Annotated in this window: 55 protein-coding genes, 1 other RNA gene, 1 pseudogene and 2 riboswitches (1 of these 59 running past the window's edge); of the genes and pseudogenes, 33 read left to right on the plus strand and 24 right to left on the minus strand. The window is 61.0% G+C overall.

From position 1 onward, the window contains the following. The first annotated feature begins 268 nt into the window (after positions 1-268). The 4 genes from QQJ96_RS23035 to QQJ96_RS23050 all read left to right on the plus strand — a co-directional run bounded on the left by QQJ96_RS23035 (position 269) and on the right by QQJ96_RS23050 (position 6450). Entirely contained in the window at positions 269-2626 is a 2358-nt protein-coding gene (locus tag QQJ96_RS23035) for an IPT/TIG domain-containing protein (protein ID WP_284334384.1), read from the plus strand. A gap of 251 nt (positions 2627-2877) precedes the next feature. Beyond that, complete coding sequence (locus QQJ96_RS23040) at positions 2878-3498, plus strand: YdbT family protein (RefSeq protein WP_284334385.1); 621 nt, start codon at positions 2878-2880, stop codon at positions 3496-3498. Positions 3499-3689: 191 nt separating this feature from the next. Then, positions 3690-4070, plus strand: coding sequence for a hypothetical protein (locus QQJ96_RS23045; RefSeq protein WP_284334386.1), 381 nt, complete (start codon positions 3690-3692; stop codon positions 4068-4070). A 412-nt stretch (positions 4071-4482) separates the two neighbouring features. Continuing rightward, a complete protein-coding gene (locus tag QQJ96_RS23050; protein ID WP_284334387.1) occupies positions 4483-6450 on the plus strand; it encodes an eCIS core domain-containing protein in 1968 nt (655 codons plus the stop codon). Positions 6451-6557: 107 nt separating this feature from the next. On the opposite strand, the gene QQJ96_RS23055 is transcribed toward QQJ96_RS23050, so the two are convergent. Beyond that, entirely contained in the window at positions 6558-7211 is a 654-nt protein-coding gene (locus tag QQJ96_RS23055; RefSeq protein WP_284334388.1) for a glutathione S-transferase family protein, read from the minus strand. A gap of 242 nt (positions 7212-7453) precedes the next feature. Between QQJ96_RS23055 and QQJ96_RS23060 the strand changes: the two genes are divergently transcribed. The 3 genes from QQJ96_RS23060 to QQJ96_RS23070 are packed head-to-tail and all read left to right on the plus strand — an operon-like array spanning position 7454 to position 8770. Beyond that, positions 7454-7795, plus strand: coding sequence for an ArsR/SmtB family transcription factor (locus QQJ96_RS23060; protein WP_284334389.1), 342 nt, complete (start codon positions 7454-7456; stop codon positions 7793-7795). Continuing rightward, positions 7792-8262, plus strand: coding sequence for an ArsI/CadI family heavy metal resistance metalloenzyme (locus QQJ96_RS23065; protein WP_284334390.1), 471 nt, complete (start codon positions 7792-7794; stop codon positions 8260-8262). Before QQJ96_RS23060 ends, QQJ96_RS23065 begins: the two co-directional genes overlap by 4 nt. A gap of 1 nt (position 8263) precedes the next feature. Next, positions 8264-8770, plus strand: coding sequence for an arsenate reductase ArsC (locus QQJ96_RS23070; RefSeq protein WP_284334391.1), 507 nt, complete (start codon positions 8264-8266; stop codon positions 8768-8770). A gap of 140 nt (positions 8771-8910) precedes the next feature. Here QQJ96_RS23070 and QQJ96_RS23075 read toward each other — a convergent pair whose 3' ends face one another. Together QQJ96_RS23075 and QQJ96_RS23080 are read right to left on the minus strand one after the other, a co-directional pair. Then, positions 8911-9198, minus strand: a complete 288-nt coding sequence (locus QQJ96_RS23075; RefSeq protein WP_284334463.1) for a type II toxin-antitoxin system HicB family antitoxin — start codon at positions 9196-9198, stop codon at positions 8911-8913. Between the two features lie 123 nt (positions 9199-9321). Beyond that, a pseudogene (locus QQJ96_RS23080) lies at positions 9322-9480 on the minus strand (type II toxin-antitoxin system HicA family toxin); the annotation flags it as partial. Between the two features lie 65 nt (positions 9481-9545). After that, a riboswitch (cobalamin riboswitch) is annotated at positions 9546-9780 on the plus strand. Positions 9781-9988: 208 nt separating this feature from the next. Between QQJ96_RS23080 and metE the strand changes: the two are divergent. Together metE and QQJ96_RS23090 are read left to right on the plus strand one after the other, a co-directional pair. Then, the gene (metE, locus tag QQJ96_RS23085; RefSeq protein ID WP_284334392.1) at positions 9989-12280 is read left to right on the plus strand and encodes a 5-methyltetrahydropteroyltriglutamate--homocysteine S-methyltransferase; all 2292 of its coding nucleotides are present in this window, start codon (positions 9989-9991) and stop codon (positions 12278-12280) included. Positions 12281-12831: 551 nt separating this feature from the next. Beyond that, complete coding sequence (locus QQJ96_RS23090) at positions 12832-13023, plus strand: hypothetical protein (RefSeq protein WP_284334393.1); 192 nt, start codon at positions 12832-12834, stop codon at positions 13021-13023. An 879-nt stretch (positions 13024-13902) separates the two neighbouring features. Here QQJ96_RS23090 and QQJ96_RS23095 read toward each other — a convergent pair. The 5 genes from QQJ96_RS23095 to smpB all read right to left on the minus strand — a co-directional run bounded on the left by QQJ96_RS23095 (position 13903) and on the right by smpB (position 17382). Continuing rightward, a complete protein-coding gene (locus QQJ96_RS23095) occupies positions 13903-15069 on the minus strand; it encodes an AlbA family DNA-binding domain-containing protein (RefSeq protein ID WP_284334394.1) in 1167 nt (388 codons plus the stop codon). 590 nt (positions 15070-15659) lie between these two features. After that, positions 15660-16049 (minus strand): type II toxin-antitoxin system death-on-curing family toxin, encoded by a 390-nt coding sequence (locus QQJ96_RS23100; RefSeq protein WP_284334395.1) that lies wholly within the window; start codon positions 16047-16049, stop codon positions 15660-15662. Further along, a complete protein-coding gene (locus QQJ96_RS23105; protein ID WP_284334396.1) occupies positions 16050-16226 on the minus strand; it encodes a hypothetical protein in 177 nt (58 codons plus the stop codon). A gap of 224 nt (positions 16227-16450) precedes the next feature. After that, positions 16451-16802, minus strand: a transfer-messenger RNA (tmRNA) gene (gene ssrA / locus QQJ96_RS23110). An 85-nt stretch (positions 16803-16887) separates the two neighbouring features. After that, positions 16888-17382: an SsrA-binding protein SmpB gene (gene smpB / locus QQJ96_RS23115; RefSeq protein ID WP_284334397.1), complete on the minus strand. Its 495-nt coding sequence runs from the start codon at positions 17380-17382 to the stop codon at positions 16888-16890. 74 nt (positions 17383-17456) lie between these two features. On the opposite strand from smpB, the gene QQJ96_RS23120 reads away from it, so the two are divergent. Both QQJ96_RS23120 and QQJ96_RS23125 read left to right on the plus strand, forming a co-directional pair. Then, positions 17457-17888 carry a type II toxin-antitoxin system RatA family toxin gene (locus tag QQJ96_RS23120; protein ID WP_284334398.1) on the plus strand — a complete coding sequence of 144 codons (432 nt, stop codon included), beginning with the start codon at positions 17457-17459 and terminating at the stop codon, positions 17886-17888. After that, entirely contained in the window at positions 17881-18156 is a 276-nt protein-coding gene (locus QQJ96_RS23125; RefSeq protein WP_284334399.1) for an RnfH family protein, read from the plus strand. The genes QQJ96_RS23120 and QQJ96_RS23125 overlap by 8 nt, the downstream gene beginning before the upstream one ends. 14 nt (positions 18157-18170) lie before the next feature. Here the strand turns inward: QQJ96_RS23125 and QQJ96_RS23130 are convergent, their stop codons facing one another. Continuing rightward, on the minus strand, positions 18171-18638 hold the full coding sequence (locus QQJ96_RS23130) for an outer membrane protein assembly factor BamE (RefSeq protein WP_284334400.1): 468 nt from the start codon (positions 18636-18638) through the stop codon (positions 18171-18173). A 75-nt stretch (positions 18639-18713) separates the two neighbouring features. On the opposite strand from QQJ96_RS23130, the gene fur reads away from it, so the two are divergent. Further along, complete coding sequence (gene fur / locus QQJ96_RS23135) at positions 18714-19133, plus strand: ferric iron uptake transcriptional regulator (protein ID WP_284334401.1); 420 nt, start codon at positions 18714-18716, stop codon at positions 19131-19133. A gap of 353 nt (positions 19134-19486) precedes the next feature. Here the strand turns inward: fur and QQJ96_RS23140 are convergent, their stop codons facing one another. Further along, complete coding sequence (locus QQJ96_RS23140; protein ID WP_284334402.1) at positions 19487-21070, minus strand: MASE1 domain-containing sensor histidine kinase; 1584 nt, start codon at positions 21068-21070, stop codon at positions 19487-19489. Between the two features lie 184 nt (positions 21071-21254). Here QQJ96_RS23140 and QQJ96_RS23145 point away from each other — a divergent pair, with 184 nt between their 5' ends. Then, positions 21255-21890 carry a response regulator gene (locus QQJ96_RS23145; RefSeq protein WP_284334403.1) on the plus strand — a complete coding sequence of 212 codons (636 nt, stop codon included), beginning with the start codon at positions 21255-21257 and terminating at the stop codon, positions 21888-21890. A 95-nt stretch (positions 21891-21985) separates the two neighbouring features. On the opposite strand, the gene recN is transcribed toward QQJ96_RS23145, so the two are convergent. After that, positions 21986-23656 carry a DNA repair protein RecN gene (gene recN / locus QQJ96_RS23150; RefSeq protein ID WP_284334404.1) on the minus strand — a complete coding sequence of 557 codons (1671 nt, stop codon included), beginning with the start codon at positions 23654-23656 and terminating at the stop codon, positions 21986-21988. A gap of 178 nt (positions 23657-23834) precedes the next feature. On the opposite strand from recN, the gene hrcA reads away from it, so the two are divergent. From hrcA to dnaJ, 5 genes are all read left to right on the plus strand, one after another. Further along, positions 23835-24890, plus strand: a complete 1056-nt coding sequence (hrcA, locus tag QQJ96_RS23155; protein ID WP_284334405.1) for a heat-inducible transcriptional repressor HrcA — start codon at positions 23835-23837, stop codon at positions 24888-24890. Positions 24891-24975: 85 nt separating this feature from the next. After that, positions 24976-25512 (plus strand): nucleotide exchange factor GrpE, encoded by a 537-nt coding sequence (gene grpE, locus QQJ96_RS23160; protein ID WP_284334406.1) that lies wholly within the window; start codon positions 24976-24978, stop codon positions 25510-25512. Between the two features lie 168 nt (positions 25513-25680). Next, positions 25681-27633, plus strand: a complete 1953-nt coding sequence (gene dnaK / locus QQJ96_RS23165; protein WP_284334407.1) for a molecular chaperone DnaK — start codon at positions 25681-25683, stop codon at positions 27631-27633. A 60-nt stretch (positions 27634-27693) separates the two neighbouring features. Beyond that, complete coding sequence (locus QQJ96_RS23170; RefSeq protein ID WP_284334408.1) at positions 27694-28272, plus strand: TMEM175 family protein; 579 nt, start codon at positions 27694-27696, stop codon at positions 28270-28272. Next, positions 28269-29387: a molecular chaperone DnaJ gene (dnaJ, locus tag QQJ96_RS23175; RefSeq protein WP_284334409.1), complete on the plus strand. Its 1119-nt coding sequence runs from the start codon at positions 28269-28271 to the stop codon at positions 29385-29387. Before QQJ96_RS23170 ends, dnaJ begins: the two co-directional genes overlap by 4 nt. Positions 29388-29560: 173 nt before the next feature. On the opposite strand, the gene QQJ96_RS23180 is transcribed toward dnaJ, so the two are convergent. Next, complete coding sequence (locus tag QQJ96_RS23180) at positions 29561-30541, minus strand: MBL fold metallo-hydrolase (protein WP_284334410.1); 981 nt, start codon at positions 30539-30541, stop codon at positions 29561-29563. A 188-nt stretch (positions 30542-30729) separates the two neighbouring features. Then, positions 30730-31638 carry a transcriptional regulator GcvA gene (gcvA, locus tag QQJ96_RS23185; RefSeq protein ID WP_284334411.1) on the minus strand — a complete coding sequence of 303 codons (909 nt, stop codon included), beginning with the start codon at positions 31636-31638 and terminating at the stop codon, positions 30730-30732. A gap of 88 nt (positions 31639-31726) precedes the next feature. Between gcvA and QQJ96_RS23190 the strand changes: the two genes are divergently transcribed. The 4 genes from QQJ96_RS23190 (at position 31727) to QQJ96_RS23205 (ending at position 36069) form a co-directional block, all read left to right on the plus strand. Beyond that, positions 31727-32671 carry an alpha/beta fold hydrolase gene (locus QQJ96_RS23190; RefSeq protein ID WP_284334412.1) on the plus strand — a complete coding sequence of 315 codons (945 nt, stop codon included), beginning with the start codon at positions 31727-31729 and terminating at the stop codon, positions 32669-32671. 97 nt (positions 32672-32768) lie between these two features. After that, positions 32769-33572, plus strand: a complete 804-nt coding sequence (dapB, locus tag QQJ96_RS23195; RefSeq protein WP_284334413.1) for a 4-hydroxy-tetrahydrodipicolinate reductase — start codon at positions 32769-32771, stop codon at positions 33570-33572. Positions 33573-33665: 93 nt separating this feature from the next. Then, positions 33666-34715, plus strand: coding sequence for a glycerophosphodiester phosphodiesterase (locus QQJ96_RS23200; RefSeq protein ID WP_284334414.1), 1050 nt, complete (start codon positions 33666-33668; stop codon positions 34713-34715). A 122-nt stretch (positions 34716-34837) separates the two neighbouring features. Further along, a riboswitch (yybP-ykoY riboswitch) is annotated at positions 34838-34975 on the plus strand. Positions 34976-35067: 92 nt separating this feature from the next. After that, positions 35068-36069, plus strand: coding sequence for a sodium:calcium antiporter (locus tag QQJ96_RS23205; protein WP_284334415.1), 1002 nt, complete (start codon positions 35068-35070; stop codon positions 36067-36069). 10 nt (positions 36070-36079) lie between these two features. Here QQJ96_RS23205 and QQJ96_RS23210 read toward each other — a convergent pair whose 3' ends face one another. The 5 genes from QQJ96_RS23210 to QQJ96_RS23230 form a co-directional block, all read right to left on the minus strand. Then, positions 36080-36832: a tetratricopeptide repeat protein gene (locus QQJ96_RS23210; protein ID WP_284334416.1), complete on the minus strand. Its 753-nt coding sequence runs from the start codon at positions 36830-36832 to the stop codon at positions 36080-36082. A 75-nt stretch (positions 36833-36907) separates the two neighbouring features. Further along, positions 36908-37228: a hypothetical protein gene (locus QQJ96_RS23215; protein WP_284334417.1), complete on the minus strand. Its 321-nt coding sequence runs from the start codon at positions 37226-37228 to the stop codon at positions 36908-36910. Next, a complete protein-coding gene (locus QQJ96_RS23220) occupies positions 37225-38661 on the minus strand; it encodes a radical SAM protein (RefSeq protein ID WP_284334418.1) in 1437 nt (478 codons plus the stop codon). Before QQJ96_RS23220 ends, QQJ96_RS23215 begins: the two co-directional genes overlap by 4 nt. After that, complete coding sequence (locus QQJ96_RS23225) at positions 38646-39395, minus strand: prolipoprotein diacylglyceryl transferase (RefSeq protein ID WP_284334419.1); 750 nt, start codon at positions 39393-39395, stop codon at positions 38646-38648. Before QQJ96_RS23225 ends, QQJ96_RS23220 begins: the two co-directional genes overlap by 16 nt. Before the next feature lie 39 nt (positions 39396-39434). Next, the gene (locus tag QQJ96_RS23230; protein ID WP_284334420.1) at positions 39435-40133 is read right to left on the minus strand and encodes a 2OG-Fe(II) oxygenase; all 699 of its coding nucleotides are present in this window, start codon (positions 40131-40133) and stop codon (positions 39435-39437) included. A gap of 222 nt (positions 40134-40355) precedes the next feature. Here QQJ96_RS23230 and carA point away from each other — a divergent pair, with 222 nt between their 5' ends. From carA to greA, 3 genes are read left to right on the plus strand one after another with little or no spacing between them, the layout of a single operon-like run. Beyond that, a complete protein-coding gene (gene carA, locus QQJ96_RS23235) occupies positions 40356-41483 on the plus strand; it encodes a glutamine-hydrolyzing carbamoyl-phosphate synthase small subunit (RefSeq protein ID WP_284334421.1) in 1128 nt (375 codons plus the stop codon). Position 41484: 1 nt separating this feature from the next. Next, on the plus strand, positions 41485-44712 hold the full coding sequence (gene carB / locus QQJ96_RS23240) for a carbamoyl-phosphate synthase large subunit (protein ID WP_284334422.1): 3228 nt from the start codon (positions 41485-41487) through the stop codon (positions 44710-44712). Next, positions 44709-45185 carry a transcription elongation factor GreA gene (gene greA, locus QQJ96_RS23245; protein WP_284334423.1) on the plus strand — a complete coding sequence of 159 codons (477 nt, stop codon included), beginning with the start codon at positions 44709-44711 and terminating at the stop codon, positions 45183-45185. The genes carB and greA overlap by 4 nt, the downstream gene beginning before the upstream one ends. A gap of 149 nt (positions 45186-45334) precedes the next feature. On the opposite strand, the gene ykgO is transcribed toward greA, so the two are convergent. From ykgO to QQJ96_RS23265, 4 genes are all read right to left on the minus strand, one after another. Continuing rightward, positions 45335-45460 carry a type B 50S ribosomal protein L36 gene (gene ykgO / locus QQJ96_RS23250; RefSeq protein WP_010342887.1) on the minus strand — a complete coding sequence of 42 codons (126 nt, stop codon included), beginning with the start codon at positions 45458-45460 and terminating at the stop codon, positions 45335-45337. A gap of 63 nt (positions 45461-45523) precedes the next feature. After that, on the minus strand, positions 45524-46435 hold the full coding sequence (locus QQJ96_RS23255; RefSeq protein WP_284334424.1) for a LysR substrate-binding domain-containing protein: 912 nt from the start codon (positions 46433-46435) through the stop codon (positions 45524-45526). 300 nt (positions 46436-46735) lie between these two features. Then, positions 46736-47131: a type II toxin-antitoxin system VapC family toxin gene (locus QQJ96_RS23260; RefSeq protein WP_284334425.1), complete on the minus strand. Its 396-nt coding sequence runs from the start codon at positions 47129-47131 to the stop codon at positions 46736-46738. Then, positions 47128-47361 carry a type II toxin-antitoxin system Phd/YefM family antitoxin gene (locus tag QQJ96_RS23265; RefSeq protein ID WP_284334426.1) on the minus strand — a complete coding sequence of 78 codons (234 nt, stop codon included), beginning with the start codon at positions 47359-47361 and terminating at the stop codon, positions 47128-47130. The genes QQJ96_RS23260 and QQJ96_RS23265 overlap by 4 nt, the downstream gene beginning before the upstream one ends. Positions 47362-47521: 160 nt before the next feature. Between QQJ96_RS23265 and QQJ96_RS23270 the strand changes: the two genes are divergently transcribed. The 3 genes from QQJ96_RS23270 (at position 47522) to QQJ96_RS23280 (ending at position 48491) form a co-directional block, all read left to right on the plus strand. Then, positions 47522-47818, plus strand: coding sequence for a type II toxin-antitoxin system RelE/ParE family toxin (locus tag QQJ96_RS23270; protein WP_284334427.1), 297 nt, complete (start codon positions 47522-47524; stop codon positions 47816-47818). A gap of 1 nt (position 47819) precedes the next feature. Next, positions 47820-48119 (plus strand): addiction module antidote protein, encoded by a 300-nt coding sequence (locus QQJ96_RS23275; RefSeq protein WP_284334428.1) that lies wholly within the window; start codon positions 47820-47822, stop codon positions 48117-48119. A 132-nt stretch (positions 48120-48251) separates the two neighbouring features. Continuing rightward, positions 48252-48491, plus strand: a complete 240-nt coding sequence (locus QQJ96_RS23280) for a DUF1272 domain-containing protein (RefSeq protein ID WP_284334464.1) — start codon at positions 48252-48254, stop codon at positions 48489-48491. A gap of 55 nt (positions 48492-48546) precedes the next feature. Here QQJ96_RS23280 and QQJ96_RS23285 read toward each other — a convergent pair whose 3' ends face one another. Together QQJ96_RS23285 and QQJ96_RS23290 are read right to left on the minus strand one after the other, a co-directional pair. Then, positions 48547-50568, minus strand: a complete 2022-nt coding sequence (locus QQJ96_RS23285; protein ID WP_284334429.1) for an NADPH-dependent 2,4-dienoyl-CoA reductase — start codon at positions 50566-50568, stop codon at positions 48547-48549. An 86-nt stretch (positions 50569-50654) separates the two neighbouring features. Continuing rightward, positions 50655-50963: an acyl-CoA-binding protein gene (locus QQJ96_RS23290; protein WP_404649035.1), complete on the minus strand. Its 309-nt coding sequence runs from the start codon at positions 50961-50963 to the stop codon at positions 50655-50657. A 61-nt stretch (positions 50964-51024) separates the two neighbouring features. Here QQJ96_RS23290 and cmk point away from each other — a divergent pair, with 61 nt between their 5' ends. The 5 genes from cmk to lapB all read left to right on the plus strand — a co-directional run. Beyond that, positions 51025-51705 (plus strand): (d)CMP kinase, encoded by a 681-nt coding sequence (cmk, locus tag QQJ96_RS23295; protein WP_284334430.1) that lies wholly within the window; start codon positions 51025-51027, stop codon positions 51703-51705. Positions 51706-51867: 162 nt separating this feature from the next. Beyond that, complete coding sequence (rpsA, locus tag QQJ96_RS23300; protein ID WP_284334431.1) at positions 51868-53541, plus strand: 30S ribosomal protein S1; 1674 nt, start codon at positions 51868-51870, stop codon at positions 53539-53541. Next, positions 53541-53909 (plus strand): integration host factor subunit beta, encoded by a 369-nt coding sequence (locus tag QQJ96_RS23305; protein WP_284334466.1) that lies wholly within the window; start codon positions 53541-53543, stop codon positions 53907-53909. Before rpsA ends, QQJ96_RS23305 begins: the two co-directional genes overlap by 1 nt. Before the next feature lie 249 nt (positions 53910-54158). Continuing rightward, positions 54159-54419, plus strand: a complete 261-nt coding sequence (locus QQJ96_RS23310) for a DUF1049 domain-containing protein (RefSeq protein ID WP_284334432.1) — start codon at positions 54159-54161, stop codon at positions 54417-54419. Then, positions 54416-54835, plus strand: the 5' end (the start) of a protein-coding gene (gene lapB, locus QQJ96_RS23315; RefSeq protein ID WP_284334433.1) for a lipopolysaccharide assembly protein LapB. Its footprint extends 756 nt past the window's final position; 420 of the gene's 1176 nt are visible here — the first part of the coding sequence; the start codon lies at positions 54416-54418; the stop codon falls past the right edge of the window. Before QQJ96_RS23310 ends, lapB begins: the two co-directional genes overlap by 4 nt.

Here is a 54835-nt window from a genome sequence, read left to right on the forward strand (position 1 = left end):
GGACTACAGGATATATTTTTCCGAAATCATCACGTATCTTGGTGATGGTATAAACGAAGTTATGCCTGCGGAGCCGACAACCGTCCCGTGGGTGAGGGGATACCCCGAGGGGTGTCACGCGTGAGATCAAGCCGACCGTTCATGGGTGGACGGCAGAAGGGACGTGCGTATGGAGTCGCCGCACTGTGGAGCAGTCAAGGGTCAAACCCGTGGAACTGGCTTGAAGGGACGCCGAACGGGGCGATATCTTCTTCTCTGGGGCTTTTGGTTGCTGTGCAGCATCGTGCTCGGCCTCGGCGAAGCCAGCGCACAATCCACCCAATACGTCTATGACGCCAACGGACGGGTTGTCGCGGTTACCGCGGGCAATGGCACCAGCGTCCAATACAGTTACAACACGCTTGGCCACACCAGCCAGGTCAGCGCTCCGCTTCCGCCAGGGCAGCTGGCAATCTTTGCGTTTACACCCGCGCACGGCGTGGCGGGGACGCAGGTCACCCTCCAAGGGCAAGGCTTCAACAGCAATGCGGCTAGTGACACGGTCCGCTTCAATGGAACCTTAGCAAGCGTCCTATCCGCCTCAACGACGCAATTGGTGACAACGGTTCCCAGTGGCGCCACGTCAGGCCCCATCAGTGTCACGGTCGGTACCCAGACGGCAACGAGTGCAGCACCGTTCGTCATCGACGATACCGGCTTGCCGCCCACGATCACTCAGGTCAGTCCGGTGGTTGTCGCCGTGGGAGGCACGGTTACCGTAACGGGCACCCATCTTGACCCCGTGGTAGGGGATACCGTAGCGCAGATGGGCGGGCAGGCCATTCAGAGCCTGGCCACTGTCTCCGACGCCCAACTGCAATACGCGGTCCCCAACAATGCCGTCACAAGCTACATCACCGTCACGACACCTTACGGCTCCTCGATCAGCGCGACGCCGGTAGGCGTGTTACCCGCTAGCGTTAGTGCCGCCAATGTCGTGAGCAGCGGTGTTGCCGTCGCGGGTGGCACGGGCGTCAATCTCAACATCGGCGCTTCCGGACAGATGGGCGCCGTGGTGTTTACCGCGCCACAAGCCGGCTGGGTGAGCCTGCAAGCGAGTGGCATCACGACGTCTGCCAGCACCATCAATTACACGGTGTATGCGCCTGGCAACAGCATCGTCCAACAGGGCACGGTGTCCGCAGCATCACCCTCCATCCACCTGCCGCATCTCACGGAGGGGGCGAGCTATCTGGTGCTCGTCGAGTCGAATGGCGGCAGCACGCAAATGACGCTCGGCGTGGAAGCTGATGCAACGCTGGCGGTTGCAACATCCCTAACCATCACCACGACCACGTCTGGCCAGAGCGAGCGCCTGATGGTCCCCTCGACGATGGCGTCGGGCCTCAGCTTGGAGTTTGCGCTCAGCAACATCACCGCTTCCGGTGGAAGCAGCAATGAAGTGGACGTCTACACCTACGACGCCACCGGCACACAGGCCAATATAACGAGGTGCTACGCCTCCAATCTGGCCAGTTGTCGAGACTTCATATCCGGTATGACGACGGCAGGCACCTGGTCGCTGCTCTTCGTGCCGGCCAACGGTGGTGTCATGTCGCTCAATGTGACGCTGCATTCGCCGGTGACAGGTCCGTTGCTGAGCGCTAGCGCACCGACGGCCACGATCAATCTGGGCACCGGCCAATTCGAGTTCGTGACTTTCAATGGGACCGCCGGTGAACCGTTGACGTTGAACATGTCCAATTTGCATACGACGCCGGCAGGGCAGTCGGCGTACGTCGTTGTCTACAGTCCGGCGACTCAGGCGATGACACCGAACAACTTCTACACCTATTTCGATGCGAACACGACGCCAACCGTCAATATCCCTAGTCTGCCCGCCAGTGGTACGTACACCATCGGCATAGACACGCCCTCGGGTATGCCCATGAGCGGTTTCCTGGAATTCGTGCCGAACTTTCCCATACCCCTATCCGGCAATGGAACGAGTCAAAGTTTCAACGCCGCGGTGCCGGCACAGAATGCATATATGAATTTCACCGCGAATGCGGGCGACAGCTTTGAATTGGCCTTGAGCAACATTAAGGTCACGGGTGGGAGTAATGGTGAGGTCGACGTCAATGTCAATGACGCGAACGGAACCCAGGTCGCCAGCGGAAGCTGTTACCAATCCAATCCGGCGTCCAACTGTCGTGTGTTCCTGGAGGGGCTCGCTGGAGGCAGTTACTCCGTCGTGGCGGCTCAACCCAACGGCGGCGTGATGTCGTTCAACACGTCGCTGAAACCGCCGCTGATAGGGCCCTTGCTCACGCCGGGCACGCCTGTCACCGTGACGCTTGGTAATGGCCAGTATGAACTGCTGACCTTCCAGGCCAACGCAGGCCAGACGGCGACGATAACGATGACGGGCGTGAACACCGCGCCGGCCGGGCAGTCCGTGTATGTCGCGGTCTATCGTCCCGATGTTGGAGCGATGACGCCGTACAACTATTACAACTACTTTGATGCGAATAGCACGCCAAGCTTGACGTTGCCCAACCTGCCTGTCAGCGGCGCGTACATCATTGCCGTCGACAGCCCGTTCGGTTTGCCGCTTGGCGGGCAACTTTCGGTATCCGTGCAGTAAGCGCGCCGCAGCCACTTTTTTACGACCCGCCGATCAAGCCATCGGAAGACATCAGGAATCGATATGAAGGCGAACAGGACAGGGTGGGTGATCGGGGCCATCCATGAATGGCGATTGGGGCGGCTGGCGGCTGGCGATCGGGGCCATCCATGAATTGAGCCAAGTCTTGGCCACCCTTGCTTCGTCTTAGACGTTCAAATAGTGGGTGCACCCGAATGCTGATTCCTCTAGCCAGGAGCGACCGAGTAACTATGGAATACCGTTACCCTAGATGGATCTCTTACGTTCTATTGGGCTTTATGGTGCCGGTGATCGCAGTGGCTGTATACGCGATTGATACCTCAATAGCGCATCCGGGCGCTGGTGCCGACATCGCTTTCGGTGTGGTTGGGATTTGCATTATGGCCCTACTGGGATGGGTCTATTTGTATGTTCGACGCTACAGCTTTCAGATTGGTCCCGAGTGCGTGAACATCACGGGTGTGCTTCGTACCCGTTCGATTCCGTTTTCCATGATTAATCAGGTGGTCACTGCCGCAGCGCCACGTAGTGGTACGGATTCTTGGTTGATAGATGGAAACGACGCCATCATAACCAAGATTGATGGTGGCCTTGTTGGTTTTGATTCATTGCTCATGAACCTGGGAAAGGCCTTGCAGCCCTACCAGGTGTTGTTCTACAGGAGAGAAAACTTCGTGCGTTGGGAAATGCAGGTTGCGGGTGACTCGCACTGGGTTCCCTATGAGGCTCCGAGCATTGCGCGCAAGAGCGGGCGCCGTCTGATGTACGCAATAGCATTTGGCTGTCTCATATTTGCTATAGCTTTAGCACTATTGTCGCTTACGCACCTTGGAATCCTGGCAGCGTTTTAGTTCGATTTCGATGCGAAGCAAACGTCATGGCAGGGAAGGGCCTTGTTCCATCTACCAAGCCGCACACGCAAAGCGACGATCCCCTACATCATCAACTCAACCGATTTGATAGTGTGAGGTTGTCACCCACGCTGTCGATAATCGTTTCCGCGTGAGTGACCCTCGCAGCAATGCCAGGAGAAGCGCGGATCGTGAGAGTTCAGACCTCCCACGATCCGCTGAACCACAAACAACTTGTCAAGGAGTTGCTCATGGTCTCCAAGAATAGTACGACACGTGCCCGTCCTTCTGAAACCTTCTGGCTGGGTGAGCCTCCGCGGTTTCCCAAAGACCCCCAAAGAAACGAGCGGTACGCCTACTTGATGAGGTTTGCCGGAACCAGCGTGGCCATTCAGGTCATTCGAGGGTTGCTGAAGAGTAGCGAAGCGTTTAATCGCGCAAAAGCCTATAACAGGCTACCGGAACCTGGTGCATTGCCACTCACTCCCACGCAGGTCGATGGTCTGTGTGCGGCTTTGCATTTTCTTCATCAGTATGGCGATGCCATGTTGATGAAGGAGCATGAGGGTTAGGTCGTTCGCACACGCATGGTCTTAATGCGACACGCCAATCGGAGGATGGTGTGTCGCTTAAAGTGAATGTCGGGATTGGGGTTTTGGTGACAAACAGTTTGTGATCGATAAGCGAGCATTTTCAAGATTGCTCGAACCTACGGCTGAATCTTGTAAGCCAAAGTAATTGCGGCGGTGGCTCCGAAAAACGTCAGCAATGCAGAATCGGGGTCTGGTTGAGAATCGGAGTCAGAATCGCAGAATCGGGGTGATTCAGGGGCGGGATCAGGAGCCATGACGGTGCGAGATGCGTCCTACAATGCCTTCTATGAATTGCGGGGGTAATTGGAGATCAGTAGCTCGCTGATGGCGAGCTGGAGCCCAATCCCGTAGTGTAGCCTGTGGAGAGATGGCTAGCCTTCGGTGATCTGTCATGAAACAACACGGCACTTTCAAACCCTCAGCCGGACAGCAACAACAACGCGGGGCTCCTGCAGCCTCAAGCGGGACTTCACCGCTACAGCGTCAAGAGCGGGCCTTCAGAGACAGTCCCAGCCAAATGGCGCAAAGACAGGCTTACGACAGCCTGCAAAGCAGCCCTCGGCAGGCCGTACAGCGGCAGCGCCTGGATACCCTGCAGCGGGCGCCATCGGAATCCGTGGAGAGTAAATCCAACTCAGCCGGTGGTTTGCCGATCGACCTGCGGAGGAACATGGGGGCCATGTCGGGCGTTGACCTTGATGATGTGCGAGTACATCGCAACTCCTCCAAGCCCGCGCAACTCAATGCACTGGCTTACGCACAAGGGAGCGATATCCATCTTGGGCCGGGCCAGGAGCGCCATTTGCCGCATGAAGCCTGGCATGTCGTGCAGCAGGCACAGGGTCGCGTCAAGCCGACCTTGCAGATGAAGCAGGGGGTGTTGGTCAACGACGACGCCGGCCTAGAGCATGAGGCGGACGAGATGGGGAGGCGGGCAGTGTCTGGTGTCGTGCAGGTCGCTCGCAGGGACAACGCCCCCGCATCGGCTTCACCGGATGGCGTGGTGCAAAGAGCGGTGGGTTTCGAGTTCGAGACCGGATGGTTTGTCGACGATATCCCGATCGAGGGCCACGGTAATGATGACGACCTGGAACCCCGCAAGCCCGTGCCATACCGCAAGAAGGACGTAGTGAGTAGCGCCACCTTCGACGGCTTTAGTATGGAGGCGGATGAAGCGGAAGGCGGGCGATCGGAAATCGAGTTCGTGGTTCGGCCGCCTCTCGAAGAAAGTCCGGCGGGATTCAAAAAACTCGCAACGGTGATGGAGGCGATGGTGGGGGTCGGCCAAGGCCTCAAGCGGTTCTACAACGACGATGAGCGTTCGTTTCCCCTCTTTCGGGTAACGGGCAATAGCCTGGACAACTACACACTGGTCACGCCCCGCAAAGGCGACCCTGAACTCAAGGCGGGGCCGCAGGCGACTACCGGTCTGGACCTTAGTGTCCTGGCGAAGGCGACTGAAGTCCTCGACCGTCACATCCAGCCGGATGAGATCAAGGTTGAGCACGAGGAGCCGTCCCAAGACCCTCCGAAATTTCACGGATTCCTAAGCCTGGTGCACCAGTACTTGGCGCGCGGAACCGTCGTTGGCAAGGGTGCCCTGAGTTACCCGAAGATAATCGCCGAACCGCTGTTGGCGCGGACCAATTTTGTCAAGTTGTTCAAGCTGGTCGAACCAGAAATTCAAGGCTATTACGCTAAAGATCATCCCGAGCTTTGGGTGAATGATGTGCTCGACAAGATCGGCCTGCCGGACATTGCCGACGTCGACGTGCTGGCACGGGGAGTGGTGGCTGAAGATAAATTGGAGGAGCACACCGATTTTCGCAGACGTCTAAGTGACAACCGTGACGAGCTTCAACGCACCCTGGCTGAACTGAAATTGATCGGCGAGGACCTGGTCAGCACTAGTGAGAGTCTCGCCACTAGCAAGGGTGACTTTTTAGAAAACGCTAAACGCAAAGTCATGGGCGTGCCCACCAAGGAGGCATTGCAGGCGACGCACGAGCGCCTCGTCGTTGAACAAAACGCGAAGACGGATGAGTATGGCCAACTTTCCTTGGAGAAAGATCACCTTGAAGAGCAAAAAAGCGCGTTGGAGCGCTACGCCGGCTTTACGGTGCGCAAGTGGCTCGACGGCCTGCTGAGCGATACAGACCTGCTCTCCTCCATCCCGGACGCCGAAAGCCTGGGCGAATTCGGCGAGCGCACCGAGGAGGTCGGGCCGGACGGGAACAAGCGCGAAGCCGGCATCTTCGAGTTCCGAGGTGCACAAGCCACCAAGATTCCCGTCACGCAATGGCCGGAGTTCGCACTGCAATTTTTCAAGAAGGTCCTGATCTTGCACGGGCACGACTGAGCTTCGCCGAGTCACGCCATATGGCAAGGGCTGACCAGCAAGTCCGACACGCGCTGGCCACCCTAATGGAACAGCTTGGCCATCAAGCGGTCATCGACCAACCTTGGTCAGCCGGCCACTGGCTGGGCCGTGTTGAACGCCAATTGGGCAGCGAAAGCCCGCTTGTACGCTGGGCGCGCTTCGCCGCGGGCCACATAGGCGGCCAGGCTGGGAAATTCATTCAGAATGCCTGAGGGCCGGGTCCTGAGCAGCACCGACACCATCAGCAGATCGCCCGCGCTGAACGCGCCATCCAGCCACTCGGCATCACCCAGGCGCGCGGAGAGTTGGCCCAGCCGATTACGGATGCGATCGGCAATGAGAGGAAAGCGCTCCTTGCTCCAGGGTTTGTCGCCCTCGGTGAATTTGACGGTGATGAGTTCAAGGATGGGCGGCTCCACGGTGTTGAGCGCGGCAAACATCCAGGTGATCGCCCGCGCCCGTGCGTTGGCTTCGTTCGGCAACAAACCCGCGTGGTGTGAGGCGATATGGAAAATGATTGCGCCGGTCTCGAACAGCACCAGATCGCCTTCCTCATAAGTGGGAATCTGGCCGAATGGCTGAACGGCCAGATGCGCGGGCTCTTTCATCGCGGCGAACGAAACAGGGCGAACCTCGTAGGGCAGGCCAGCTTCTTCAAGCGCCCAGCGAACGCGCGTATCGCGCGCCAGTCCCATGCCGCCATCGGGCGAGCGTTCAAAGGCAGTAATGGTGACAGTCATCGGGGTCTCCTGCTGATTGGGATTGCTTGGCGCCATCTTCCGAAGCCATGGCACCGATGATGGGTCTCAACATGGGGCGCGTTGCTTGCTCTGTTTGAAAGGGCGACGAACGGCCCATCGCCGAATCGACATACCCACTTCGAGCGCTTAGTGACCTTAGCAACCGACCGGCCCTGCCGGAATCTCGAATCACCGTCGCTAGGGGACTTGACTTAAGACATTATTTCTATAATTCTGGAAATATGAAATCAAAAGCTGCCCTCGACTGCCTCAACGCCTTGGCCCAGGAGCACCGCCTGACCCTGTTCCGCCTGCTCGTTCAGGCCGGAGAAGAGGGGATGGCGGTGGGTGAATTGGCGGCCGTCACCGGTTTGGCTGGCGCGACCCTCACCAACCACCTGCACATCTTGCGCAGGGCAGGGATGGTCATCGATGAGCGAAGGGGGCGGGTTATCCAATGCCGAGCGAACTACGAGCAGATGAATGGCCTGCTGGGGTTCCTCACCGAGAACTGCTGTGCGGGGTCTGACTCTGCCACAGCCTGTGAGCCATCCGCCTGCAAGCCTGCGGGGAAGTCGAAATGAAACGCTTTCATGTCCATGTGAATGTTGAAAACCTGGAAAGCAGCATTCGTTTTTACAACATGCTTTTTGGTGCCAAGCCCAGCGTTGTGAAGTCCGATTACGCCAAGTGGATGCTGGAAGATCCGCGCATCAACTTCGCCATCTCTCAGCGCAGTAGTGCCATCGGCATCGACCATCTCGGTTTGCAGGCCGATGACGAAAATGAATTGAGTGCCATCGGGGAGCGGTTGCAGTCTGCGGATGCGGTGGCGTTGGCCGAGAAGGGCGCCACCTGTTGCTATGCCCACTCGGACAAGTATTGGGCTGAAGATCCTCAGGGTGTACGTTGGGAGAGTTTCTTCACGCATGGAGAAGCCACCACCTACAGTTCGGCACCGAAAGAAAGCGAGGGCGGATCTTGTTGTGGTCCTGCCATGAATTCGAAGACTTCTAAGACGACCTGCGGTGCGAACAGTGGGTGCTGTTGAGATGACCGAGGCCAAGCAAGCTTACCGTGTGCTGTTTCTTTGCACGGGCAATTCCGCACGAAGCATCATGGCCGAAGCCTTGCTGAGCGTGCTCGGAAAAGAGCGGTTTGAAGCATACAGTGCGGGCAGTTCCCCCACGGGAAAAGTGCAGCCTATCGCGGAGCAGCTGGCGCGGGAGTTTGGTTATACCCAGCCCCTTCGAAGCAAGAGCTGGGATGAGTTTGCAGGGCCCAACTCTCCCCCAATCGATATGATCATCACCGTTTGCGATAACGCGGCGGGTGAGGTGTGTCCGATTTGGCCAGGTCACCCTGTTACGGCCCATTGGGGTGTGCCTGATCCTGCAGCCATCGAAGGGTCGCAAGAGGTGCGTCGCCGTGCTTTTCAAGCTGCATGGATGATGCTCAAGCACAGGGTGGATTTGTTGCTCGCTCTTCCCATGGAAAAACTTGACCGCGTGTCTTTGCAACAAGAGATTCGCTCCATCGGAAAGGCTGGCAACCCGTGAACATTGGCCAGGTGTGAGGCATCGAATGCAACAATAAAAACGCCCGACGATTTCTCGCCGGGCGTTTTGCTTTGATGCGGAGCTGGCGGAAGTCGAGCCCGCTTCCAAAGGCGCTTGAAGCCTGGTGCTACATGTTTAGCTCACCGCTGGATAGCACAGGGTGTAGGGTGACCCATGTCAATATTTATGACGGCCCACATCCATCCCTCATATTCCGGATTGTGCAGGTGATCTTCGATAGAGCCTGTTTTAGGGATGGCGCCGCCATCATCGAGAGCGGTATTGATCCATGCTTCGATGGCCTCTTTAGCGTTGCTATAGGCTTCGTCGAGCGTGTCTCCTGCAGAGAAACAGCCCGGAAGATCGGGGACGACGACACCCCAGGCGGTTGTGTCCGAACCGACTTCGATGGCGATGGGGAATTTCATAGTGATTGGCCTTGGTTCTACTTTGTCTTGCGTGACTTGAATCCAAGAGTTCTCATTGACTCTTGATGTATTGGACCTTCGACGCTTTGCCTCGTGAAGCATTACCGGCTCAATGCCGGCCAGTTTCTTTAGCTTGTGGACAAGTCCCTTACCCAAGTCTTTTTTCGGGTGTGGGACCGAAAGGTGCCCTGGCTTAGTGGGGTGCTTCAAGATGTGATGCGACCCCTCAACTCGATGAATGTACCAGCCGTCCGTAGTCAATTCGAGCAGATCAGGGCGCACGCCACGAGGCGCGCGGTCGTTTCGTCAGCCCTGGATTCGCGCTTGACGCTCGCCAGCAAGACCACTATCGTCGCCCTGCTGGTGGTCTTCATCCTTTCATCGCGATGAAAGGATGAAGTTAAAAGGGAAGCCGGTGCGGTCTGTTTGGGCCAATTCCGGCGCTGCCCCGCAGCGGTGTGTGGAAACGATCTTCGCCAACAGCACTGGCTCTTTGGAGCCGGGAAGCGGCGAACAGTAGGCGAGGCGCGTTGGCGCCTCTGGTCCACGAGCCCGAAGACCTGCCCCGGCCAGGGACTTGATCCCTGCTTGACCTGGAACTTCCGAGGGGAGGTGACCGGGGTGTGCGTCGTGGCGCTGGCTGCGACCCGTCCCCGTGCATGTCTTGTCGGCTGTTCCGGTTCGCCCGCGGGGGCGAAGGTCGCTCGCGTGATGGCCATCCGGATGTTGCGGAGAGGCTGTCACGCGGTTCCTTCGTTCCTCATTCATCACGAATCGAGGAAATGCAGCCATGACTACTCTTACCAACCTCGGCTTTCCACGCATAGGCGTGAAGCGCGAACTCAAGCGAGCCCTTGAAGCGTTTTGGAGTGAAGAGGCCTCGGCCGAATCGCTACAGGAGACCGCAAAGACGCTACGGCAACGCCATTGGACTTTGCAGCGCCAAGCGGGTGTCGATGTGGTGCCATGCAACGACTTCTCGTTGTACGACCACGTGCTCGATACCGCTTTTCTGTTCGATGCCATCCCTGATCGCTATCGCAAAATCGTCGATGCCGATCCTCTGGCTGGCTACTTCGCGCTCGCGCGTGGCACCCAACGCGATGGCAACGATCTGCACGCGTTGGAGATGACCAAGTGGTTTGACACCAACTATCACTATCTTGTGCCCGAGCTTCATGCGGGGCAGGAGTTTCGCCTGCGCGGCGACAAACCGGTAGCCGAATTCCTCGAAGCGAAAGCATTAGGCCTTGAGGCGCGGCCTGTTCTGTTGGGGCCCGTCAGCTTCCTTCTGCTTTCGAAGACGGTGGACGGAAGCGATCGCCTGGCACTGCTGGACCGCCTGATTCCTGTGTATGTCGAACTGTTGGCAACGCTAAAGGAAGCCGGGGCATCGTGGGTGCAAATCGACGAACCCTGCTTGGTACTGGATCAGGATGGCGATGACTACGCGGCGTATCGAAAGGCTTATGCAGCGTTCGCGAAAGGGGAGCGGCCCAAGTTGTTGCTGGCCACTTACTTTGGGGCGTCAGGCGAAAACCTTGAGCTGATCAGTCAGCTTCCCGTTGATGGGCTGCACATCGACCTGGTGCGCGCGCCAGAGCAACTCGATTCTGTCCTGGATGTATGGCCGCAGGATCGAGTGCTGTCGTTGGGTATCGTCGATGGACGAAATGTCTGGCATGCCGATCTGGACGCAGTCCTGACCCTGGTAAAACGCGCGCATCAGCGCATGGGTGGCGAGAACCTGCAACTCGCTCCGTCCTGTTCGTTGCTGCATGTTCCCATCGATGCATCGCTGGAAACGGGGTTGCCGCAAGATCTGCATGGCTGGCTTGCGTTTGCGCGACAGAAGCTCGAAGAGCTGCGCATTGTCAGGGATGTGCTCAAGGGGAAGCCTGCGGCGCAAACGGCACTTGAGCAGGCTCGTGTGCGCGTCCAATCGCGCAGGACGTCAGACAAGGTGCATCGTCCCGCTGTGGCGGCCCGCGTTTCCACGCTGAAGAAGGACGCGTCTCAGCGCAAGTCGGCTTTCGGTGTTCGGAGTCAGCTGCAGCAGCAGCGGCTTGGTCTTCCAGCGTTTCCCACCACCACCATTGGATCGTTTCCGCAAACTCACGAAGTGCGTGAAGCACGGGCCAAATACAAATCCGGCAAGTTGGGCGAGGCCGACTACGACGTGTTTCTTGAAGCGGAAACCCAGCGGTGCGTCCGCTTTCAGGAGGAGGTCGGTCTGGACGTATTGGTGCACGGGGAGTTCGAGCGCAACGACATGGTGGAGTACTTCGGCGAACAGCTTGACGGGTTTGCCTTCACCAAGAACGGTTGGGTGCAGAGCTATGGCTCACGCTGTGTAAAGCCGCCGATCATTTATGGCGATGTTCAGCGCCCGGCGCCCATGACCGTACGTTGGTCTCGCTATGCGCAATCCCTGACGAAGCGGCCGATGAAGGGTATGTTGACCGGCCCGGTAACGGTGTTGCAATGGTCCTTTGTGCGTGACGACCAGCCGCGGGCAGATACGTGTCGCCAGATTGCGTTGGCCTTGCGTGATGAGGTGCTTGATCTTGAAGCCGCCGGCATCTGCGTGATCCAGATCGATGAACCGGCGTTGCGAGAGGGACTGCCACTGCGTCGCACGGATTGGCGCACTTATCTGGAATGGGCGGTGGATTGCTTCCGTATCACGGCATCGGGTGTCGCGGACACTACGCAGATCCACACACATATGTGCTACTCCGAATTCAACGACATCATCGATGCCGTGGCGGCCATGGACGCCGATGTCATTTCGATCGAAACATCACGTTCGCGCATGGAGCTGCTGGATGCCTTTGTAAAGTTCCGCTACCCGAACCAGATCGGTCCAGGGGTCTACGACATCCATTCACCTCGCGTGCCGGAGGCTGGAGAAATGGTGGAGTTGTTGGAAAAGGCACAATCGGTTTTGAGCAGGGAGCAACTCTGGGTCAATCCCGACTGTGGCCTGAAAACCCGCGGCTGGCCAGAAACGCGGGCCGCGCTGACGGCGCTGGTCCAAGCGGCACATGCGATGCGCCAAAAGCTCCCTTCGGTGGCGTGAACTGCGCGAAAAAGAAGGGCAAAAGCGACTAAACACTTGCCGGGCTCCGGTTCCCTTTTTAAAGGGACCGCCCCATGGCAAACAAATAAGCCCGGCGAGCGATCGCTGGGCTTTCCGTTGCCATCACATTGCATTCACGTGCCCAAATGCTTTCCTATCTTGGATATCGCGCCAGATGGGGCTCAGGCGGCGATTGTCTTGGACACGGCTTGGAGCAGGGGCCGACACTCAACAGGGGGTGGAGTGTGCGCACGGAAAATCCTTTTTTTGTATGCCGACACCTTGGTGGGAACATCAAGGGCCGTTGCTTTTGCATGGCGCCCGTTCGAAGCCTAAGCAGGAATAGACCACCTAGCTTGCCGGTTAAAGCATTTGACTGAATCAGTCAGCTGTCATGCGCGGATCTCCCATAGCGGGTGCACGGTCTGTTGGGAGCCCATGGCAGATGACTGCCTGATGATCGATTGTCGTTACGGCCAGAGCCATGGGCGCTCCTCTGGCCATTGGTGCGCCTTTACCAAGCAGCGCCCTTTCTATGGGGAGTGAACGATATGAAGAGTTTGTTCGTCAGTTTGGCTGTGATCGGCCTGGCGTTGACTGTGAATGCCAGCGGCACATCCAGTGCAAACGTGCCGCAACACATGCGTTCCTTTACACCCTTCATACCTATGTGCCCGCCGGGAGAGCATGCCGTGCTGGTCAACGTCAATGGTCATCTTGTATTTGAATGCGTGCCCTACTAATGATTCTGTTTGCTAGAAGAGAGTAATGATTGCCAACGTGGGGTAGGGGGCTTTTCAATGGATCGCCCCATGAAAAAAGCCCGGCGGTCACTCGCCGGGCTTTTCGTTGAAGTAGCCTGCTCGATTGCAGAAATCGCAGACACGCGGCTCCCAAGTATCGCATTCGAGGCATTCGGTCATGTTCAATCGACTGCCATGTGGCGCATGGACATTTGACCCAACGTCTGGTTCTACCTACGATGACTGACGACGACTGGATCATCCCCAGTTGGCCACAAACGAGGAACAGGGGAATCAATGAGAAAGAGAGTTTGGATTTTCGCCCTGTTGTTGCCGAGTTTGTCTTCCTTGGCGGCTGAGGATCGTTCGACATATCCGATGTGCTATCGGGTCTTCGACGCTCAGCAGAGTTGTGAGGAGGCTTTCATTGCACATGTGGGCAGTAACTCAGCTAGAGGAAAGGAGGCGGTGGCGGCATTGAGTCAATTCAAGCAACTGCGCGCGCAGATACCGACGGCTGGTAACCCCGCTGAGTCGGAGGCGGCTTGCGCAGGTCATCTAAGAGCAAGCGTTCTAAATTCAGCTGCGTTCATAGTCTCTTCGCTACGCCAAGAAGGTGACCAAGTGCAGGCTTCGAAATGCGCTGCGGCGATGGAAAGTATCCGTTGACGTGGATTCGATTTCAGTCATCGCCCCAAAAAAGAGAGAATGTTGGAAAAATCGGACCGGGTGTAGTCAATTGAATTAACCATCCCCTGACTTGGAAGAGTCTTCGTATAACTACTGGAATAGTTTTCTAGATATTGTAAAAACGACCTGTCATTGGTCGCCGATGTTCGTCCATAACCGAAGTGCTCGAGGAGAGTCGCGGTTATTGAGTCATCCATCTTCGTACATCTCTGGAAGAGAAGCCTCAAACTCCTCAAGGTCCCGCACTGTAATCCATACATCTTTTGGCGTCACAGTCACTGGAACCGTGATCTCCATCGGTGCGCTTAAGTGGTCCGAGAGAATTTTGATGCTAAGTTTGTCAAGCGTCTCTGGTGGGCACACCAGATAGAGAGTGTCAGAAACCTTAGTTTCGCCTGCTTGAAGCTTTCCCATCGAAAATTCCGCAACTAGATGGCCCTTGATAAAGCCGAACGTGGGCCGTTTCGGATTTCCAAATGGAGGTGGAACAAAATTTGGATGATCGGGGATGCCCATGAGATAGGGGCTTGGCCTGGGACAAAAACCGAAGCCTTCCATCAAGCTGAAACCACCCGAGGCCAAAGCAAGTATCTGAACTCTGACATCGTCAGCGTAGGTATTTCCTGCATTTTCGACTTGTATTCGAAAACCAAAGTGGCCTTGTTGTTCGCGGAGGTATTTCGCCAGTTCTCTGTAAAACTCTGTGTTCGAGAGCTGTTGGTCCCATTCACCCGCCACGATTGGCTGTGGTGGTAGTTCGTAATCGGGTAAGGGGCTGTTTTCATCAACCACGAAATAGTTGTAATCGAACACGATGTGTTCGTATGGGGTCGCGTGGCCATCCCCACTGACAATGGTTAATTTCAATTTGGCAGACGTTGATGCGATAGCCTGGGCAAAGCCCATTTTTGCAATTTCTTCTGGTTTGGCCTCGGCTGTAGATGATCCTCGACGTACATAGACCACATCGGACTTTAGTTTTCCGAAAGGCTTCTTGAGGTAGAAGGGTCTGTCTTGAACGTCAATGGTGAACAGCCCAATTTTCTTTCCGTTGAAGTCGACCGAGTGATAAGAGAACTTGATGGGTTTGTTTGTTTTTTCATTGATGAACTGTTGAAGCTTGGCATCGTCAATATCCTTATCGAGACCCTCGACTTCTCTTGGATTTTCCCTTACGCCGATGATGATGTGTGCGGGTCCTTCACGCCATGAATTGGCGAAGGCAAGGATGTCTTTTAAGAGTTTGGATTTCTCTTCATCACTGGCTCCTTCAAACTTGTATTGTTCAAGCTTGAAGTCGAGCGAATCTCCTTCGCCACGGTACAAAAGTGTCTCGATCAATTGTTGGTCAGTCATAAGAGTTACTCACTTTTTCCCCTTCAGTTTGTTCCTTTCTTTTCTTGCGTCCAAGGCCTTCACGCGCATGAAGTATTGGTCAAAGCATCCTTTGGTTGTCCGTTGGATGTTCAGCTCTGGAAATTTTATTTTACTGACGTCTTCGGCTCTTTCTTGAAGGCTGGAAGGTTGGATGTAGTGCCGCCTAAGGATTGAGCTTCCTGTGCTATGGCCTGTCAATCGAGCAATTCGGGCATCTGACAGGCCCGAGCGTTCTGCGACATATGCAAAAAGATGGCGAAAACTATGAAAGGTTTTAGCAGGGTCGGTTATTTTACAAGTGGCCCTCAGGTGAAGACGGTTGAACCAGTCCGCGATGGGATCGCCGGGACCGTGAACAGAAACGGTTCCAGGTTGACTTAATTTTGGTTCCACGCACGCCTTGCATGAGGCAACATTTCCAAAACAAGACGCCCGGCGATTCCTCGCCGGGCGTCTTGCTTTTGGTGCCCGCGTCCGAAGGCGCTTGACGCCCGGTACTGCAATGCTTGGCTCAGGGTTGGATTTCGTCCCACGACAGCGCAGAGTGTGAGGCGTATCGAAGGGGCGACTTACGTCGAGGGTTGCGATCTCAGCCAGATCGTACCGAGGTATTCTGCGAGCTCCCCTTGATCCACGGTGCCGTTGGCGACATCTACCATGACTTCCTCAAGATCAGAAAGCTCTTCGATGATGATCCCTTCCATCTCCAAATAGGTCAGCGTGCAAGCAAGGCCGGTTCGCTTATTCCCATCATTGAACACGTGGCCTCGAGCAATGGCCACGGCATATGCGGCAGCGATGCCAAAGACATCATTTAGGCCGGCATAGAAAACATGATTTTCTACACGCTGGATGGCGGCCTCCACACCACCTCGCCCGCCGCTGGCAAACCCCGAAAGGCCACCGTATTTAGCTAAAATTTCGTCATGGATAGTAATCACATAGCCGAGATCCAGCATTCATCGATCCTTCAATGCCTTTAGGACCTTGTCATGGGTAGCCATGACTTTTCGGGCCGCTTGAACTACACGGCTCTTTGACTCTTCGGTGGAGACATTCACATCTCTTTTCGGGTGAATGATTGGGCGCGGTTTCAGCTCTACACCGTGCAATACTTTTTTTTGTTTACCGGTCATGAGGCACCTTCGCCATTGCAGGGCAATTAACTAGTTCAGCCAGCTCAGAGACTAGTAAAGTCTTTCGCGACTTTGCGCTTTTTATTGTAACACGCGGCTAAAAAGCAGAAGAAAACCTGCTACGCCGCCTTTAATGGGGCGCCCTCGTCAGGGTGGGTGCTTGATGCGTAAGTCCCGGAAACGAAAAACGCCCGGCGATTCCTCGCCGGGCGTTTTGCTTTTGATGGTGGAGGTGGCGGGAGTCGAACCCGCGTCCGAAGGCGCTTGACGCCCGGTACTACATGCTTAGCTCACTGTTGGATCTCGTCCCGCGACAGCACAGAGTGCGAGGCGCATCGAAGGACCAGCCCGCTTGATTTAACCCTGGCCGGCAGGCGGCGACTTTGGGCGATCCCGTGATAATGACCCTACATCCACGAGCACAGGCACAAGTGGGTTCGGGGCTAGGCCTTAAGCGGCCAGAGCGTAGTTGTCGTCGTTGGCAACTATAAGTTTGCGGCTGGATTAACGAGGAAAGCTGCCCCCTCGGCATGCACCAAGCTATCTCACTACCCCCGTCGAAGCCAGAACACCCCCGGGGAAAAAAGATCGCGTTAGCGGTTCAAGTATATATGGTGACGGCAGTACGCGATATCAACCCATGGCGGGCTAGGGCGTCGGATCATGCCTCGCGGTTGTGCGAGCGCATGGTGCGCTGCTTTTCGCGCTGCCAGTCGCGTTCTTTCTCGGTGTTGCGCTTGTCGTGTTCCTGCTTGCCGCGCGCCAGGCCGATTTCGACTTTCACCTTGTTGGCCTTCCAGTACATGGCCATGGGCACCAGGGTGTAGCCCTTGCGCTCGACCGCGCCGATCAGCTGGTCGATCTCCTGACGGTGCAGCAGCAGCTTGCGCGTGCGGCGGTCCACCGGCACCACGTGGGTGGAGGCGCTGATCAGCGGTGGGATGGAGGTACCCACCAGGAAGATCTCGCCCTTCAGCACCACGGCATAGCCGTCGCCGAAGTTGATGCGGCCGGCGCGCAGGGCCTTCAGCTCCCAGCCTTGCAGGGCCACACCCGCCTCGAAGCGCTGGTCGATGTGGTACTCGTGCCGGGCGCGCTTGTTGAGCGCGATGGTGCCGCCGGTTTCTTTTTTGTCTTTGTCCTTTGCTTTTGCCATGTCCGTTAAACTTTGGGCCTGTCGCCCAGGGCAGACTGTCTGCCTGGGGCTGGAATTCTTCTGATGGGGCCGACGTGATCCAAATCCGCCGCAATGCCTTGGTGAAATATTCGCCGACGCAGATGTTCGACCTGGTCAACGAGGTCGAAGCATACCCAAAGCGCTTCGCCTGGTGTGGCAACGCCGAGGTGGTCGAGCGAGGGGACAACATGCTGGTGGCGCGGCTGGATCTCAAGTTCGCCGGCTTCCATCACAGCTTTACCACCCGCAACACCATCGACCGCCCACGCCGCCTGCAGGTGAGCCTGGTGAACGGGCCGTTCCGCAGCCTGGAGGGCTTCTGGGATTTCATCCCGCTCGGCACGGACGGTTGCAAGGTCGCGCTGGAGCTGGATTTTGACTACGCCGGCCGGCTCGGCGGCACTGCATTGAAACTGGGTTTCCAGGGGCTGGCCAATCGCATGGTCGACGATTTCTGCCGTGAGGCGGACAAGGTCTATGGCTGAGCGCATCCGCGTGGAAGTGGTTTGCGCGATGCCGGAGCGCCAGCTGTTGCGCCAAGTAAGCCTGCCGGCGGGCAGTTCCGTGTTGCAGGCGGTGGAGCAGTCGGGGATTCTTGAAGAGATGCCCGGGCTGGTGTTTGACCCGGCTCACTTGGGCATCTTTTCCCGCCGCGTCGCGGCGGATGAAACCCTGCAGGATGGCGACCGGGTGGAAATCTACCGGCCGCTTGCGCTCGATCCGAAAGACGCGCGGCGCCGCCGCGCCAGGTAAAGCCGGCGGGGCGATCAGTTCGGGCCGCCGCCACCGCTGTTGTCGTCACCGCTCTTCTCGCCGCCCGCGTTGGGGTTCTTGTCGCCGGAGGTGTCGTTGACGTCGTATTTGGTCTTGAACTTGTTGCTCTGCTGCACCAGCTTCTGCGCATCCTGGAAGTACAGGTTGCCTTCGGTGCGCACCAGCACGTCGTTGTTGAAGAACAGGCTCATGTTATTGACCTGCATCTTCTGGCCGCGATGCGAGTACGTGGACACGTAATCCCAGCGGTTCTGGTTGAACGGCGTGGACACGGAGGGTGTGCCAAGCAGCACCAGCACCTGGCGCTTGGTCAGACCCGGCTTGAGCTGCTCGGCCAGGTTCTTGTCGATGGTTTTATCGAAAAGATTGCCCTGGGCGACGTCCGGGGTGTACACGATATGGCAGCCGGCGAGCGACAGCGCCAGCGTGGCATAGCCCAGTGTGCGAATCAGCTTTTGCATTCGTAGTGCGTCCGGATCGTGAAGAGGTCGATGATACACTAATGGCTTGATTCCACCGTGTATCGGGAGCTTGCGATGGAGCAGGAAACACAAGAACTTCGCAAGGCCGGGTTGAAGGTCACCCACCCCCGGATGCGCATTCTGCAGATCTTCGAGGAAGAGGGCGCCCGCCACCTCACGGCCGAGGACGTCTACAAGAAGCTGCTGGGTTACCAGGAAGACATCGGCCTGGCCACGGTGTACCGGGTGCTGACCCAGTTCGAGGCCGCCGGCATCCTCAGCAAGCACAACTTCGAGGGCGGGCAGGCGGTGTACGAACTGGATCGCGGCCAGCACCACGACCACATGATCGATGTGGACAGCGGAAAGGTGATCGAGTTCGTCAGCGAAGAGATCGAGCGCTTGCAGCGCGAGATAGCGGCCAAGCACGGCTATGAGATTCAGGACCATAGCCTGGTGCTGTATGTGAGGCCGATGGGGAACCGCAAAAAATAGGGGCACGTAGGCTGGGATGACAATCCCAGCTTGCCATGTCCGCACTTGCGCGATGCTGGGATTGTCATCCCAGCCTACAGGTTTCCCGGAAAGCGGGCAGAAAAAAAGCCGCGGGAGGACTCCTGTCCGCCCTGCGGCTTACCGTTGTCTCTTGACTGCAATGTATCGGAGTTGCTCGCGATACCTGCATATGTCCAGACTCCGGCGGAGTGGCATCCTGCCACTCTTCGAGTCACCCGTCCCCACGGCTGACTCGCGCTCACCGTCTCGCGACGGCGGCTCCCCCACATCGATGGACAGATGCTAACGAAGCTTTTACGGAGCTGGTATTGGAAAATTTCCTAGTTACAGTGTCACAAGTCACTGGTTTCGGTTCGGGATATGCTGCTTCGCAGCAAAATTCGCAGGTGAACGCCTTGGGCGTCGGGCCTGAGGCGGAACAATCCGCCCAGTGAAGTGACGCGGTCGCGCATGCCCTGCAGGCCCCGCCCCCCGCGCGGCACGCGCGCCGGCAGACCCACGCCATTGTCCCGAATGTCCAGCAAGGCCAGGGCCACGCCCGCCCGCTCGCCAATGCGCAGGCGTAGGCGGAATTCCGAAGCCTGGGCGTGCTTTACGGCGTTGGTGGCGCTTTCCTGGGCCAGCCGGTAGATCGCAGTGCGGATGTCGTCCTCCAGCAGGCGCGGATCGCCGTGCAGTTCGGTGTGGTAGAGCATCCCGGCGGTAACCATCAGGTCGCGGATGGGGCCTTCGTCCAGCGCGCGCATCAGGCCGAACTCGTCCAGCACTGCGGGGCGCAGGTCGTCCATCACGCGATGCAGGACTCGTCGCATGTGGGCAAGGATGTCGTTGATAGAGGTGCCGATATCGCCCATGCCGGCCTGTTTCAGGCGGGTCTGGGCCAGCTTCACGTGGGTGTGGATGGCGGTGAGGTTCTGGCCCAGTTCGTCGTGCAGCTCGGCGGCCATATGGCGGCGCTGGTTTTCTTCCGCCTGCATGTTGCCGCGCGCGGCGTCGCGCAATTGGCGGGCCAGGTGATCCAGGCGCCGGTTCACTGCTGCGAGGTACACGTTCTGCTCGGCCATCCGTTCGCTGCTGCGGCGTAGCGCGTCGGTGGCCGAACCCAGCATCAGCGCGCCGGTGCCGGCCACGGCGAGGAACATGTGCGAGGAGGCCGTGGGTATGACATGGGTGAATACGCGGTCGACCACAGCCATGCCGAGACTCGATACCAGCATCGACAGGCTGGCCCCGCGCCAGCCGTGCCGGAAGGCGAAGAACAACACCGGCGCCAGCGACAGGATGCGTGCGAACTCGCGTTGCGGCGCCGCTTGCTCGGTGAGGATCAGCAGGATCACCAGCGCCGGCAGCATCACCAGCAAGCCGTCCATCAGCAGTTCGGAGGCCTCCTGTTTGGACGGGAGGATGCGCCAGAACATGATCAGCGGCGGCACGATCAGCAGTAGCCCGACGTAGTTGCCGAGTACCTCATTGCCGAACCCTTCCATCAATCCGTTCGAGGGCAGTTCGTTGAGTAGTGCCATCACCAGCGCGTCGGTGGCCGTGGCCGCCGCACCGATGAAGCCGCCGGCAAGCAGCAGGCGCGAGACTTCCTCGGGGTCGCGCATGCTGGGCCGCAGGTTCGCGCGGCGCAGCAGCCCCAGGCACAGCGCCACCGTCAGCGGCTGCGGCAGATCCCAGAAGACGAAGCTGTGCCAGTCGGCTCCGTACCAGTACTCGATGCTCGCGGCGACCGCCAATTCGGCGCTGATCAGCCAGCCCCAGTAGCGCAGCGGGGACAGCAACAGCACGCCGAAGCGCAGGCCGAATTGCAGGGTCCAGTCCGGTTGCGTGGTGGGCCACAGCAGGGCCCAGAGCAGGCCGTAGCCGAGGCCGGCGACGGGGCCGGAAGTGAGCAGGGAGAGTTTTAGACGCATGCGTGGATGTTAGCGGGCGGTGGCCGGCGTGTGAGGGTTACCCATTGCCTGGGACACCCCTAGGCCCCTTCTGGGAGCCGTCATTCCCGTGAAAGCGGGAATCCATCTTCGCTTTTTGCATCAGGGCAACATGGATTACCGCCTTCGCGGGAATGACGGCCCTCTGGTTTGCTACAGTGCCCCCATGCACAGCATTGTTCTGGTCGACGATCACGCCATAGTCCGCGAGGGGTTCAAACGGCTCATTGAAATGGAGCCCGACCTCGAGGTGGTGGCCGAGTGCCGCAATGCCGACGACGCGGTGGAGGCGATCGGTCAATTCCGCCCCGACCTGGTGGCCCTGGACTTGTCCTTGCCGGACGGCAGCGGCTTGCCCTTGATCGAACACTTGCGCAGCGTCGCCACGCATACGCGCATCGTGGTGTTGAGCATGCACGATGGCGAACCCTACGTATCGGAAGCGTTGCGTCGCGGGGCAAGCGGTTACGTGACCAAGGGAGTCGCGCCTGAAGAGCTGGTGGCCGGCTTGCGTGCGGTGATGCGCGGCGAGCAATTCCTCAGTTCCGATTTGCGGCAGCGGCGGGCGGAGCGTCCGCAAGACACGCTCGATCCGATCGACCGGCTTACCGCGCGCGAGCATGAGGTATTCCTGCTGCTGGCGGCGGGGCGCGCACCCAAACAAGTGGCGGCGGAGCTGGGGATCGGGCAGAAGACGGTGTACATCCACCGCGCGAGCTTGATGGGCAAGCTGGGAGCGGGATCGGAGCTGGATCTTTATCGGATTGCCAGTGAGCGGGGCTTGCTGCCCATCCGCACGTGATGCGCGGCGGGGGATTTTCGTAGGCTGGGATGACAATCCCAGCTTTCGTCCGGACCGCCATGCTGGGATTGTCATCCCAGCCTACGCATTCACTCCTAAACCTGCGCCTGTTCCAGCATTTTCTTCGCATGCGCCCGTGTTTCGCGCGTGATTTCCACGCCCCCGAGCATGCGCGCCAACTCGTCGCGCCGCCCCTCGGCGTTCAGCGGTTCGATGCGCGTATGGGTGGATCCGCCTTCGGCATGTTTGCTCACGCGCAAATGCGCATGACCTTGCGCGGCCACTTGCGGCAAATGCGTCACGCACAGCACCTGGCAGCGCGAACCCAGTGCCCGCAGTTTCTGGCCGACCACTTCGGCCACCGCGCCACCGATGCCGGTGTCGACTTCGTCGAACACCATGCAGCCGATGGTGTCCTTGCCCAGCGTCGCCACTTCGATGCCCAAGCTGATGCGCGCAAGTTCGCCGCCCGAGGCAACCTTGCGCAAAGGGCGCGGCGGCTGGCCGGGATTGGCGCTCACCAGCAGTTCGCAGCGCTCGCGCCCTTGCGGATCGGGATCGCTGTTTTCGGAAATCTCCAGGGCCACCTGCAGCACGCCGCCAGCCATGCCCAGCTCGGCCATCAGGCTGCTGACTTCCTTGCCTAGCCGCTTGGCGGCGGTTTGTCGCGCCTTGCCCAGGGCTTCGGCGGCTTTGTCGTAGTCGCGTTGCAGCTGGGTGCGTTGTGCTTCCAACTTTTCCAGCGCCTCGCCGGCGTTTTCCAGTTCGGTCAGTTCGGCCTCAAGGGCGATACGCCTGGCATCGAGTTCGGCAACCGGCAGGCGATGTTTGCGCGAAAGTTCGTGCAGTCGCGTGAGATGGGTATCCACTTCGGCGTAGCGGTCCGGATCGAGGTCTACGTCCTGCGCGTAGCGGCCAAGGCCATCGACGGCTTCGTTGAGCTGGATCTGCGCGCTGTCGAGCAGTTCGAGCATCGGCGCGAGGCGATCGTCCAGCGCGGCGAGGCGGCTGAGTTCGGCATGCGCGCGGCCCAGCGACGAACGCAGCGCCAATTCACTGTCGCCATCGAGCAGGTCGACGACGCCGGTGATGCCTTCGGTGAGTTTGCTGGCATTGGCCAGCCGCTTGTGGCTGTTTTCCAGTTCCGCCAGTTCGGCCGCGGGCAGCGCCCATTTTTCCAGTTCGGACAGCTCGTGCCGCAACAGGCCTAAGCGATGCTCGCGGTCTTCGCCGCCGGCGAGCTTGCGCATACGCGCGCCGAGTTCGCGCCATTGCTGCGCCAACTCGCGCACTTGCGCCACCCGCGCTTCGTTTTCGGCATAGGCATCCAGCAGGTTCAACTGATGGGCGCGATCCAGCAGCGCCTGGTGTTCGTGCTGGCCGTGGATTTCCACCAGCAACGCGGCCAGCTCGCCGATCTGGCTGAGGGTGGCGGGGCGGCCGTTGATCCAGGCACGCGAGCTGCCCTCGGCGCGGATCACGCGGCGCAGCTGGCAGGCGCCGTCTTCGTCCAGTTCTTCGCGTTGCAGCCAGTCGCGCGCTTCGGGCAGCTTGGCCAGGTCGAATTCCGCGGCCAGTTCCGCGCGATCGCTGCCGGCGCGCACGATGCCACTGTCGGCGCGGGCGCCGGCCAGCAGCATCAGGGCATCGACCAGCAGCGACTTGCCCGCGCCGGTTTCGCCGCTGACGACGGTCAGGCCGGGGCCGAAGGCGATATCGGCTTCTTCAACGACGGCAAGGTGGCGAACGTAAAGAGAGGTGAGCATGAGGTGAGGGTGGCAGTGGTCGGGCGAATTGTAAGTGGGAACGGGTTACAGGGAATGGGAGCTGCCCGCTCCCCCGTCAGGCAGGGGAGGGGGCGCATCGCGCAAGCATGCCCTTCCTTTCTTGCTTTCTTCCCCGCCAAACCTTATTTCTTAGGCGTCTCACGGATTGCCACAGCGCATGTCTCGTCACCCTGGCCATGAACTCGATACCCGCGCGCGGCGCCTGCTGCGCACGTTGATCGCGCAGTATTTGATCGACGGTGAGCCAGTGGGCTCGCGCACGCTGTCGCGGTCTTCGGGGCTGGACGTGAGCCCGGCCACCATCCGCAACGTCATGGCCGACCTGGAGGAGGCTGGCCTGGTCGCCTCGCCGCATACCTCGGCCGGGCGCATTCCCACCCCGCGCGGACTACGCCTGTTTGTCGACAGCCTGATCGAACTGCAGCCCTTGGCGCACGACGAGATGGTGCGGCTGCAGCGCGAGTTGCCGCCGGGTCCGACCACGGTGCGCGACCTGGCCGGCAATGCCTCGGCCCTGTTGTCGGCCATGACCCATTTCGCCGGCGTGGTGATGGTGCCGCGCCAGACCGACTTCCCGCTGCGCCATATCGATTTCGTGGCGCTGCCGGAGGCTCGCGTGCTGGTGATCCTGGTGTTCTCCGACAACCAGGTGCAGAACCGCGTGATCCAGTTGGACAAGCCGTTGGACGCACGGGTGCTGGAGCAGGCGGCCAATTACATCAACGAGCATTTTGCCGGCTTGCGTGTGGATGACATCCGCGCGCACCTGCTGCACGAACTGCGTCAGGCCAGCAGCGAATTGCATCAGCTGCTGGCCCAAACGGTAGAGTTGGCGGCAGCCTCTTTCGCACCGCAGGACGAGGATGTGCTGGTCAGCGGCCAGACCAACCTGATGGCCTATTCGGAACTGGGCAACCTGGAGCGCCTGCGCGAATTGTTCGAGGCGTTCCAGAAAAAGAACGAGCTGCTGCAGCTGATGGAAACCTGCGCCAAAGCCCCCGGCGTGCGCTTGTTCATCGGCGAGGAATCGGGTTTCGCCGCGCTGGACGGCTGCAGCGTGGTCACTGCCAGTTATGGGGCGCAAGGCCGGTTGCTGGGCGCGGTGGGGGTGATCGGCCCCACGCGCATGGCTTACGATCGCGTTATTCCGGTGGTGCAGGCCACCGCGCGGCTGCTCAGCGACGCCTTGAATCGGGCTGCTACGGCCTTATAACGGCAGGTTGGGAGGCGGGGCCACCCGCACAATTTGGATGGTCGGTCTCAGCTGGACCGGCCCAGGACGAGGTTTGGAGTCATTCATGCACAACAGCGATTCGCAGTCGCCCAACGAAACGCCTGAAACGGGCGCGCAGAACGCCGCAGCAGGCGAGGAGCTTGAAGCGCTCAAGGCCAAGCTGGCCGAGCTGGAAGCCGGCAACAAGGAGTTGCGCGAAACCGTGCTGCGCGAAAAGGCCGAGCTGGAAAACCAACGTCGCCGCCTGCATCGCGACCTGGAACAGGCCCGCCGCTTCGCCAACGAAAAACTGCTCAACGATCTCTTGCCGGTCTATGACAGCCTGGAGCGCGGCCTGGCCGTGGAGGGGGGCGACGTTGCCGCGATTCGCGAGGGCCTGGGCCTCACCCTGAAAGAGCTGCTGCGCATCGCAGGCAACAACGGCCTGGTGCCGGTCGATCCGCTCGACCAGCCGCTGGACCCTGAACGCCATCACGCGGTGAGCATGGTGGAGGCGCCCGGCAAGTCGCCCGGCACGGTCGTGGCGGTACTGCAAAAAGGCTACGTTCTGAATGACCGATTGCTGCGCCCGGCCCTGGTGTCCGTGGCCAAGGACGACTGAACGAGGAGAGTCTGCTCAACACCCCCGCGCAGCGGAGATGGTGAACAGACTCTAGCAATTCCAGAACTGCAGGGTTCACTTGGTATTGAACGCGTTTCGCCAGAACCCCATCTGTCAACCATTCGCGGCTGAGGGGCCGCATCCCAAGTTTTCCGGAGCACACACATCATGGGCAAGATCATTGGTATCGACCTGGGCACGACCAACTCGTGCGTCGCCATCATGGATGGCAGCACCGCCAAGGTGATCGAGAACTCGGAGGGCGATCGCACCACGCCGTCCATCGTCGCTTTCACCAAGGACAGTGAAGTACTGGTCGGCGCTCCCGCCAAGCGCCAGGGCGTCACCAATCCCAAGAACACCTTCTACGCGGTGAAGCGCCTGATTGGCCGCAAGTTCACCGACGCGGAAGTGCAGAAGGACATCCACATCGTGCCGTACGGCATCGTCGCGCACGAAAACGGCGACGCCTGGGTGCAGACCTCGGACGGCAAGAAGATGGCGCCGCCGGAAGTCTCCGCGAAGGTGCTGATGAAGATGAAGAAGACCGCCGAGGATTACCTCGGTGAAGCGGTCACCGAAGCGGTGATCACCGTGCCGGCCTACTTCAACGACAGCCAGCGCCAGGCGACCAAGGACGCCGGCCGCATCGCCGGCCTGGACGTGAAGCGCATCATCAACGAGCCGACCGCCGCCGCACTGGCTTACGGCCTGGACAAGAAGGGCGGCGACCGCAAGATCGCGGTGTACGACCTCGGCGGCGGCACCTTCGACGTGTCGATCATCGAGATCGCCGAAGTCGACGGCGAGAAGCAGTTCGAAGTGCTGGCCACCAACGGCGATACCTTCCTGGGCGGCGAAGACTTCGACAAGCGCGTCATCGACTATCTCATCGAGGAATTCAAGAAGGACCAGGGCATCGACCTGAGCAAGGATCCGCTGGCGCTGCAGCGCCTGAAGGATGCGGCCGAGCGCGCGAAGATCGAGCTGTCGTCCTCGCACCAGACCGAAGTGAACCTGCCGTACGTGACGGCCGATGCCTCCGGTCCGAAGCATCTGAACATCAAGCTTACCCGCGCCAAGCTGGAAGCGCTGGTGGAAGACCTGGTCAAGCGCACCATCGAGCCGTGCCGCACCGCGCTCAACGACGCTGGCCTGCGCATCTCCGACGTCAGCGAGGTGATCCTGGTCGGCGGCCAGACCCGCATGCCGAAGGTGCAGGAAGCGGTGAAGGATTTCTTCGGCAAGGAGCCGCGCAAGGACGTCAACCCGGATGAAGCGGTCGCCGTGGGCGCGGCCATCCAGGGCGGCGTGCTGGGCGGTTCGGTGAAGGACGTGCTGCTGCTGGACGTCACCCCGCTGTCGCTGGGCATCGAGACCATGGGCGGCGTGATGACCAAGCTGATCGAGAAGAACACCACCGTGCCGACCAAGGCTTCGCAGGTGTTCTCCACCGCCGATGACAACCAGACCGCGGTGACCGTGCACGTGCTGCAGGGCGAGCGCGATCGCGCCTCGGCCAACAAGTCGCTGGGCAAGTTCGACCTGGCCGGCATCGACGCTGCGCCGCGCGGCATGCCGCAGATCGAAGTGACCTTCGATATCGACGCCAACGGCATCCTGCATGTGTCGGCCAAGGACAAGAAGACCGGCAAGGAACAGCGCATCGAGATCAAGGCCGGTTCGGGCCTGTCCGACGAGGAAATCCAGCGCATGGTGGCCGATGCCGAAACGCATCGCGAAGAGGACAAGAAGTTCCAGGAGCTGGTGGCCACGCGCAACAAGGCCGACCAGCTGGTGCACGCTACGCGCAGTGCGCTGAAGGAGCACGGCGGCAAGGTGCCGGGCGCCCAGCTCAGCGAAATCGAAGGCGCACTGTCGGATCTGGAGAAGGTGAAGGACGGCGAGGACAAGGCCGCGATCGAAGCGAAGATCCAGAAGCTGGAGCAAGTGGCGCAGTCGTTGTACGCCGCGGCACAGGCCGGCCATGCCGATGGCGGCGCGGGTGCGGGCGCAGGCGCAGGCGCGCAGCACGGTCCGGGCCCCGGCGGTTCGGCCCAGCCGGACGACGTGGTCGACGCCGAGTTCACCGAGGTGAAGAACGACCGCAAGTCGTCGTAAAGTACGACCCGGAAGACGAGCGCCAGGCCTTGGCGCTCGTTTTCTTTGCGAGGGGAGTCGATGGAAAAGGGACGGCTCGAAGCCTTCAGCGATGGCGTGCTTGCCATCATCCTCACCATCATGGTGCTGGAGCTGAAAGTGCCGCACGGCGACGGCTGGCAGGTATTGTTGCCGCAGTGGCCGGTGTTCCTGAGCTACGTGCTGAGCTTCGTCTACGTAGGCATCTACTGGAATAACCACCACCACTTCCTGCATGCTGCCGAGAAGATCAACGGCACGGTGCTGTGGGCCAACCTGCATCTGCTGTTCTGGCTGTCGCTGATGCCGGTGACCACCGGGTGGATGGGCGAGAATCACTTCGCGCAGCTGCCGGTGGCGGTTTATGGTTTTGTGTTGCTGATGTGTGCGATCGCCTGGCAGCCGTTCCAACGCTGCCTGATCAAGGCCAACGGCGGTGAAACCTCGCTGCTGGCGCAGGCGGTGGGCGGTGACTGGAAAGGCTGGGTCGCCGTCGCCATATATTTGTGCGGCATGCTGCTGGCGTTCGTGGCGCCGTGGATGTCGTGTGTTCTCTATGCCACGGTGGCTGCGATCTGGTTCATTCCCGATCGGCGCATCGAATCGCGGATCATGAAATGAGCAAGCGTGACTACTACGAAATCCTGGGTGTCGACCGCACGGCGGACGACGCGGAACTGAAAAAAGCGTTCCGTCGCCTGGCGATGAAATACCATCCGGACCGCTGCCCGGACGATCCGCACGCGCAGGAAAAATTCAAGGAGGCCAAGGAGGCCTACGAGGTGCTGTCCGACGCGCAGAAGCGCGGTATGTACGACCAGTACGGCCACGCCGCCTTCGAGGGCGGCATGGGCGGCCGCGGCGGTGCCGGCGGCTTCGGCGACATGGGCGACATCTTCGGGGATATCTTCGGCGACATTTTCGGCACTGGCCGTTCGTCGCGCCCGCGCCGCGGCGCGGACCTGCGCTACATCATGGAGCTGGATCTGGAAGAGGCCGTGTTCGGCGTCGAGAAGAAGTTCGACATTCCCACCCAGGTTAATTGCCATCACTGCAACGGCAGCGGCTCCGAAGACGGCAAGACGGTGACCTGCCGCACCTGCCAGGGCCACGGCCGCGTGCGCATGCAGAACGGCATATTCTCCATCCAGCAGGGCTGCCCGCATTGCGGCGGCACCGGCCGCGCGATCGAAAAGCCCTGCAAGCAGTGCCACGGCGAAGGCCGCCTGGAAGAAACGCGCACCTTGTCGGTGCGTATTCCGGCCGGCGTCGACAATGGCGATCGTATTCGCCTGGCCGGGCAGGGCGAGGCCGGTCCGGCGGGTTCCGAAGCCGGCGACCTGTACGTGGAAGTGCGCGTGCGCGAGCACAAGATCTTCCAGCGCGAAGGCAACAATCTCTTTTGCGAAGTGCCGATCCGTATTTCGCAGGCCGCCCTCGGTGCGGAGTTGCCGGTGCCTACCTTGGATGGCGAGGTTGCCATCACCATTCCGCCGGAAACGCAGACCGGGCAGCAGTTCGTGTTGCGCGGGCGCGGTGTGAAATCGGTACGCGGTGGCCGCACCGGCGACCTGGTCTGCCGCGTGGTGGTGGAGACGCCGGTGCGTCTCACCCGCGAGCAACGCGAGTTGCTGGAGAAGCTGGAGAGCACGTTCGCCGACGACGACGAGCATTCGCCGCGCGCCAAGGGCTGGATGGATGGAGTGAAAGAGTTCTGGTCGCGCGTGACGTCCTGAGCATGCTCTGAATTTGCACCCTCCCCTACGTGTAGTAGGGGAGGGCTGGGGTGGGGTGAAGCAACCTCGCGGTGATCTTCAATACTGCGGCAAGCGCAAACAACCCCACCCCAACCCTCCCCTGCCAAGCAGGGGAGGGAGCCTGCGGTCGACGGCAATCCGTTTTCGTTGGCTCAGTGCAACTCGGTATAGCTCACCGGCACCCATTCATAGCCGGACCCGGCTTTGCGCACATGGCCGATGGCCGGGAAGATGAGGTGCGCGCCGGCGATGTAATAACCCTGCTTGGCCGCGTCGGCGAGCACATGCTCACGCATGGCTTCCGCTGCCGCGCTGTCGGTATCGAAATGAATGGTGATGTCCGGGTGCGCGAACTGCACCGCCGGCACATGCACGATATCGCCCCACACCAGCATTTTCTGACCCTTGCTCTGGATCATGTAGCCGGTGTGGCCGGGTGTATGGCCCGCCAGCGACACTGAGCGAATGCCCGGGGTTAACTCGATATCGCCCTGGAAAGGCTTGAAGCGGCCGGCTTGGATGTAGGGGTTCAAAGCCTCCATCGCGTCCTTGAAGTGTGCCTGTGCTTCTTTCGGGGCCTTGTCCATTTGTGCCTGGCTCAGCCAGAAATCCGCATCGCCCTGGTTGGCGCGGACAATGGCGTTGGGAAACACACGCTCGCCATGTTCTACCAGGCCACCGATGTGGTCCGGGTGCATATGGGTGATATAGATCTCGTCCACTTGCTCCGGCTTGTAGCCGCTGGCTTGCAGGCGGGCCACCAGCTTGCCCAGGTTGGAGCCGAACATCGCGCCCGTTCCCGTATCGATCAACACCAGCTTGGTGCCGGTGTTCACCAGGAAGGCGTTGAAGTTCATTTCATAGGGTAGTTGCACGAATGACGCCGCCATCATCTGGCGCGTCTTTTCAGCGGTGGTGTGAGTAAGCAGGTTCTGCACCGGCATGACCGTGGTGCCATCGCTCAGCGCGGTGACCTCGAAATCGCCCAGCATCATCCGGTAATACGCAGGTGCCGAAGTCTTGACCATGGGAGCGGCAGCGTACGCGGATTCGACGAAGGCCGTGCCCGTCATTCCGCCTAGCAGCAGTGCGGTAATCATTGCCGCGCGTACAAAACGCTGTTTCGTGCTCATGCTGTTGTCCTGATTTTTGCCGTGGGGTGGGCGGTCGAACAAAGAGGGGTCATGCGATCGCATATAGCGGCGCGCATCGTGTTGAATGGGCCAGGCGCTGTCAAGAACGCCAAGCTGATAATGCGATCGCCGTGGGAAATGGTTGGCGATGGGCCTGCCAATCAGGCTTCGATTTTTTGGGCGACCTATTAAACGATGGATGGCCTTGAGGCCGCGTCCAGCAGCCATTGCCGGAACAATACTGCGGGAGGCGAATCCGGTCGCCGCGAAGACGACACCAGGTAATACGCTCCCGGCGCCGGTGCCGCCAGCTTGCCGATACGGATCAATGAGCCTGACGCGATCGCGTCGGCTGCCAACGCGCTGCGTGCCAGCGCAATCCCTTGTCCGGCTTCGGCGGCCTGCATCAGCAGGGCCGAATCGCTGAAGCTGGGGCCATAGCTCATGGGGGCCGGCGTTTGCCCGACCCGTGCAAACCAATCCTCCCAGGTTTGGAAGTCGTCGCGCAGCAGCAGGCAGGTTTTGAGGTCGGCCAGGCGGCGGATGTTTTTCTTCGTCGCGTAGGTTCGTGCAGCCACCGGAAACAAAACTTCGTCCAACAGCTTTTCGCTGCGCAATCCGGCCCAACGTCCTTTGCCATAGCGCAGAGCAAAATCGCACTCTTGCTCATCGAGGTCCACCAGCGCCGGCGTGGCGTGCAGCTTCAGCTCGATGTGCGGATGCCTAGCCATGAAGGCGCCAAGACGAGGCATCAGCCAGCGGCTTGCCAGCGAGGGCGGCGCGGTAATCGACAGGCGATTGCCATCTCGTGTGCGCAACGACTCCCCTACCTGCGCCAACTGCTCCAACGCACTCTTGACCACCTCCAGCAGCTTGGTGCCGGCGGAAGTCAGCGTCACCTCATTCCGGTTTCGTTGAAACAGCCTGGTGGCATAGAAAGACTCCAGCGCCTTGATCTGGTGGCTGACCGCGCTGGCGGTCAGATGCAGTTCTTCGGCCGCACGCGCGAAGTTCCTGGCGCGCGCCAATGCCTCGAAGCTGCGCAAGGTATGCATGGGTGGCAACGGCTTTCGCATCTTGGGGACCTCACCCGGCATGAATCGCATTCATCGCGCGCTGAAAAACGATCGCTTCTTGCGGCGATCTTGGCGTCGAATAATAGCGCGCCCTCAATACGGATCGCGCATGATGTATCGACTGCTTTTCGGCCTGGCCATGGCCCTCTCGTTCCTCAGTCCGGCCACTTGGGCCGCCTCGCTGCACGAAGGCTGGCAGCAAGTGGATGGCCTTGAGCTGTTTTATCGCGAAGCCGGCGATCCCCACGCACCCACGGTCGTCTTTCTGCATGGCAATCCGCTTTCTTCCATCATGTATGCGCAGGTGATGGAGGAGCTAGCTGCTAGCCAGTCCGTGCACGTGATTGCCATGGACTATCCCTCCTTCGGCTATTCCGACGCGCCGGATCACATCCGCTACCGCTACACCTTCGATCACCTGGCCGAAACGGTAAGCCATTTCCTCAAGCTGCGCGGCATCGCGCGATACGCCTTGTACATGCAGGATTACGGCGTGCCGGTCGGGTTTCGCTTGATCAGTGCCAATCCGCGCGCCATCACCGCGATCATGGTTCAAAACGGCGTCATCCACCTGGATGGCTTTCCTGCCGCGCAGGATCCCGATGGGGAATTGCGACGCCACTGGCAGCATCGCAATCCGGCCGTCGATGCGCGTCGCACCGCCTATATCCGCGCCCTGGCTTATCCGCAGGCCGCGCACTGGTCCGATGAGGACCATGCCGGTGCTGATGCCACCCTGCAAATGATCGCCGCCTTCCAGCGTCCCGGCGTGATCGATGCGCGCAACGACCTGTGGTTCGACTACGGCAACAACGTCGCGCGCTACCCGGCATGGCAAGCCAGCTTGCGCAGCTTGCACGTTCCGGTGCTGGTGCTGTGGGGCAGGCAAGATCAGTTCTTCACCACGCCGGGCGCCGAGGCCTATCGGCGCGATGCGCCCCAGGCGGAAGTGCATATCCTCGACAGCACGCACTTTGCCACGCTGGACGCGCCGGACCAGGTGGCTGCGCTGGTGGGTGATTTTCTCCGCCGGCATCGGGACGAGCTGCACTAAGGCGCGGTTCTTCGTAAGCCCAAGTCTCTTTGGCAGACTTGGGCTGAGCGGCGAATCTTGCGAAGATGTCCGGCAGAGAAGTGCCAGGACACCCCACATGACCCAACCCATTCGCCTCGCCATCAGCGGCGCCTCCGGCCGCATGGGGCGCGCCTTGCTCACCCTGGTGCGCGAGGACAGCCGGTTCGAACTGGTGGGCGCCCTGGTGTCCGCAAGTTCGGCGCACAACCAGGCGCCGGTCTTTTCCGATTCGCCCACATCGCTGCGCTATACGCACGATTGGAGCGCCATGGTGGCGGAGGTCGTGATCGATTTCAGCGGACCGGAAGGGCTGACCGAAGCGCTTGCCTATTGCACAGCGCGGCATGCCGCCCTGGTCACAGGGACGACGGGCATCGACGCTGCGCTGCAGGCCAGGCTCGATGAAGCAACGCGGCATATCCCGCTGCTGCACGCCGCCAACTTCAGCCTGGGTGTCGCGGTGTTGAAGCGCTTGTTGCGAGAGGCGGCCATGGCGTTGCCCGACTGGGACCTGGAAATCGTCGAGGCCCATCATGGACGCAAGGAAGACGCGCCTTCCGGCACCGCGCTTGCGTTGGGACATGCCGCTGCCCAAGCGCGCGGCACGAGCTTGGCGAAGGATGCCGTATACGTGCGTGAGGGTCGTCCCGGTGCACGCCGCAGCGGCAGCATAGGCTTTGCCGTGGTGCGCGGAGGCGACGTGGTGGGCGAGCACACTGCGCTGCTGCTCGGCCAGGGCGAGCGCGTCGAACTCAGTCACCGTGCTACCGAGCGCTCCATTTTCGCGCGCGGGGCACTGGAAGCGGCGGCATGGCTGGCCGGTCGAAAGTCCGGCGGCTATGCCATCGACGATATGCTGCAAGCTCGTCTCGGCAGGTAGGCTGGGATGGCAATCCCAGCATCGGCCGCCGCATGGAAAGCTGGGATTATCATCCCAGCCTACACGTTCGCCGCCTGCCTTGGAGTCGTAGCGATGTCCGCCAGCGTCCACGCCAACGAAAAGCCGATCGCTGCCAAGGTGCTGGTGATCGGCCATCGCGGCGCCAGCGCATTGCGGCCCGAGCACACGCTGGCCTCCTATGCCAAAGCCATCGCCGACGGCGCGGATTACGTGGAACCGGACCTGGTGATGACCAAGGACGGCGTGCCGGTGGCCCGCCATGAAAACGAGATCAGTGGCACCACCGACGTGGCCAGCCATCCGGAGTTCGCTTCGCGCAAGATCACCAAGACGATCGACGGGCACCGCGTCACCGGCTGGTTCACCGAGGATTTCACGCTTGCCGAGCTGAAAACCTTGCGCGCGCGCGAACGTTTGCCCGAGTACCGCAGCACGCAATACGACGGCGATTTCCAGGTACCAAGCTTCGACGAAATCATCGACTTCGTCGCCACCGAAGCGGCCACGCGCGGTCGCGTCATCGGCATCATTCCGGAGATCAAGCACGGCACGTATTTCCAGAAGATCGGCTTGCCAATGGAGGGCCGCGTGCTGGCGATCATCGCTGCGCATCGCTACACGCAGCGTGCGCCGGTGGAAATCCAGTCGTTCGAAATCGCCAACCTGCGTTATTTGCGCGGCAAGCTGGGTAAGAACCACCCGAATGTACGCCTGCTGCAATTGATCGATGACGCGCATGAGCAGCCTTATGACGTGACGGCGGCGGGTGCCAAGCTGAGCTATGGCGACATGATCACGCCAGCGGGCCTGCGCGAGATCGCCACTTATGCCGATGCGATCGGCCCCAACATCCGCGCGATCATTCCCTTGCAGGCCGACGGCAGCCTGGGCTCCCCCACGCCGCTGGTGCATGATGCGCACGCGGCAGGCCTGGAGCTGCACCCGTATACGTTTCGCCCCGAAAACCATTTCCAGGCGAAGAATTTCTGGCAGGGCAGTGATCCGAAGACTTTCAATGAGGCCGGTTCGGTGGCGGAGATCCGGGCCTATCTGGCCGCGGGGATCGACGCTTTCTTTACCGACGACCCGGCGATCGGGCGCAAGGCGGTGGACGGGCGGTAGCAGGCGGCCCATAGGCTGGGATGAAATCCCAGCTTTCTCGTACAGGGCGATGCTGGGATTTCATCCCAGCCTACGACGCACAGTGTTGTGAGGCCACGGCAAAGCCGGTAGCATTCTCGCCACTCACTGTCATTGGGGAGTAGCCATCCTCGTGCGGCGGCCGTCAGGCCTCCAAGCATCGGGGAACCCGCGTCAACATACTTGAAGCCTCGGCTTCATGGCGCGGGTGGTTGTCGCAGGCGTTCGGTTTGCGACGGTCCGGCGAGACCTTTGGCCACGACGCGCTCATCCTAAGCCGGGCGAGCGGCGTACGTGCGCCACTGGTTTGCGCTCGCCCGGCCCGGAATGGATCATGCTTATCACCGCGTTGCTGTTTCTGCTTTCCGCGGCAGCGATCTACGCAGCCTGCGAATACTTCGTCAACAGCATCGAATGGCTGGGCCACAAGCTCAAGCTCGGCGAGACCGCCACGGGTACGGTGCTGGCGGCGTTCGGCACGGCATTGCCGGAAAGCGCTGTGACGTTCGTGGCGGTGATCATGGGTCGCACGCCCGAAGTGCGCGACATTGGTGTCGGCGCGGCGATGGGTGGCCCTCTCGTGTTGGCAACGATCGCTTATGCGGTGGTGGGCATTGCGCTGTGGAGTTGTCGCAAGCGCCTGGGCCGCGCCACCCTGCATGTGCAGGTGAAGAATGCGCGGCTGGCGCGCGATCAGGGCTGGTTCCTCTCGATCTTCATCGTGAAATGCGCGCTTGGCTTGCTGGCTTTTGCGTTCAAGCCATGGCTTGGCGTGCTGTTTCTGTTGGCCTACGCGCTTTACGTGTGGCGCGAATTGAAAGACGAGGGTGACACGGCCGATCACGAGGAGCTGGAGCCGTTGAAGTTTCAGCCGCGTGCGGCGATTCCTTCGATGCTGGCCGTGTCGCTGCAGGCGATGATTTCCTTATTGGTGATTGCGGTGGCCTCGCACGTTTTCGTCTCGCAGATCGAAAGCATTGGACTGGCCGTGCATCTTCCGCCGCATCTGGTGGCGCTGGTGCTGAGTCCGGTGGCCACCGAGCTGCCCGAAACCATGAATGCGCTGATCTGGGTACGCCAGGGCAAGGAGCGGCTTGCCCTGGCGAATATCTCCGGTGCGATGATGATCCAGGCCACCGTGCCCAGTGCGCTCGCGATCTTCGCCACGCCCTGGTTGTTCGATGCGCCTCTGGTGGTGTCGGGCGCGCTGACCATGCTGGCGATCGTTTATTTGTGGGGATTGTTCAAGCGCGGTCGGGTCGATGGCCGCGCTTTGTTGCCGGTGGGTTTGCTCTACGTCGTGTTTGCGTTTTATGTCGTGCACGCTCTCGCGTGACGGCTCGCTCTCAGGATTCACCCAGGCGTGACAGTTCAAGCCTGGCCGCCTTGAGCCATTCCTGTTCCTTGCGGCGGTAGTAGCGGGGCATCAGCTCGGCGCGCCGAAGCTGGCCCTGCAGTACGCTGCGAGCTTCGTCGCGGTGTTGGCTGCGGCCGAGCAGGCGGCCGTAGCGAAAGCGTCCTTCTTCGCCTGGATAGCTGTCGGCCAGCACGCGGTATTGCGCCAGCGCCGCTTCGGTTTCACCGAGTTCTTCGAGGCAGCGCGCGTAGAGCAGTTGGCCATCGTTCGACTTGTAATTGGGATTGGCCTTGGCCAAGGCGTCCAGTGTCTGGCGCGCGTCGGCAAAATGCTCGTTGCCGGCTTGCGCCTGGGCCAGCCCCAGCATGAAGTCCGGATCGGTGGCATACATGCCGTTGAGGAGCCCCTGGTATAGCTCCTGCGCGTTGGCGTAATCGCCTTGCTGCAGGCATTCCTCGGCGAGGCGGCGGCGGTTGTCCACGGTATTGCTGATTTCCAGCTGCCGTTGCAGCTCGCGCCGGCGCCGCTGCGGATCGATCATGTTGATCGCGCTGCGGGCCGCTGTGCGCCCGCGCGGGTCATGGCGCAGATCGGGAATGACCGCGATCAACACGTAGACGAGCACGGCAAGATAGGACCCGATCAGGATCAGCCAGATCCAATACAGCGAGCGACCGCTGCGGATCACGTGCACGGCACAGGCGATCTGCAAGGCCAGGGACAGCAGGAACACGAAAGACATGGCTTCCCTCGAAGCGATTTACACCTACGATTTTAGGGCATGGGCCCGATGCAGGCGCAGGGCCTTGTGCCCCATTTACTCATGGATACCGCTCAGCATGCCAAAGCACGCGGCGACCAACAGCAGCGCGACGGCAACGAAGGAGGCCAGCCCCAGCAATAGACCTTTGCCGATGCGCGGGTTGCTGCCGGCGAGCATGACGATGCCGGCGACAAGAATGGCCGCTGGTGGTAACAGTGCCAAGAGCGGGATGCGGGTTGCAACGATGATGATCTCGCCCACCACCATGAGGAGCCATGCCAGGCCGATGCCACCCCAAACCGAACCGCCGCCGGGGGCCGGCTCCGGGTCGGATAGCGGCGATTGCGGCGGCTCATAAGGCTGGTGATCGCTCATGGCGCGTCTTCCTCGACAGCGCGGGCCTGTTCGATTTCACGCCGCAACGCGGCCAGCTTGTTCGCCTTGTCGTCGCGGTAGAACAGGTTGAACGTGTCGAACGGAATGAGGCGGCCATCCGGCTGGGCGATGTGCACGCAGGACTTCTTCACCGCGCGCAGGTCGAAGCCGTGTGCGTCGATGAACTGCATGATCAGCACGCGGAACACATTGCGATAGGAGAGTTCGGCCGGCGCCTGCACCTGCGGCAGGCAGCACAGCAGGTCCGACAGGGAGCAGGCTTGCGATTCGGGCGAATGGTTGGTGGCGAACAGCTCGAATACGTGGGCGCGCAGCTCTTCATCGCGCTCGACCACGATGGTGTTGCGCCCCTTGCTGACCAGGGTTTCGGGCGAGACGAAGCGCGTCAACGGCAGTACCTGTTCGCCAAGCTTCAAAGCATAGGCCATGGCCAGGCAATCGGGATTGCAAGGCACGGGAATCAGGTCGTCGGGGCGAAAGACCGTGCTTTGTTCGAGGATGCGGCGACGCACTTCGCTCAAGGTGAGGCGATCGCGTTCGGGGTCATAGCCTTCCAGGCGGCCAGCGGCTTGGATCGGCTGGAAGGTGACGCCGCGCACGCAAGGTTGGGTGAGGGCGAATTCGATGATCGAGCCCAGCTCTTCGTCGTTGAGCCCTTTCTTGACGGTGACCACCAGGGTGGTGGAGATGTCGTGGCGGTTGAGGTTTTCCAGCGCCTGCAGGCGTATGTCGCGCAACTTCGCACCGCGCAAGTCCTTGTGTACTTCGTCGCGCAGCGAATCGAATTGCAGATACAGCTCGAAGCCGGGCTGGTAGTCGGCAAGCCTTGCTGCAAAATCAGCTTCGCGGGCGATGCGCAGGCCATTGGTGTTGACCATCAGGTGGCGGATCGGGCGTTGCCGGGCAGCGTCGAGAATGGCGAAGAAATCCGGGTGCAGGGTGGGCTCGCCGCCGGAAATCTGCACTACGTCGGGCTCGCCTTCATTGGCGACGACGGCATCGAGCATGCGCTCGATGGTGGCCAGGTCACGGTAGCCTGGACGATGCGGGCCGCTTTCCGCGTAGCAGATCGGGCAACGCAGATTGCAGTGATCGGTGATTTCCACCAGGGTCAGGCAGGAGTGCTGCATGTGCTCCGGACACAGGCCGCAGTCGTACGGGCAGCCGAAATGCTGTGGCGTGTTGAATTGCCGAGGCAGTTCCGGCGGCTTGATGTACACCTCGCGGCATTGGCGGTAATACGCCGCATCGTCGGCGATCAGCACGCGTTCGCGGCCGTGATGCGGGCACCACTTTTCGAGGTAGACGCGTTCGTCCTTGATCAGGATTTTCGCTTCGACGCGGCGCAGGCAGGTGCTGCAGACGGATACGGCGCTGTCGTAGAACAGATATGGCCTTACCTTGGCTCCCATGCGCTGCGGTTCCCCTTGAACAATATTTGCGCGATCCGTGGAAGGTCCCGATGGTAGTAGAGCAAACCGGCGATGCAAAGCCACTGCAGGCCGGACATATGCCCCGGGTAGGCGTAGAACAGCGGCTTGATGAATTCCACCAGCAGGCGGAACAGGAGATAGCCGATCATGAAGGCGCGGAAGCGATCGCCCGGCGCCAACTCATGGCGGCGCAGGTGGATCCAGGCGTATTGGGCAAGCAAAAACAGGATTTCGTAGATTTGCGTGGGATGGCGCGCAATGCCGTCGCCGAAATCCACGCCCCAGGGCAGCGAAGTGGCGTTGCCGTAGGTATGGTCCTGCAATCCGGCCAGGTAGCAGCCAACGCGGCCTATGCACATGCCTACCGTAAGCGGCAGCACAAATGCATCACCGGTGGATTGCTGGATGCCGGCGATCTTCTTGCACAGCTCCACGCCCAACAAACCGCCGAGCAATGCGCCGATGATGGATTTGCCCAGCAGCAGGTTGCGCAGGTCGGGGAAGTTCGCAAACGCGGTGAGCGGATCGTCCAGCCAGTAGGAAAGCTTGGCGCCTAGCGCCGCACCGACGATGGCGCTGACGGCAATCCATGCCACTTCGTCCTTGTGCTTGAATGCGCCGGGCGCAAGGCGCTGGCGGGTCCATAAAAAAGTGCGAAAGCCGACCGCATAGGCCAGCGTCTCGCAGACGGTGTGAATTGCGACGGGCGTCATGGACGCAAGCAGGATGCACGCGCCGGACCGGCGCAAGCTTCAGTCCGGGTGCGCCGCATTACGATCGCGCCCTGCGCCGAGTTTGCGATCCAGCACGCCGAACAGCTTCTTGAACGCACGGGCGAACTTGCCGCGCTTGGTCTTGCGCAGTTTTTCCTGCTCGCTGGTCAGCCAGGCCACCTGGATCACGCGGCGCTCGCCTTCGTAAGGCAGGTGTCCATGGAAGGAATTGTCGCAACGCTTGAAGACCGCGAATTCGCCATACAGCGGCTTGAGTTCGGGCGCGACCAGGTCGTCGATGTTGTCGACACGATGGAGGAAACGCAGGCAGCCGTCGCTGGTGTCTGGCCACTGCGTATTGAGGTAGAGCAGGGCTGTGGCGACCTTCGAGCGGCTGTCGGTGTGGATGGTACCGTGGCGCTTGTTCAGCGCCCGGCAGAGGGTTACCAGGGCGGGGTATTGGCCCAGGTTGTCGATGCCCAGATAACGGCCGATCGCGCTGGCGAACTGGGGCGTGGTCAATTGCTCGACCAGCGCATTGACCGAGGGGCCGCAGTCGGCCGGGTCATAGGGGAAGAAACCCGCGCTGCTGTACTTGGGAAAATCCCGCTCCAGCTCGCTGCGCGATTCATCCGGCAGCTGGCCATGGGCGATCAGGAAGGGGAAGGGATGCTGGCGCACATCCGTGTCCGGGCGATCGAGCCGGGCTGGGTCCAGCAGTAGGGCGGTCGCATTCATCGAACTTCGTAGCATTCCTGGCTAAGTGCCGGTCCAGTCTAGCGCGAGCGCATGGCCGGTGCGTCATATGACCATCACACCTACGGGAGTTCATTCGGGTGGACAGCAAGGCGCTCGAAGCCTATCATTTCAACCCGCCCGAGACTTTCCTTCACTTAAGGTCCACAAGCCTGCTTCGATGCGGCTTGCGGACCTTGCTGTACCTAAAAGGCGGCCCCCTCCATGCCTCATCCCGCTCTGCTTGCCCTCGAAGACGGCAGCGTATTCCACGGCCACTCCGTAGGTGCGACTGGCGAAACCGTCGGCGAAGTGGTCTTCAACACCGCGATGACGGGCTATCAGGAGATCCTCACCGATCCCTCCTATGCCCGCCAGATCGTGACCCTTACTTACCCGCACATCGGCAACACCGGCTGCAACGCGGTGGATGCCGAATCCGACAAGGTGCATACCGCCGGCTTGATCGTGCGCGACGTGCCGCGCCGGGCCAGCAACTGGCGCAGCACCGAGAGCCTGCCCGACTATCTTCAGCGGCATGGCATCGTCGCCATCGCCGGCATCGATACGCGCCGGCTTACGCGCATTCTGCGCGACAAGGGCGCGCTGAGCGGCTGCCTGGTAGCGGGTGAATCGATCGACGCCGATGCGGCGCTGGCCAAGGCGCGGGCATTCCCCGGCCTGAACGGCATGGACCTGGCCAAGGTGGTCAGCACAACCAAGCCCTACAACTGGAACGAGGGCGTGTATGACCTCGACCGCACCGTGTTCCATGAAACGGACAAGCGCTTCAACGTAGTGGCCTACGACTACGGCGTGAAGCACAACATTCTGCGCCTGCTGGCCGAGCGCGGCTGCGAGATCACGGTGGTGCCGGCGCAAACGCCCGCCGCCGAAGTGCTGGCGATGGAGCCCGATGGTGTGTTCCTCTCCAACGGTCCCGGTGACCCGGCCGCCTGCGATTACGCTATCGCCGCCACGCGCGAATTCCTCGCCGCGGAAATTCCGCTGTTCGGCATCTGCCTGGGGCACCAGATCATGGGCGCCGCCCTGGGCGCGAAAACCCTGAAGATGAAGTTCGGCCATCACGGCGCGAACCATCCGGTGAAGGATCACGACGACGGCCGCGTGCTGATCACTTCGCAGAACCACGGTTTTGCGGTAGATGCGTCCACGCTGCCTTCCAACGTGCGCATCACGCATACGTCGCTGTTCGACGGGTCGCTGCAAGGTTTCGCGCTGACCGATCGCCCCGCGTTCTGTTTCCAAGGCCATCCCGAGGCGAGCCCAGGCCCGCACGATATCGGCTATCTGTTCGATCGTTTCGCCAAGCTGATGCTGGAGGCCCGCTGAGATGCCCAAACGTAACGACATCAAGAGCATCCTGATCATCGGCGCCGGCCCGATCGTGATCGGCCAGGCCTGCGAGTTCGACTATTCCGGCGCACAGGCCTGCAAGGCGCTGCGCGAGGAGGGTTACCGGGTGATCCTGGTGAACTCCAATCCGGCCACGATCATGACCGATCCGCAGATGGCCGATGCGGTGTACATCGAGCCGATCAGCTGGCAGACGGTGGAACGCATCATCGCCAAGGAGCGCCCGGATGCGGTGCTGCCCACCATGGGCGGCCAGACCGGCCTCAACTGCGCGCTCGACCTGGCCGACCACGGCGTGCTGGAGAAGTACGGCGTCGAGCTGATCGGCGCTTCGCGCGAAGCGATCCGCATGGCCGAGGACCGCGAGCTGTTCCGCGTGGCGATGGCCGAGATCGGGCTGGAGTGCCCGCGCGCGGCGGTGGCCAAATCGTTCGAGCAGGCGGTGGAGATCCAGGCCACCGTCGGCTACCCGACCATCATCCGGCCCAGCTTCACGCTGGGTGGTTCCGGTGGCGGTATCGCGTACAACCGCGAGGAATTCGAGGAGATCGTCAAGCGCGGCCTCGATCTTTCGCCGGTGCACGAGGTGCTGGTGGAAGAGTCGGTGCTCGGCTGGAAGGAATTCGAAATGGAAGTGGTCCGCGATACGGCGGACAACTGCATCATCGTGTGCTCGATCGAAAACCTCGATCCGATGGGCGTGCACACCGGCGACTCGATCACCGTGGCGCCGGCACAGACGCTCACCGACAAGGAATACCAGCGCCTGCGCGACGCCTCGATTGCCGTGCTGCGCAAGATCGGCGTGGATACCGGCGGCTCCAACGTGCAGTTCGGCGTCAATGCCGAGACCGGCCGCGTGGTGGTGATCGAAATGAATCCGCGTGTGTCGCGGTCGTCCGCGCTGGCTTCGAAGGCCACCGGTTTCCCGATCGCCAAGATCGCGGCGAAGCTGGCCGTGGGCTACACCCTGGACGAACTGAAGAACGACATTACCGGCGGCCTTACGCCCGCTTCGTTCGAGCCGACCATCGATTACGTGGTCACCAAGATCCCGCGCTTCGCCTTCGAGAAGTTTCCGCAGGCCGACGCGCGCCTCACCACGCAGATGAAGTCGGTGGGCGAGGTGATGGCGATCGGTCGCAGTTTCCACGAATCGCTGCAGAAGGCATTGCGTGGCCTGGAAATCGGCAAGACCGGGCTCAATCCCACCAGCCTGGACATCACCAGCGAAGCCGGGCTCGCCACGCTCAAGCGCGAACTGCGCGAGCCGCGTCCCGATCGCGTCTTCCACCTGGCCGATGCGTTCCGCGCCGGCCTGACGCTGGAAGAAGTGCATGAACTCAGCTACGTCGATCCGTGGTTCCTCGCCGCGTTCGAAGACATCGTGCTGACCGAGAAGGAAGTGCAGGCGCAAGGCATCAGCGCGCTCAATGCGGTACGCATGCGCGAACTCAAGCGCCTCGGTTTCGCCGACGCGCGCCTGGCCGAACTCATCAACACGGACGAGGCGGCAATCCGCCATCTGCGTCGCACGCTGGGCGTGCGTCCGGTGTACAAGCGCGTGGATTCCTGCGCGGCCGAGTTTGCGACCACCACCGCCTACATGTACTCGACCTACGAGGAAGAGTGCGAGGCCAACCCCACCAACCGTGACAAGATCATCGTGCTGGGCGGCGGTCCTAACCGCATCGGGCAGGGCATCGAGTTCGACTACTGCTGCGTGCATGCCGCGCTGGCGCTGCGCGAGGACGGGTTCGAGACCATCATGGTCAACTGCAACCCGGAAACCGTCTCCACCGATTACGACACTTCCGACCGCCTGTACTTCGAGCCGCTTACGCTCGAGGACGTGCTGGAAATCGTCGACCTGGAAAAGCCCAAGGGCGTGATCGTGCAGTACGGTGGCCAGACGCCGCTGAAACTCGCCCGCGCACTCGAAGCCGCCGGCGCGCCGATCATCGGCACCACGCCCGATTCGATCGACCTGGCCGAGGACCGCGAGCGCTTCCAGCAGATGATCGCCAAGCTGGGCCTTACCCAGCCGCCGAACCGTACCGCGCGCAATGCCGACGAGGCGCTGGCGCTGGCGCGCGAGATCGGCTATCCGCTGGTGGTGCGCCCGAGCTACGTGCTGGGCGGCCGCGCGATGGAAGTGGTGTACGACGATGCGGACCTGTCGCGCTACATCCGCGAAGCGGTGCAGGTGTCGAACGATTCGCCGGTGCTGCTGGACCGCTTCCTCGATCATGCGGTGGAAGTGGACGTCGACATCATTGCCGATGCGCAAGGCAATGTGCTGGTCGGCGGCATCATGGAGCACATCGAGGAAGCGGGCGTGCACTCGGGCGATTCGTCCTGCTCGCTGCCGCCGTATTCGCTGTCGCCGGCGATTCAGAACGAACTGCGCCGCCAGGTCGGGCTGATGGCGAAAGAGCTGAAGGTGATCGGCCTGATGAACACGCAATTTGCGATCCAGGGCGACACGGTGTTCATCCTGGAAGTGAACCCGCGCGCATCGCGCACGGTGCCGTTCGTTTCCAAGGCTACCAGTGTAGCGCTCGCCAAGATCGCCGCGCGCTGCATGGCCGGCCAATCGCTGGAAGCGCAGGGTGCGACGCGCGAGGTGATTCCGGGCTATTACTCGGTGAAGGAAGCCATCTTCCCGTTCCTGAAGTTCCAGAACGTCGATCCGATCCTGGGGCCGGAAATGCGCTCCACCGGCGAGGTGATGGGCGTGGGACGCAGCTTCGGTGCCGCGTTCGCGCGTGGCCACGATGCGGCCGGCATCAAGACCCCGCCCAAGGGCAAGGTGTTCGTGTCGGTACGCGATGCCGACAAGGACCGCTTGCTGCCGATCGCTGCAGACATCGCCGCGCGTGGCTTCACCCTGGTGGCTACGTCCGGTACGGCAAGCTATCTCACCGCGCATGGCGTAATCTGCGAACGCATCAACAAGGTGTTGGAAGGCCGGCCGCATATCGTCGACCTGATCAAGAACGGCGAGATCGTCTACATCGTCAATACCACCGAGGGCAAGCAGGCGATCGCCGACTCGTTCTCGATCCGGCGCGAAGCCCTGCAGCATCGCGTCACGTATTCCACTACGGTTGCAGGCGCCCGTGCGCTGGTGCACTCCTTGGATTACCACGACAGTGGTGAAGTGCACAGCCTGCAAGAACTACACAAGGAGCTGAATGCATGAGTCGCCCACCCATCACCAAGACCGGTTCGGAGCGCTTGCGCACCGAGCTGGAACGCCTGAAGTCGGTCGAGCGTCCCAAGATCATTGCGGCCATTGCCGAAGCGCGCGCACACGGCGACCTGAAGGAAAACGCCGAATATCACGCCGCGCGCGAGCAGCAGAGTTTCATCGAAGGCCGCATCAAGGAACTGGAAGCGGCGCTGTCCAATGCCGAAGTGATTGACGTGTCACGCCTGAGTGCCGGCAGCAAGATCGTGTTCGGCGCAATCGTTGAGCTGGAAGACGAAGATAGCGGCGAAGCGGTGAAGTATCAGATCGTCGGCGACCTGGAAGCGGACATCAAGCAGGCCCTGATCGCGGTGTCTTCGCCGATTGCCCGTGCGCTGATCGGCAAGAGCGAGGGCGACAGTTTCGAGTTCAGGGCGCCCAACGGCGTGAAGCGTTACGAGATCACCGGCGTCAGCTACGAGTGATGTCTAGGCTGGGATGACAATCCCAGCTTTCCACGCGACATGCCGATGCTGGGATTGTCATCCCAGCCTACGCGCTCCGGGACAACCCGCAGGCAATAAAAAAAGCCGCTTCGCAGCGGCTTTTTTATTGTGCATTGGCGATCAAGCAATCAACGCTGACGCGCTTTGAAACGCGGGTTGCTCTTGCAGATCACGAACACTTTGCCGCGACGGCGCACAACCTTGCAGTCACGGTGCCGCGCCTTGGCGGACTTCAAAGAGGAAAGCACCTTCACGGCAGGCTCCTGGGACGAAGTGGATCAAAGTAAGCGCGCAAGTATAACGATTTGAATCACTTATCACAAGCCCAGGGCCGCCTTGGCTTCGGCGACGGTGTCCAGGAACTGCAGTACGACCGGCGAAGGGTTTTCGGCATGGCTGGCCACGGCCAGCAGCAGATAGGCATCCGGGTCGGCCAGCTTTACGTAGTTTACCCCGGGGATCTTCACCACCTCCATGCTGGCCGGCACCAGGGCCAGGCCGATGCCGGCGGCGACCAGGGCCAGCAGCCCGTTGATCTGCTGAGCATGCTGCCGGATTACCGGGTGGAAGCCGGAGCGGGCGGCCAGGCGCACCAGCCGGTCGTACAGCGTGGCGGCCAGTTCGCGCGGCTGGACCACGAAGGGCTCGCCAGCCACCTCGATCAGTTCCACGCTTTGCCGCCCGGCCAGGCGATGTCCCTCGGGCAGGGCGAGCAGCAGGGGCTCGCGATCGATCACATCCAGCCGCAGCGCGCGCGCGTCGTCCTCGTGCAAGGGGACGTCGCGTACGAAGCCCACGTCCAGCTGCCCTGCGCGTATGGCCGAGAACTGCGGTTCGGTGTACATCTCGCTTAGCCATACGCGCACGTTGGGCGCGTTCTGGCCGAGCCTCAGCAGCGTCTGGGGCAGGGCGGGATGGAAGGATACCGATACGGTGTAGGCCAGCTTCAGATGGCCGCTGAAGCCCGCTGCGGCCTCCGCCACCTGAATACGGGCTTCCTCGGCCATGGCCAGGATATGCCGCGCCTGCTCAAGGAACAGCCGGCCCGGCGGGGTTAGGGCGACGTTGCGTTTGTCGCGTTCCAGCAGGCGCACCCCAAGTTCCTGCTCAAGCGCTTGAATCTGCTGGGAAAGTGGTGGCTGGGAAAGATGCAGGCGCTGGGCTGCGCGAGTAAAGCTCAGCTCCTCGGCGACCGCGATGAAGTAGCGCAGTTGGCGAAAATCAAACATATATGACTTTCGAATAAGTAGGGGTCTAAATATATATTTGATTCTGTATCGCGTCGATCATAATATTCTCTCCGTCGCGCCACTGACCCCTCCCCCCCGAGTGGCGTTGACCCTCGCCCCGCAGCGACGCTACCCCCCGCGGTATTTCGGTCTCCCTCCCCAGAGCCACTACCGACGCGTCGCTAGCGGGGCGCTTCCTTTCTCTTCCCCTCGCGATATCGCATGCATGCCCGGCGTAGTCCATGGCGCTTGAGTTCATGCGTGAACTCAGCGGACGCCAGGCATGCCTTGAGAGAGCGTCTACCAGATGGTCTTTACGTGCGGATAGTTGCGGATCTTTTCATCGCGAGTCACGAGTGAAACTGCCAGTTTGCGTGCTGTCGCCACTATCATGCGATCAGCCGGATCGTTGTGAAATTCACCGGGCAATTGCACCGACTTCAGGCCCACTTCGATGTCCACCGGCATGAAACGAACCGCCTCGATTTGCGCCACCGTGGCTAGCCAACTTTCGACATCCATCGATAGCACCAGCCTTTCACGCTGTACGAGCATGGCGATTTCCCATGCCGAGATGGCCGAAATGACAATCTGACCGCCATCCAGCTCATGTTCGATGGCTTTGCTCGCGTTCGCGCTCAGAGCCGTATCACCGTTCGCCCACCACACCAGCGCATGGGTATCGAGGACGATCACCGCGCGGCCTCCCACGGCACATCCACGGGCGCCATGGGATCGCTATAGCGGACCACTGATCCGCGCAGCACATCAAGCGGATGGCGTTCACTGCGACGGTACGGACGCACTTCCAATGCCGGCTTGCCATGATCGGTCACGATCACGCTTTCGCCAGACGCCTCCACGTGCCTGAAGAATTCGAGTGCTCTTGCCTTGAATTCCGATTTGGAAACCTGGTTGCCTTCCATGATCATCTCCCATAGTCACATGACCATGGTCATAATTTAATCAAATGTGACTAGTTAATACAAGTCATTTTAAGGGGCGGGTTTTATTTATGGTGCAGGGCGCTCGCAGGCTGTGAACCATGGTTGACATATTGTTAACCAGGGTTCACAGTGAGGCCCTATGGTCGAAATCGTCAAGAGCGCCACGTTCGACCATTGGTTGCATGGCCTGAAGGATCGTCAGGCTCGGGTGCGCATCCAAATGCGTATTGATCGCCTGGCGATTGGCAAGCCGGGTCAACATCGCAATCTGACGAACGGCATCAGCGAGATGAAGATCGATCATGGTCCCGGCTATAGGGTGTATTACACGATGCGCGGATCGATGCTCATCCTCTTGCTTTGCGGTGGTGACAAAAGCACGCAACAGGAGGACATCGCCAAGGCCATGCGCATCGCGAACGAATGGGGGACATGACATGACAGCAAAGAAAGAACAATTCAGCCGCTACGATTCGGCTGACTATCTCAAAACCGAAGAGGATATTGCCGCCTACCTGGAAGCGTGCTCGGAAGAAAACGATCCGGCTCTGATGGCTGCCGCTCTGGGTGCCGTGGCGCGAGCGCGAAATATGAGCCAGCTGGCGCGTGAAACCGGGCTTACTCGTGAGGGCTTGTACAAGGCGCTTTCTGCCGACGGGAATCCTAGTCTGGCCACGGCAATGAAAGTCGCGAAGGCGCTCGGCTATCAACTGCGATTGGTACCGATAGCGCACTGATGTAGCCGGGGTTGCCACTCCAGCCCACTGCTACGAAAACGGTCTAGTATTGCAACGGAGGCGCAGGCGGCATGCTGCGCCTCAGGTCGGTTCTTGGATGTCCATAAACCCCAGGAGGCTCCCATGTTGCAAATGAGACCAAGCTGCGAGTGTTGCGACAAAGACCTACCGCCTGAAAGCGACGGCGCGTTCATTTGCTCGTTCGAACGCACCTTCTGCGAGGATTGCGCCACTTCGGTTCTTGGTGGTGTCTGCCCCAACTGCGGTGGCGAACTTGCCCCGCGTCCCGCGCGGTCGCCGGACTTGCTCGACAAGTATCCTGCCTCCACGCAGCGTATCTACAAGCCCCTCGACGGCGTCCAGGCTGTCTAGCCGTGTAGGGCCGGGCCGGGATGACGCGCCCTGGCAATGGGGCCGTCATCCCGACCTACAGCGTTGCCGCCAGCCGGGTTCCCTGCGCGATCGCCCGCTTGGCGTCCAGTTCCGCCGCCACGTCAGCGCCACCGATTACATGCACGCTTGGATGGCCGGCGGCGAGTAGCGCATCGCCGAGGCTACGGTTGGGTTCCTGGCCGGCGCAGACCACCACGTTGTCCACCGGCAGCAGCTGCGTTTTGCCGTCAACGACAATGTGCAGCCCCTGGTCGTCGAAGCGGTCGTAGCTGACGCCGCCAAGCATGCTTACTTGCTTGTTCTTCAGGGTGGCGCGATGCACCCAGCCGGTGGTTTTGTTGAGGCGCGCACCGGGCCTGCCTTGCGTGCGTTGCAGCAGCCAGATTTGTCGCGCGGCCGGCTCCGGTTGCGCCGGCACCAGGCCGCCGGGATGTTCAAGCTGCATGTCGACGCCCCATTCGCGGGTCCAGCGTGCCACGTCGGTGGCGGGCGAGGGGGCGTGTTCGGCCAGGAATTCGGCCACATCGAAGCCGATGCCGCCAGCCCCGATGATCGCCACGCGCTTGCCGACCGAATGGTTGCGCGCGAGTACGTCGAGATAGCCCAGCACACGCGGATCGTCGCTGCCGGGAAAACTCACGCGGCGCGGCGTGATGCCGGTAGCGATGATGATGTCGTCGTAGTTTTGCGCCTTGAGCGTAGCGGCATCAGCGATCTGCCCCAACTGCAGGCGTACGCCGGCATCGGCCAGGCGATGCGTGAAATAGCGCAGCGTCTCGTGGAATTCTTCCTTGCCGGGAATGCGCTTGGCGTAATTGAACTGGCCGCCGATGGCGTTGGCGCCGTCGATGAGCGTGACGTCGTGACCGCGTTCGGCCAGCGTGGCGGCGCAAGCCATGCCCGCGGGACCGGCGCCCACTACGGCGATACGCTTGCGCGTGTTGCTGGGCGTGATGGGCAATTCTGTTTCGTGGCACGCGCGCGGGTTGACCATGCAGGTGGCGCGCTGGTTCAAGAACACATGGTCCAGGCAGGCCTGGTTGCAGGCGATGCAGGTGTTGATGCGCTCGCTGCGGCCGGCTTTAGCCTTGATTGCCCATTGCGCATCGGCGAGCAGCGGCCGTGCCATCGACACCATGTCGGCCTCGCCGCCAGCCAGGATTCGCTCGGCCACGTCAGGCATGTTGATGCGGTTGGTGGTGATCAGCGGTATCGCCACTTCGCCCTTCAGCTTCTTCGTGACCCAACTGAAGCCCGCGCGCGGCACGCTGGTAACGATGGTCGGCACGCGCGCTTCGTGCCAGCCGATGCCGGTGTTGATGAGGCTGGCGCCGGCTGCCTCGATGCCCTTGGCCAGCGTGACGATGTCGGCCCAGGGCTGTCCGCCTTCGACCAGGTCGAGCATCGAAAGGCGGTAGATGATGATGAAGTCCCGGCCGACCGCGGCGCGCATGCGTCGCACGATTTCCAGCGGAAAACGCATGCGCTTGTCGGCATCGCCGCCCCAGGCGTCGTTGCGCTGGTTGGTGCGCGCGGCGATGAACTGATTGATCAAGTAGCCTTCCGAGCCCATCACTTCCACCCCGTCATAGCCGGCTTCGCGGGCCAGCTGGGCGCAGCGGACGAAATCGCCGATGGTGCGTTCAACGCCGCGCGCGCTGAGTTCGCGTGGCTTGAACGGCGTAATCGGCGATTGCAGGCGCGAGGGCGCCACCGATAGCGGGTGATAGCCGTAGCGTCCGGCATGCAGGATCTGCATGCAGATGCGTCCGCCTTCGGCATGCACGGCCTGGGTGATCTTGCGATGCCGGGGCTTGTGCCAGGGCAGGGTCAGGCGTCCGCCGAAGGGTTTGAGCCAGCCTTCGATGCTGGGCGCGATGCCGCCGGTGACCATCAGGCCCACGCCACCGCGGGCGCGTTCGGCGAAATAGGCCGCCAGCTTGTCGAAATCCGCCGCCTTGTCTTCCAGCCCGGTGTGCATCGAGCCCATCAGGATGCGGTTGGGCAGGGTGGCATGGCCTAGGTCGAGGGGGCTAAACAGGTGCGGATAATTCATCGGGCGACCGTCGTTCAAACGATCGTATGAATGTGCCGTCTATTCGTCCGGGGCGCAAGTGGTCCCGCCGGGGCAGGGGGCGGGTGTCAGTCCAGCAATTGTCGTACCAAATCGACGTAGCGCCCCATGGCTTCGTCCTGCGGCATGCCCTTCAGACGTCCCCAGGCTTCCTGCTTGGCGGTGCCGATGAAGTCGAAAAAGCTGGTCGGCTGGCAGTCGTGCACGTCACCTTCCAGCGCCTGCTTGTAGAGCGCGTAGAGCGAGAGCAGCGTGTCGTTGTCAGGCCGTTGCTTGAGTCGTCGCACCTCGGCGGCGGCTTGGTGGAACTGGCGATCGAGTTCGCTGATGGAAGCCGGCGAGTAGCCGGATACGGTCGATGTGGAACGAGTAAGCATGCGCCTGGCACCCCTGGAAACACGATAAACTAAGCACTTCCCGTGCCATAGAGGTCTGTCCATGCCAACACGCCAGTCCGCGCCCGTACTCACCATCGACGGACCCTCCGGATCTGGCAAAGGCACGATCAGCCGGCTGGTGGCCGAGCACCTGGGCTGGCGGCTGCTGGATTCCGGGGCATTGTACCGGGCGGTGGGCTACGCCGCTGGCATGGCCGGGCTGGACTTGTCCGATGCCGAGGCCGTCACCCGCTGCGCGCAAACCACCAAGATCCAGTTTCGTGCGGCGCCACATGATGGCGAAACGCGCGTCATCGTCAATGGCCATGATGCCACCGACGAGCTGCGCACCGAAACCGCCGGTGCCGCCGCTTCGGCGATTGCCTCGATTCCGACCGTGCGCCAGGCGCTGGTGGACCTGCAGCTCGGCTTCCGCAAGGCACCCGGCCTGGTGGCTGACGGGCGTGACATGGGCACGGTGATCTTCCCCGACGCGGCGTACAAGGTGTTCCTGACCGCCAGCGCCGCCGAAAGGGCGAAAAGACGTTATAAGCAGTTGAAGGAAAAGGGGCTGAGCGTTACACTCGCTTCCCTCCAGAGCGAAATTGAGGCGCGTGACGCCCGCGATGCATCGCGAGCCGTGGCGCCGCTCAAACCCGCCCGCGATGCGGTGTTGGTGGATACCACCGGCATGGGGATCGAGGATGTGGTCGCTAAAGTTTTGGCCGTCGTGAATCCGTAAAGGATTGCGGCGGTATTGGCGCTTCATGCCGCGGCATGAAGTTTTGGGTCAACGGTGCAAGGGAGCGATCCCGACCACCCACAACCGGCGGGCCTGTCCCTTTGCGCAATCATCCGACGGCGCGCAGTGGGTCGTAAGGCCTTTTCTTATTTTGGAATCAACATGACTGAAAGTTTTGCCGAGCTGTTTGAACAGAGCCAACAGGCCATTTCTAAGCTGAAGCCGGGCGCCATCGTCACCGGCATTGTGGTCGAAATCCGCAATGACGTAGTGGTGATCAACGCCGGCCTGAAGAGCGAAGGCATCGTTCCGATCGAGCAGTTCAAGACCGAGAACGGCGAGTTGGAAGTCCGCGTGGGCGACGAGGTGAAGGTAGCCCTCGACGCACTGGAAGACGGCTTCGGCGAGACCAAGCTCTCCCGCGAGAAGGCCAAGCGTTCCATGGTGTGGGACGACCTTGAGCAGGCCTTCGACAAGGAAGAGACCATCACCGGCAAGATCTCCGGCAAGGTCAAGGGCGGTTTCACCGTCGACATCAAGGATGTCCGCGCCTTCCTGCCCGGCTCGCTGGTCGACGTGCGTCCGGTACGCGATCCGGTGTACCTGGAAGGCAAGGATCTCGAATTCAAGATCATCAAGCTGGACCGCAAGCGCAACAACGTGGTGGTGAGCCGCCGCGCCGTCGTCGAGACCGAGTTCTCCGAGGAGCGCGAGAAGCTGCTGGAGCGCCTGACCGAAGGCGCGGTGGTGAAGGGCACGGTCAAGAACCTCACCGACTACGGCGCGTTCGTGGACCTGGGCGGCATCGACGGCCTGCTGCACATCACCGACATGGCGTGGAAGCGCGTGCGCCATCCGTCCGAAGTGGTCAACGTGGGCGACGAGCTCGATGTGCGCGTGCTGAAGTACGACCGCGAGCGCAACCGCGTGTCGCTGGGCCTGAAGCAGCTGGGTGACGATCCGTGGGTCGCCATCTCGCGTCGTTATCCGGTCGGCAGCCGCCTGTTCGGCAAGGTCTCCAACGTCACCGACTACGGCTGCTTCGTCGAAATCGAGCCGGGCGTGGAAGGCCTGGTGCACGTGTCCGAAATGGATTGGACCAACAAGAACGTCAACCCGGCCAAGGTTGTGCAGGTCGGCGACGAGACCGAAGTGATGGTGCTGGACGTGGATGAAGAGCGTCGCCGCATCTCGCTGGGCATCAAGCAGACCCGCTCCAACCCGTGGGAAGCCTTCGCTGCCACGCACAAGAAGAACGACAAGGTGTCCGGCCAGATCAAGTCGATCACCGACTTCGGCATCTTCATCGGCCTGGACGGTGGTATCGATGGTCTGGTGCACCTGTCCGACATCTCCTGGCAGGCTTCCGGCGAAGACCTCGTGCGCAACTTCAAGAAGGGCGACGAGATCGAAGCGGTGGTGCTGGCCGTGGATCCGGAGCGCGAGCGCATCTCGCTGGGCATCAAGCAGATGGAGCAGGATCCGTTCGGTCACTTCATGGCCGTCCATCCGCGTGGCGCGATCGTCACCGGCACGGTGAAGGAAGTGGACGCCAAGGGTGCCGTGATTGACCTGGGCGACGGCGTCGAAGGCTACCTGCGCGCCAACGACATCGCCAAGGAGCGCATCGAGGATGCTACCCAGCATCTGAAGGTGGGCGACAAGGTGGAAGCGAAGTTCACCGGTATGGACCGCAAGGGCCGTCAGCTGTCGCTGTCGATCCGCGCCAAGGATGAGGAAGAGCTGCAAGACGCCATGGCCGAATACTCGTCCGCGTCGGGTGGCACGACCAAGCTGGGTGCGCTGCTCAAGGAGCAGCTCAACAAGGCTGACTGATACAGTGCCAAGGTCGGGGCGGCGCTGCGCCGCCCCGATTCGTTCCACGTCACGGACATTGGGGACCCATGACCAAATCCGAGCTCATTGAGGCGCTAGCCAGGCGTCAGACCCATCTTGCGTTCAGCGACGTCGAGCTGGCGGTCAAGAACGTCATCGAGCAAATGAGCCAGGCCCTGGCCCATGGCGAGCGCATAGAAATTCGCGGTTTCGGCAGTTTCGCGCTGCACTACCGTCCACCACGCATGGGCCGCAACCCCAAGACGGGCGAAGCCGTGGCCTTGCCCGGCAAGCATGTGCCGCACTTCAAGCCCGGCAAGGAACTGCGCGAGCGCGTCAATATGCGGCTGGAGCAGCAGCTCGGCTAAGGCCACCCTCGACATCACTTATTCCGACAGGCAGGCGGCTTCGGGCCGGTCCTGCCTTTTCTTTTGCCGCGGCATCGTAGGCTGGGATGACAATCCCAGCATTGCCATGCTTGCCGTACCGCGATTGCTGGGATTGCCATCCCAGCCTAGGGGAGGGCAAGGAGCAAGCACCGCAAAAAGCCTAGTCCGCCTGAATCGGGTCTTCACATTCCTCTGTGAGCTGTTCAGCCGATCGGCTAAAGTTGCATTATGCGATTGATCGTCATGCTGCTACTGCTAGTGTTCGTCGCCGCAGGCGTGGTCCTCGGTGCGCTCAATGCGGACCTGGTCGGCTACGACCTCGCGTTCGCGCGCGTCCAGGTCCCCAAAGGCGCCGCCTTGCTGGTCATGTTGGCGCTGGGCTGGATACTTGGTGGCCTGACCGCATGGCTGGGCGTTACCACGCGGCATCGTCGCGACCGACGACGCACGGCGAAAGCTCAAGGCGCCAAGGCAACAAAAACACCATGAGCCTCTTTTATTCGCTGCTGGCACTGCTCATACCGGCGGCCTTCCTAAGCGGCTGGTGGACGGCACGGCGTGCCGGCGTGCGCCGTTCGGGGGTCCAGGTCAGCGAGCTGTCCTCCGACTACTTCCGCGGCCTGAACTACCTGCTCAACGAAGAGCAGGACAAGGCGATCGAGGTGTTCCTCAAGCTCGCCGAATACAACCGCGACACCGTGGAAACGCACTTAGCGTTAGGCAACCTGTTCAGGCGCCGCGGTGAAGTGGATCGAGCCATCCGTCTGCATCAGCACCTGGTCTCCCGTCCCGGCCTGTCCGAAGGGATGAAGACCGTGGCCTTGCTGGAATTGGGCGAAGACTATATGCGCGCCGGCCTGCTCGACCGCGCCGAGGCGCTGTTCTCGGACCTGGTCGCCATGAAC

Source organism: Dyella flagellata, from assembly GCF_030160275.1.
In the GTDB taxonomy this organism is placed as follows: Bacteria; Pseudomonadota; Gammaproteobacteria; order Xanthomonadales; family Rhodanobacteraceae; genus Dyella_B; species Dyella_B flagellata.

Excerpts from the sequence above, each read along its gene's own strand:
- QQJ96_RS23265 (WP_284334426.1), bottom strand. The coding sequence starts at position 47,361 with ATGGAAGGCAACCAGGTTTCCAAATCGGAATTCAAGGCAAGAGCACTC.
- QQJ96_RS23065 (WP_284334390.1), top strand. The coding sequence starts at position 7,792 with ATGAAACGCTTTCATGTCCATGTGAATGTTGAAAACCTGGAAAGCAGC.
- gcvA (WP_284334411.1), bottom strand. The coding sequence starts at position 31,638 with ATGCCGGGTGAGGTCCCCAAGATGCGAAAGCCGTTGCCACCCATGCAT.
- fur (WP_284334401.1), top strand. The coding sequence starts at position 18,714 with ATGGAGCAGGAAACACAAGAACTTCGCAAGGCCGGGTTGAAGGTCACC.
- QQJ96_RS23205 (WP_284334415.1), top strand. The coding sequence starts at position 35,068 with ATGCTTATCACCGCGTTGCTGTTTCTGCTTTCCGCGGCAGCGATCTAC.
- QQJ96_RS23125 (WP_284334399.1), top strand. The coding sequence starts at position 17,881 with ATGGCTGAGCGCATCCGCGTGGAAGTGGTTTGCGCGATGCCGGAGCGC.
- QQJ96_RS23060 (WP_284334389.1), top strand. The coding sequence starts at position 7,454 with ATGAAATCAAAAGCTGCCCTCGACTGCCTCAACGCCTTGGCCCAGGAG.
- QQJ96_RS23050 (WP_284334387.1), top strand. The coding sequence starts at position 4,483 with ATGAAACAACACGGCACTTTCAAACCCTCAGCCGGACAGCAACAACAA.
- carB (WP_284334422.1), top strand. The coding sequence starts at position 41,485 with ATGCCCAAACGTAACGACATCAAGAGCATCCTGATCATCGGCGCCGGC.
- QQJ96_RS23280 (WP_284334464.1), top strand. The coding sequence starts at position 48,252 with ATGAGACCAAGCTGCGAGTGTTGCGACAAAGACCTACCGCCTGAAAGC.
- rpsA (WP_284334431.1), top strand. The coding sequence starts at position 51,868 with ATGACTGAAAGTTTTGCCGAGCTGTTTGAACAGAGCCAACAGGCCATT.
- recN (WP_284334404.1), bottom strand. The coding sequence starts at position 23,656 with ATGCTCACCTCTCTTTACGTTCGCCACCTTGCCGTCGTTGAAGAAGCC.
- QQJ96_RS23220 (WP_284334418.1), bottom strand. The coding sequence starts at position 38,661 with ATGGGAGCCAAGGTAAGGCCATATCTGTTCTACGACAGCGCCGTATCC.
- QQJ96_RS23230 (WP_284334420.1), bottom strand. The coding sequence starts at position 40,133 with ATGAATGCGACCGCCCTACTGCTGGACCCAGCCCGGCTCGATCGCCCG.
- QQJ96_RS23075 (WP_284334463.1), bottom strand. The coding sequence starts at position 9,198 with ATGAAATTCCCCATCGCCATCGAAGTCGGTTCGGACACAACCGCCTGG.
- QQJ96_RS23105 (WP_284334396.1), bottom strand. The coding sequence starts at position 16,226 with ATGACCGGTAAACAAAAAAAAGTATTGCACGGTGTAGAGCTGAAACCG.
- QQJ96_RS23140 (WP_284334402.1), bottom strand. The coding sequence starts at position 21,070 with ATGCGTCTAAAACTCTCCCTGCTCACTTCCGGCCCCGTCGCCGGCCTC.
- QQJ96_RS23200 (WP_284334414.1), top strand. The coding sequence starts at position 33,666 with ATGTCCGCCAGCGTCCACGCCAACGAAAAGCCGATCGCTGCCAAGGTG.
- dnaJ (WP_284334409.1), top strand. The coding sequence starts at position 28,269 with ATGAGCAAGCGTGACTACTACGAAATCCTGGGTGTCGACCGCACGGCG.
- QQJ96_RS23290 (WP_404649035.1), bottom strand. The coding sequence starts at position 50,963 with ATGCTTACTCGTTCCACATCGACCGTATCCGGCTACTCGCCGGCTTCC.
- hrcA (WP_284334405.1), top strand. The coding sequence starts at position 23,835 with ATGTCTCGTCACCCTGGCCATGAACTCGATACCCGCGCGCGGCGCCTG.
- QQJ96_RS23310 (WP_284334432.1), top strand. The coding sequence starts at position 54,159 with ATGCGATTGATCGTCATGCTGCTACTGCTAGTGTTCGTCGCCGCAGGC.
- QQJ96_RS23145 (WP_284334403.1), top strand. The coding sequence starts at position 21,255 with ATGCACAGCATTGTTCTGGTCGACGATCACGCCATAGTCCGCGAGGGG.
- QQJ96_RS23225 (WP_284334419.1), bottom strand. The coding sequence starts at position 39,395 with ATGACGCCCGTCGCAATTCACACCGTCTGCGAGACGCTGGCCTATGCG.
- QQJ96_RS23170 (WP_284334408.1), top strand. The coding sequence starts at position 27,694 with ATGGAAAAGGGACGGCTCGAAGCCTTCAGCGATGGCGTGCTTGCCATC.
- QQJ96_RS23070 (WP_284334391.1), top strand. The coding sequence starts at position 8,264 with ATGACCGAGGCCAAGCAAGCTTACCGTGTGCTGTTTCTTTGCACGGGC.
- carA (WP_284334421.1), top strand. The coding sequence starts at position 40,356 with ATGCCTCATCCCGCTCTGCTTGCCCTCGAAGACGGCAGCGTATTCCAC.
- cmk (WP_284334430.1), top strand. The coding sequence starts at position 51,025 with ATGCCAACACGCCAGTCCGCGCCCGTACTCACCATCGACGGACCCTCC.
- QQJ96_RS23100 (WP_284334395.1), bottom strand. The coding sequence starts at position 16,049 with ATGCTGGATCTCGGCTATGTGATTACTATCCATGACGAAATTTTAGCT.
- QQJ96_RS23255 (WP_284334424.1), bottom strand. The coding sequence starts at position 46,435 with ATGTTTGATTTTCGCCAACTGCGCTACTTCATCGCGGTCGCCGAGGAG.
- QQJ96_RS23090 (WP_284334393.1), top strand. The coding sequence starts at position 12,832 with ATGAAGAGTTTGTTCGTCAGTTTGGCTGTGATCGGCCTGGCGTTGACT.
- smpB (WP_284334397.1), bottom strand. The coding sequence starts at position 17,382 with ATGGCAAAAGCAAAGGACAAAGACAAAAAAGAAACCGGCGGCACCATC.
- QQJ96_RS23270 (WP_284334427.1), top strand. The coding sequence starts at position 47,522 with ATGGTCGAAATCGTCAAGAGCGCCACGTTCGACCATTGGTTGCATGGC.
- metE (WP_284334392.1), top strand. The coding sequence starts at position 9,989 with ATGACTACTCTTACCAACCTCGGCTTTCCACGCATAGGCGTGAAGCGC.
- QQJ96_RS23190 (WP_284334412.1), top strand. The coding sequence starts at position 31,727 with ATGATGTATCGACTGCTTTTCGGCCTGGCCATGGCCCTCTCGTTCCTC.
- QQJ96_RS23040 (WP_284334385.1), top strand. The coding sequence starts at position 2,878 with ATGGAATACCGTTACCCTAGATGGATCTCTTACGTTCTATTGGGCTTT.
- QQJ96_RS23285 (WP_284334429.1), bottom strand. The coding sequence starts at position 50,568 with ATGAATTATCCGCACCTGTTTAGCCCCCTCGACCTAGGCCATGCCACC.
- QQJ96_RS23215 (WP_284334417.1), bottom strand. The coding sequence starts at position 37,228 with ATGAGCGATCACCAGCCTTATGAGCCGCCGCAATCGCCGCTATCCGAC.
- QQJ96_RS23180 (WP_284334410.1), bottom strand. The coding sequence starts at position 30,541 with ATGAGCACGAAACAGCGTTTTGTACGCGCGGCAATGATTACCGCACTG.
- dapB (WP_284334413.1), top strand. The coding sequence starts at position 32,769 with ATGACCCAACCCATTCGCCTCGCCATCAGCGGCGCCTCCGGCCGCATG.
- QQJ96_RS23055 (WP_284334388.1), bottom strand. The coding sequence starts at position 7,211 with ATGACTGTCACCATTACTGCCTTTGAACGCTCGCCCGATGGCGGCATG.
- dnaK (WP_284334407.1), top strand. The coding sequence starts at position 25,681 with ATGGGCAAGATCATTGGTATCGACCTGGGCACGACCAACTCGTGCGTC.
- QQJ96_RS23130 (WP_284334400.1), bottom strand. The coding sequence starts at position 18,638 with ATGCAAAAGCTGATTCGCACACTGGGCTATGCCACGCTGGCGCTGTCG.
- QQJ96_RS23275 (WP_284334428.1), top strand. The coding sequence starts at position 47,820 with ATGACAGCAAAGAAAGAACAATTCAGCCGCTACGATTCGGCTGACTAT.
- greA (WP_284334423.1), top strand. The coding sequence starts at position 44,709 with ATGAGTCGCCCACCCATCACCAAGACCGGTTCGGAGCGCTTGCGCACC.
- QQJ96_RS23210 (WP_284334416.1), bottom strand. The coding sequence starts at position 36,832 with ATGTCTTTCGTGTTCCTGCTGTCCCTGGCCTTGCAGATCGCCTGTGCC.
- grpE (WP_284334406.1), top strand. The coding sequence starts at position 24,976 with ATGCACAACAGCGATTCGCAGTCGCCCAACGAAACGCCTGAAACGGGC.
- QQJ96_RS23095 (WP_284334394.1), bottom strand. The coding sequence starts at position 15,069 with ATGACTGACCAACAATTGATCGAGACACTTTTGTACCGTGGCGAAGGA.